We start from the raw sequence: 56367 nt of genomic DNA, 5'->3' as shown, positions 1-56367 counted from the left end.
CGGATCCTGCTGCCCGGCGTCTGGGCCGCAGCGACCGAGCCCTACGCGTACAACCCGTCCTACGCCTCCCCCGTCGCCTTCTCGGTACTGGGTGCGGCGACGGGTGACCCGCGGTGGGCCGAGCTGCAGGCGGGTGCCGCAGCGGTCACGACCACCCTCCTCGACGAGAGCCCGCTTCCGCCGGACTGGGCCCAGGTGCACGCCGACGGCACCGTCGACGCCATGCCCGGCGCGGCAGGGAGCGGGCAGAGCGTCCGCTACGGCTACGACGCGGCCCGGCTCCCGATCCGCTACGCCGAGTCCTGCGACACCGCCGACCAGGCGATGGCCGCCCGCCTCGCGTCGACCCTCGCGCGCTCGAAGGAGCTGCGGGCGGAGACCGACCTCGGCGGATCACCGCTGACCTCCGACGTGCACCCGCTCGCCCTCCAGGCCCGAGCGGCCGCGCGCGCCGCCGTCGGCAACCTCCCGGAGTCGGCGGACGACCTCCGTGCCGCCGACGAACTCGCGCAGGAGGTGCCGAGCTACTTCGGCGCCGCCTGGGCAGCCCTCGCGCCCATGATGCTCACGACCGGTGAGCTGGACGGGTGCCCGCCGCTCACCGAAGGGGCCACCTCATGATCCGCGCACGACGCCGGACACTCGGCACGCTCGCCGCCGCCGGAGCACTCCTCACGGCGCTCGCCCTCTCAGGCTGCGCCACCACGCACTCCGGGCAGACGCCGACCTCGCCGAACGCCGCCGACGGGCCAATCACCTCCTCGGAGGCGACCGACCGTGGCGCCGCCGGTGCGAAGCAGGACCCGGTCGCCCAGGCGCCGGCCGCCGATGTCGGCGCGCTGAGCGTGAGCCGGGTGCAGATCCCGTCGATCGGGGTCGACGCGGCGGTCGAACCGCTCGAGCGCGACACGTCCGGTGTCCTCCTGCCGCCCGTCGAGTGGGAGGACGCCGGGTGGTACCGCGCCGGCGTCCTGCCCGGCCAGGTGGGGCCCGCGGTCATCGCCGGTCACCTCGACACGACCCTCCGTGAGGCGGTGTTCGTCCACCTCAAGCAGCTCGTGGCGGGCGACCAGGTGACGGTCACGATGTCCGACGGCTCGACCGCCATCTACGCGGTGGACCGCGCCATCGACGTCGAGAAGAAGACCTTCCCCACCGAGGAGGTCTACGGGCCGACGCCCGACGCGCAGCTCCGGCTCATCACCTGCAACGGACCCTTCGACGACGCCGCGGACACCTACGCGAACAACTACGTCGTCTTCGCGTCGCTCGTCGGCACGACCCCGTAGCGCCGCTCCTCGCCCCTCGCTCCCCGGCGCCGGTCGCCACTCCCGGCCCCCGGTCGCCACCCCCGGTCCCCGAGCCTGTCGAGGGGCCGCTCCGCTCCGAACCACTCCCAACGACCCGAAAGGAACCGACGTGAACCGCTCACTCGTCGTCATCCCCACCTACAACGAACTCGACAACCTGCAGCCGATCGTGAACCGCACGCTCGCCGTCGCCGGGGTCGACATCCTCGTCGTCGACGACTCCTCGCCCGACGGCACCGGGTTCCTCGCCGAGCAGCTCGCCGCGCAGCACCCGCAGGTGCACGTGTTCCATCGGGCCGTGAAGGACGGGCTGGGCGGGGCGTACCTCGCGGGCTTCGCCTGGGCGCTCGCCCGCGGCTACGAGGTCATCGTCGAGATGGACGCGGACGGCTCCCACCACCCCGAGGACCTGCCCCGCCTGATCGCGCTCCTCGACGACCACGACCTCGCGCTCGGCTCGCGCTGGGTCCCGGGTGGCGTCGTCGAGAACTGGCCCGCCCACCGGCTCGCGCTGAGTCGCGGCGGCAACCTCTACACGCGACTCGCCCTCGGGATCGGTGTCGCCGACGCGACCGGCGGGTTCCGCGCGTTCCGCAGCGAGGCACTGCGACGCATCGACCTCGCCGACGTCGCGTCGCAGGGGTACTGCTTCCAGGTCGACCTCCTCTGGCGGGCGCTGCAGCGCGGGCTCCGGGTCGTGGAGACGCCCATCGTCTTCACCGAGCGGGTGTCGGGCGAGTCGAAGATGAGCGGCGGCATCGTCTCCGAGTCGCTCAAGAAGGTCACGATGTGGGGCGTGCGTCGCCGTCTGCAGGAGGTCCGTGCGCTGCTGCACGGCCACCCGCTCCCCTCCGTTCGCGTGCTGTCCACCCGCTGAGACCGGGTGGTGCGGGCGGCGACGACCACAGGCTGAGAAGGGCTGCACATCTTCCCAGGTCCTTCCGGTTCCGCCGCCCTCCCCGGAGTCGTAGCGTGAGGGCATGACCAATCCCACGCGCACCCCGCAGCACCCCATCGGTTCCGGCTTCGGCCACTCGAGCACCGCGGCGGAGGTGCTCGAGGGCATCGACCTCACCGGCAAGCTCGCCATCGTCACCGGCGGCTACTCCGGTATCGGCCGCGAGGCCGTCCGTGCCCTGGTCGGCGCGGGTGCCCACGTCATCGTCCCCGCGCGGCGCCCGGAGACCGCTCGCGAGGAGCTCGCCGGCATCGACGGTGTGGAGGTCGACGAACTCGACCTGGCCGATCTCGCGAGCGTCGAGGCGTTCGCCGACCGCTTCCTCGCCACCGGCCGTGGCATCGACCTCGTCATCACGAACGCCGGTGTCATGGCTGCTCCCGAGACGCGTGTCGGTCCCGGCTGGGAACTCCAGTTCGCGACGAACCACCTCGGCCACTTCGCCCTCGTCAACCGTCTCTGGCCCGCCATCGTCAAGGGCGGTTCCTCGCGGGTCGTCGCGCTGTCCTCCAGCGGGCACAAGCGCTCGGGGATCCGCTGGGACGACGTCCAGTTCGAGCACGGCTACGACAAGTGGGAGGCGTACGGGCAGGCGAAGACCGCCAACGCGCTCTTCGCCCTCCAGCTCGACACGCTCGGTGCCGAGGAGGGCGTCCGCGCGTTCTCCGTCCACCCCGGCGGCATCCTCACGCCGCTGCAGCGGCACCTGCCGCGCGAGGAGATGATGGCGCTCGGCTGGGTCGACGCCGACGGCAACCTCCTCGTCTCGGGGTTCAAGTCGCCCGAGCAGGGTGCCGCAACCGAGGTGTGGGCCGCGACCTCGCCGTCGCTCGACGGCCTCGGCGGGGTGTTCTGCGAGGACTGCGACATCGCCGGCCCGGCCGAGACCGCGGTCTCCCCGGCCTCCGGGGTCGCCGACCACGCGACCGATCCGGAGGAGGCGACCCGCCTCTGGGCGCTCTCCGCCGAACTCACCGGGGTCGACGCCTTCGCCGCTCGCGACTGATCGGCCGGCGCCACCCCTTGCAGCCACCCGCCCACGGACCTACCGTGAGAGCGGATCAGCGCGACGATGCGCGAGACGGAGACCGCCCAGGCGGATCTCGGAAGGAGCACCCCATGAGTGACCAGAACGCCGACATCAACAACCCGGGTCCACACGACGAGGCCGTCGACGACGCAGCAGCCGAGCGCGTGGCCTCCACGACGAACCCCGGCCCGCACGTCGCCGCCGACGACCCCGCGGCGAGCGGCGAGGCGGACATCACGAACCCCGGTTCGGAGACCGAACGCGACGCTGCGGCCGAACGTGAGGCGGAGCGCGTCGCGAACATCACCAACCCCGGCGCGAGTTCCTGACCCCTCCCACATCCTGCTTCATTCCCTAACTCAGGAATGCCTCGGCGTGTCGCGCTCTACGCTCGCGGACGGGCGGCGACACGCCACGGGAGTCCTGAGTTAGGGAACCGGGGACGGGGTGGGGGTGGGGGTCGGGCTAGTGGTCGGCACGAGACGGACGCAGGCGCGTCTCCTCGATGTCGAGCATCGTCTGCGCCTCGGCGAGGATGCGCGACGGGTACGCACCGCGGGCCCGGGCGTCGAGGAGCCGCTCGCGCTCGGCCTGCACGACGGCGAGGCGCAGCTGGCGGTAGAGCCGGTGCGGTGTCTCGGCGTGCGTCTCACTCGGGGAGACCGACTCACGCGAGCGTTCCCAGGCGGCTTCCGCCCGGAGGAACGTCGACTGCCGGACGCGTTCGAGGAGATCGGGGTCGATCTCCTCCTCGATGCCGACCGCCGACGCCGGATCCTCCAGCACGCTGATGCCCGCGTAGCTGATCTCGTCGAGGAGGGTCGCGAGCTGTCGGCGGTCCTCGGACTCGTCGATCCCCTGCACCTTGAGCAGGCGGATGAGCCACGGCAGCGTGCCGCCCTGGACGACGAGCGTCACGACGGCGACCGTGAAGGCGATGAGGACGAGCTGTTCGCGGTACGGGGTGCTCTGTGGCAGTGACTGTGCGGCGGCGAGCGTCACGACGCCGCGCATGCCCGACCAGCTGAGGATGACGCCACCCCGCCAGTCGATCTGCTCCAGCCGCAACTGCTCGAGGTCGGCGCGCTGCCGCTCGTAGGCCCGCTCCCGACGCCGCCGTCGATGCCATCGGCGGTTCTGTCTCGGGAACCGTTCCGAGTACCCCATCGACAGCCACCGTTGCAGGGTCTGCCGCTCGGCCCAGCGTTCTCGTGCACGGAGCCCGAGCACGAGCGGACCCACCCACAGGAACCGCAGCGCGATGAGCGCGGCCGTCGCGACGAGACCGATCCCGATGGACTCCTCGACGGACAGGATCTCGGCGTCGACGGCACCGATGAGGGTGCGGATCTCGAGTCCGATGAGGAGGAACACGGCGTTCTCGAGCAGGAACTGGATGGTCCGCCAGTTGATGCGGTCGCTGATCCGCGCCTGCGCCGAGAACGCGGCCGAGCTCGCGTGCCCCGTGTACAGGCCGGCGATGACGACGGCCAGCACGCCGGACCCGCCGAGCGCCTCGGTCGGCATGAACGCCACGAACGGGACGGCGATGGAGATCGCGGTGTCGAGGACGGAGTCGTTGAGCTTCGACCGCAGCCAGACGGTGACGTACCCGGCGATGAAACCGACGATGATCGCGAGGACGACCGCGTAGACGAAGTCACCGACCGTCGCCCACGGCGTGAGCATGCCGCCGGCCGCCGCAGCGCTCGCCGATCGGAGGAGCACGAGCGCGGTCGCGTCGTTCACGAGCCCCTCGCCCTCGAGCACGGTCAGGAGGCGGGGCGGGAGGCCGAGACGGCGTCCGATGGACGTCGCCGCGACCGCGTCGGGTGGGCTGATGATCGCGCCGAGGGCGATCGCGGCCGCGAGGTTGAGGTCGGGCAGCAGGCTGAAGAGGAGGAAGCCGGCACCGAACGCGGTGACGATGACGAGCACGACCGACAGACTCGTGATGGTGGCGAGGTTGCGGCGGAAGTCCATGATCGGGACGCTGATCGCCGCGGCGTAGAGGATCGGCGGCAGGACGACGTCGAGCACCAGTTCCGGTTCGACCTCGATCTCCGGCACACCCGGGAGGTACGAGAGCCCGACACCGACGATCACGAGGATGATCGGTGCGGCGACGCCGAGCTTGCGGGAGAAGGCCGCGACGGCGACGATCACCGCGATGCCGACGACCGCATACACCCCGAGTTCCATAGCGATCAGGCTATCGGTCGCTCGGGTGGCCCCACCCCGACGGCTGTCGTGGGTGTGGGGAGACTATTCGAGCAGGCCCCGGATGTCCTCCGCGGTGAGCGCCTGACTGAAGACCGCGTCGTCGTCGAGGACCGCGGCGAAGAGCTCCGACTTCTTCGCCTGGAGCGCCATCACCTTCTCCTCGATCGTGTCGGCGGCGACCAGTCGGTAGACCATGACGTTCTCCGTCTGGCCGATGCGGTGCGTGCGATCGATGGCCTGCGCCTCCGCGGCAGGGTTCCACCACGGGTCGAGCAGGAAGACGTAGTCCGCCTCGGTGAGGTTGAGGCCGAACCCGCCGGCCTTCAGGCTGATGAGGAAGACGGGCGCGTCACCGGTGCGGAAGCGGTCGATGACCTCACCCCGACGACGGGTGGACCCGTCGAGGTACTCGTACGCGATGCCCTGCTCCTCGAGCCGGCGGGCGGCGGTGCCGAGGAAGCTCGTGAACTGGCTGAAGATGAGCGCCCGGTGCCCCTCGGCGACGACGTCGTCGAGCTGCTCGAGGAGTGCGTCGAGCTTGCTCGATGGGATGCCCGAGTGCTCCTCAGGGTCGATGAGACTCGCGTCGAGGCTCAGCATTCGCAGCAGGGTGAGTGAGCGGAACACGATGAACCGGTTGCGGTCGAGGTCGTCGACGAGTCCGAGGAGCTTCTGCCGTTCGCGCTGGAGGACGAGGTCGTAGAGCTTGCGGTGGGCCGGCGCGAGTTCGATGCGGAGCACCTGCTCCTGCTTCGGCGGCAGTTCAGGTGCGACCATCTCCTTGGTGCGCCGCATGAGCAACGGACGGATCCGCCGGCGGAGGGTCTGCAGCCGACTGGAGTCGAGACCCTTGCCGATCGGCTTGACGTAGTGCTCGGTGAAGCGCGGTGCCGACGCGAACAGCCCCGGCGCGACGATCGACAGCAGCGACCACAGCTCCATGAGCGTGTTCTCGATGGGCGTGCCGGTGATCGCGAGTTTGAACGGTGACCGGAGGTCGACCGCGCACTCGTGCAGCTTGGCGCGGTGGTTCTTCACGAACTGCGCCTCGTCGAGGATGAGCCCCGACCACTCGACCGCCTGGTACGCCGGTGCGTCGAGCCGGAACAGCGCATAGCTCGTGACCACGATGTCGGCGCCCGCCGCGAGGTCCGCGATCGAAGCGCTGCCCTTCGCCTGCGTGGCCGTGATGCTGCGGACGACGAGGCCGGGCACGAAGCGCGTGGCCTCGGCGACCCAGTTGGAGACGACCGACGTCGGGGCGACCACGAGGAACGGCGGCGCCGTGGTCCCGGTCGTCTCGCGCGCGTGGGCGACGAGGGCGAGGGTCTGCAGCGTCTTGCCGAGCCCCATGTCGTCGGCCAGGATGCCGCCGAGTCCGTGCTGCCAGAGGAACGCGAGCCAGCGGAAGCCCTCGACCTGGTATGGCCGGAGGTCGGCGTGGAGTCCCGACGGCAAGGGGGTGTCGGGGACTGCTTCGATCGCGTTGAGTCCGGCTGCGGCCTCGCGCCAGGAGACGGCCTGCTCGGTCTCGTCGGCGAGGTCTTCGAAGTCGGCCCAGAGGCTCGCCTGGTAGCGACTGATGCTCGGCTTCGTCTCCCACTCCTTGAGCGCGGCCGCCTCGGTGAGCAGCTCGCGCAGGCGGTCGAAGGCGGGGTGCTCGAGCGAGAGGTAGGTGTGGTCGACCATGAGCAGCTTGGTGCGCCCCTTCGAGAGGGCCTTGAAGAGGGGCTCGAAGGGGACGCTGTACTCGCCGATGTGGATGACGATCCCGAGGTCGAACCAGTCGCGTTGCTCCGTCTCCACCGTGGTGACCGAGATGTGCGGCGTGCCCGTGAGCTCCCGGTACTCGGGGCGGTCGCCGGACACCTCGACGAGGACGTCGTCGAGCGATTCGAGGACGGGGAGGGTGCGCTCGGTGACGAGTGCCGCGTCGAACTCCGTCAGGACCTGCGGCCTGGGCGGCCAGACGCCCGGAGCGGTGAGCTCGTCGAACGAGCCGGCGGCGAGCGCGCGGCGTTCCGGTTCCGCTGCGGCGGCGATGGCGGCACCGACCCGGTCGAGGATGGCCCGCTCCCCGCGTTCGTCGCGGAGGATCTCCGCGGCAGTAGCTCCGGTGGCGGTGTCGACGGGACCGCCGTGCGGCGCCGTCGACACGAGCGGTCGTCCTGCGGCGAGCGCCGGGGTGCCGCCACCGATCGGGACGCGCTGCGCCGGCGCGTACTGCCAGAACCAGGCGAGGCGCAGGGTCTGCTTCGGTTCGAACGAGGCCGTGAGCACGAGGACGGGCGGCACGATCTCGGGCAGGGTCACGGTGCCGTCCGTCGAACTCAGCGAGATGCTGCGGCGGAGTCGTGGGACGTAGTGCTCGAGGAACTCCGCCACCTCGGCTTCGGGGACGACGACGGGCTCGCCTGGCCCGAGCAGTCCGCGGGCCTCGTCCGTGAGCGGTTCGGCGAGCGGTGCGAGCACGATCGCCTGCTGGGGTTCGAGCGTGTAGTGGTAGAGCCCGTGGTCGCCGAGGGCTCCGCTCGTGGCGGCGTCGACGTCGGTGCCGTCGATCGTCACGACGGATCGGAGGACCACGCCCTCGTCGTCGTGCGCGGCGTCCAGCCGGATGGCGGCTGCGGTGCCGAGGGTGACCGTACCCTTCCGTGTGCCGACGAGTTCGATCCCGAGTTGGGCCGCCTCCTCGAACAGATGCCAGAGGACGGGGCTGCCGAAATCGTCGAGGACGAGCCAGTCGGAGTCGCCGGCGCCGGCGTAGGCACCGGCCGGCGGACGGGTGGCACGCAGGAGCGCCTGGAACTGCGTGAACCACTGCTGGTGCGCCGGATCGAGCGACAGCCGGTGGCCCTGGTGCGTGAACGAGGTCCACGAGATCGTCGACTTCACGAACCCGCCGCCGACCTTCTTGACGACGGGTCGGACGGCGATCCGGCGGGGGTGCCGTGGCTCGGGCGGGCCGTCGGCCGTGCGGGAGGTCGGTCCGCGCCAGCGTTCGGCGGTGCGCGGGATGCTCTCGCGGACCTCGAACTGCAGGCCCATGGCCGTCGGTGCCGGGGCGCGACCGGCGTCGCCGGCGAGGGAGTCGAGTCGGTTCCGCCAGCTGGGAGGTGCCGGCGGGGTCTGCGGACTCGGTGCCCACCGTGCTGCTCGCCGTTCCGCCTCGGGACGCCAGGAGGCCGGGAGGTCGTCGAGCTCGTCGAGGGCGTACATCGGCTGGTGCTCAGCCGGTTCGTCGAGCACGGGGTCGTTGATGGGCGCGGTCCAACGCCGGTCGGAACGCCAGGACGCCTCCTTCCCCGATGGCGGCCGTTGTGGGGCCACCCACCGGTCGGAGCGCCCCTCGGCCCGGAGGTGGGCCGCGTTGCTGTGCAGCAGGGTGGCGACGATGTGCTTGCAGTCACCGCGGAGCGGGCAGGAGCACGCGCTGCCTTCGATCCGGGCGAACCCACCGGTGTCGTCGCCGAGGTCGATGATGCAGGCGTACGGGACATCGGTGGAGCCTTCGACGATCCCGTGGAGCCGACGCTTGTCGGGGTCCCAGTCGGCAGCGGTGACCCGGCCGTCCCTCGCGTAGACCCGGCCGCGGTCGAACGCCACCCGCCCGACGAGCCGGACGAGGTCGGCCACATCGACCAGTGGTGCGGGCTCGGGAGTCATCGCCCCATGGTCTCACGCACGACGGACACCCTTCCCTCGGGCCAGCGCGGTGCGCTGACCCGAGCGCGGGGCTCCCGCGTGAGCGCGCCCCTCCGGAGGGGCGCGCTCACGCCTGTGGGTCGCGGTCGGTCCAGCGCCCCGCGCTGACCACAGCACCGCCCGAGGCACGTCCGGCGGCTCGTAGAATGAAGCAATGACCTCTCTCCCCCACGACGAGCCTGCGAACCACGCTCCCGGCGACGACGCGGGCATCGATCCCACCGATCTCGAGGTCACGCTGCGCGTCCTCCAGACCATGGCGACGATGGACGAGGAGCACCCCGACTACCTGCTGGTGCGCCGCGCCACCGCCAAGATGTTCAAGGCGGTCAAGAAGGAGCGCCGACTCGACCGTCGGGCCCGGATCGCCGACGCCGACCGCGCCGTGATCGCCGCCACCGCGACGGGCGCCCCCGACCGCATCGACGACGAGACGCGAGGCATCCCGCTCGCCACCACCACGACGGCTCCGACCGCCGGCGAGCTGCTGGTGCCGCGCAACTGCTACATCTGCAAGCAGCCGTACACGACCGTCGACGCCTTCTACCACCAGCTCTGCCCGCAGTGCGCGGCGATGAGCCACGCGAAGCGCGACGCCCGCACCGACCTCACCGGCAAGCGCGCCCTCCTCACCGGCGGCCGCGCGAAGATCGGCATGTACATCGCGCTGCGACTCCTGCGCGACGGCGCCCACACCACCATCACGACGCGGTTCCCACGCGACGCCGTCCGCCGGTTCAGCGCGCTCCCCGACAGCGCCGACTGGCTGCACCGCCTGCGCGTCGTCGGCATCGACCTCCGCGACCCGGCCCAGGTCATCGCCCTCGCCGACTCCGTCGCCGAGCAGGGCCCGCTCGACATCCTCATCAACAACGCCGCGCAGACGGTCCGCCGCACGAAGGGCGCCTACCAGCCGCTCGTCGACGCGGAGCTCGCCCCGCTGCCCGACGGCCCACTGCCCGAGCTCGTCACCTTCGGCCACACGAACGACGCGCACCCGCTGTCGCTCGCGGCATCGGTGTCCGCGCACCCGATCCTCGCCGCTGCGGCCGCCAAGGCCGACGCCCTCACCGAAGCGGCCATGACGGCCGGGTCGTCCTCGCTCGAACGCCTCGCCGCCGGCACCGCGATCGACGCCGGCGGACTCGTGCCCGACGTCGACCACAGCAACAGCTGGGTGCAGAACGTCGACCAGGTCGAGCCCATCGAGATGCTCGAGGTCCAGCTCGCGAACGCGACCGCCCCGTTCATCCTCATCAGTCGGTTGCGTGCCTCGATGGCGGCGTCCGACTTCCCGCGCACCTACGTGGTGAACGTCTCCGCGATGGAGGGCGTCTTCGGTCGCGGGTACAAGGGCCCAGGCCACCCGCACACGAACATGGCGAAGGCCGCACTGAACATGCTCACCCGGACGAGCGCGCGGGAGATGTTCGAGACCGACGGCATCCTCATGACGAGCGTCGACACCGGCTGGATCACCGACGAGCGCCCGCACCCGACCAAGGTGCGACTGGCGGAGGAGGGCTTCCACGCCCCACTCGACCTCGTCGACGGTGCGGCGCGGGTGTACGATCCGATCGTCCGCGGCGAGGCCGGCGAGAACCTCTTCGGCGTCTTCCTCAAGGACTACCGCCCGAGCTCCTGGTGAGCTTCGACGCTCGGTCGTGGTCGAGGACCCGGCGATGATCGGTCCGGCGGCCGTCCGCTTCCTCCGCGAGGCACCGCTCGGTTCGCGGGTCGTCGTGCGCTTCGCACTGCCCGAGGGCGCCGAGGCGGGTGCGACCGATGCCCTCGGCGAGCTCGTCGAGCGGACGGAGACGGGCTGCACGGTCGAGACCATGCGCGGGCCGGTCGTGATCGTCGACACCGACGTCATCGCGGCGAAGCCCGTCCCGCCGGCACCGGCACCGCGGGAACGCCGCCGCTCGGCCTAGGCTGGGCCGATGAGCAGCGAAGTCACCCAGGACCCGTCGCCGACGCAGCATCGCGTCGAAGTGACCCTCCGACGTCCCTGGTACGGCGCGTTCCAGCGTCCGACGGTGGTGTTCGACGGGCGCGGCCAGCCGGCGCAGTGGGGCACGGGGAGCTGGCAGGTCGGCGGGATGGACGTCTCCTTCGAGGTCTTCCTCTTCAATCGGGTCTGGCGGTACGGCGCGGCCCGGACAATGTTGACCGCCGGCGTCGACACGTCGCTCGTCTACCACGCCCCGCTCCTGCCGTTCCTCGCCGGTCGGTTCACAGCGAGCTGAGCGGTGGCTCGGAAGCCCGTCGACGGCCGCCCCTAGGCTGGCCGGATCACCCCATCACGCGCGGGCATCGGGAGAACACGGCATGGCGAAACGCACCGGAACGACGGCACCACGGCTCGACCCCGTCCGTCTCATCGGATTGACCGACGGAGACGAGGACGCCCTGGACGCACACGACAGTGTCGAAGGCCTGCGGTTCGCCGACCTCGACCTGTCGCACCGTGACCTCTCGGGCATCACGATCTCCGAGTCCTTGCTCGCGGGTGTTCGAGCCGACCAGACCGACCTCCGGGCGGCGTCGTTCCTCGACACCCGGCTCGAGCGGTGGGACGCGCCCATCCTCCTCGCCCCGCGGAGTCGGCTGCGCGACGTCGAGCTGGAGGGGTCACGGGTCGGTTCCGCCGACTGCTACGACGCGAACTGGCAGTCGGTGCGGGTCACCGGGTGCAAGCTCGGGTTCGTCAACCTGCGGGGTGCTGTGCTGCAGGACGTCCTGTTCGAGGACTGCACGATCGACGAACTCGACCTCGCCGATGCGACGGCCACCCGGGTCCGGTTCGTCGACTGCACCCTCAACAGTCTCGACGTGACGCGGGCGAGGCTCACCGACGTCGACCTTCGGACGCTCGAGTTGCGTCGCATCGCGGGCATCGAGCACCTTCGGGGTGCGACGATGACCCCGTTCCAGGTCGGCGAGCTCGCGGCGATGTTCGCTGAGCAGTTCGGCATCCGAGTCGAGGACTGACCTCCGGGGTCGCGCCAGCGCGGTGCGCTGACGTCACCGCGGGTCTGGCGCGCGGGCGCGGGTCTCCGGAGACCCACGCTCACGCGTGTGCCCCGCGCCCACGCCGGTTCCCCCGCGCTCGCGCCAGCGCACCGCGCTGACGCCCGATCACCCGCGCTCGCGCCAGCGCACCGCGCTGGCACCCGAGCCATCGGCACCTGCTACCTGGGCAGACGGACCCCGATGCGCTCCAGGTGTGCGTTCGAGAAGGTCCCGGCCGGGTCCAACTCCTCGAAGAGGTCTCGCGCGTCGGCCAGCCGCGGCACGACCTCGGCGATGCGCTCGGCCGTCAGCAGGTTGAGCTTGCCCCAGTGCGGGCGGGCACCGAAGGGCGCGAGCGCCTCCTCGATCGCGGGCAGCACGGCCCGAACCTCCTCGGGCAGGTTGCGCCAGGTGAAGTGCACGGCGAGCATCTCCCGGTGGTATGCACCGCTCAGCCAGAGCTTGTCGGGCGCCGCCGTGCGCAGTTCGGTCACGAGCAGCAGCGGGGCGATGCGGTCGCCGAGCGCACGTAGGGCCGTGATCGCGGCGGGTCCGTCGGCGCGGTCGATGAAGTACTCGGTCTGGATCTCGTCGCCGTTGCTCGGCGTCGACTCGAGCCGGAAGTGCGGCAGGCGCTCCCACCAGTCGCCGGGGACACCGCCCTGCAGGGTGAGGTTGTCGGGGTCCGTCTCGACGAGGTTGCCAGCGGTCAGGGAGTCCCGCTGCACACCGAGCCATGACTCCGGGACCACGGGCAGCTCGTCGTCACCAGCGGCCAGGCGGGTCTTCCACCAGATCTGCTCGACGGTGTCACCGAGCCAGTTCGTGAAGATGCTGACGCTGTAGGCACCACCGGTGACGCCCTCGAAGTCGGCGAGGACGGCGTCCCACGGGACGTCACGGTAGACGTCCTGGCGCACGCGGTAGGCGGGCTGCACGTCGACCGTCACGCGCACCACGATGCCGAACGCGCCGAGCCCGACGACGAGGCCGTCGAAACCGGGGTCCCCGCGACGGGCGTGGACGACTTCGCCCGTGGCGTCGACGTACTCGAGACCGCTGACCGCCGAGGACAGGATGCCGTTGTCGTTGCCGGAACCGTGGGTGCCGGTCGCGATCGCGCCGCCGATGGAGATGTGCGGGAGCGAGCCCATGTTGTGGAAGGCGAGGCCCTGTTCGGCGAGCCAGGCGGCGGCGATCCCGTAGCGCGTCCCGGCTCCGATCGTCACCGCGCCGGCGGCCTCGTCGAACACCGGGTCGGCGGGGATGTCGAGCACCGTGATGAGTGTGCCGTCGGAGTCGGCGAGGTCGGTGAACGAGTGTCGGGTGCCGAGGGCGCGGACCCGCGTGCCCGTCCTGGCGGCCTCCGCGACGAGTGCGCGGACCTCGTCGATCGACGTGGCGTTCACGATCCGCGGCGCTGCGAAGGTGTGCGTGCCGGCCCAGTTGCGTTCAAGCGTCATGAGCGCAAGCTTGCCAGAGCCGGGACGACCCGCAGGCGTTCCCGAAACATTTCCGATCAGGCGGACGGGGTGGCGTGCTTGTTCTCGAGCAGGATACCGACGGCGACGAGCACGACGGCACCGAGGAACTGCGCGATGATCCAGGGGATACCGCTGAACGGGAGCGGGAGGACCGGGTTCCACACGATCGCGACGAGCAGCGTCGGGATCATCCAGAGCGGCTGCTTGGCCTGCCAGGCGAACACGGCCATGATGAGCGCGAGGATGCTCACCACGAACAGCACGATCGTGAAGGCGTCGAGCTCGAGCAGCGCGAGGCCGAGCATGAGCGCGACCGCACCCATGATGCCCGGGATGAGCGCCGGGCGAAGGGCGAAGGGTGCGGGTGCGGGGGTCGGACTCGGCATCCCACGAGTTTACGTGGAGCGGCGGGGCGTCGCCGAGCGGTGCGGCACGGCTGATGCGGCACAATCACTGCATGGGCGTTCTCATCTACGGTGCCGGAAGTCACTACGACTTCGACGACCGCGTGCTCGCCCACCTCAGGGCGGCGATCGGGAACAAGCTGCGTCGTCGGGAGTCCTTCTTCGTCGAGTGGACGAAGGGGGCTGTGGACGGCGGTGGGCGGGTGAGCCTCTGGATCACGAGCGACGTCCCGTTGCAGTTCCGGTTCGCGCAGCCAGAGCCGCCGGTCAACCAGGCGTGGGTGCGCGCCCTGCTCGACTCCTCCTACACGCCGGGCGGCATGATGCTGACGCCCGAACCCGGCACGACGACCGCATGATCAGGACCACCCACACCCGATGATGACCGGTCAGTCGGCGTCGTCATCGATGCGCGCGAAGCGCGGTCCCTCGTAGCCGTCGCGTGAGACGGGCTCGACGAACATCGCGAGCGGTCGCACCCACGACGTCGGCGGGGTCGTGGTCGTCCGGTAGAAGACGTACGGCTCCTCGGTCTCGCTGTGGCGTCCGACGCCGATGACCTCGTACCGTGCACCCTTGAAGTGCCGGTAGGTGCCGGGCTCGACGCCGAAGGACTCGCCGTCGTCGGTGCTGGCCGTGCTGTCGTCGCTCATGCCGCGATTCTCACCAGCGGGCGTCGCGGAATCAGTGCCAGCTTCGTCGGCGCGGAGCTCGGACACGTGCCGCACCAGATCCTGCATCTGACGGGGGAACGCCTCGCCGATGTCGACGCCGAACCGGTCGGCGAGCACGAGACAGGACCAGATGGCATCACACAGTTCGTGCTCGAGCTGTTCGAGTCCGATACCGTCGATGCGGCGCGTCCCTTCGAGCGTCATCACGATCTTGGCCAGGTCACCGACGTCGCCGACGAAGCCGAGGGCGACCTCCTGGTTCGTCCACGGACGTCCGATCCGCTTCGTGCTGAGATCGTCGTAGGCGGCGGCGACCTCCATGGCGTGGGCGTTCAGCGTTGCGAAGTCCTGAGTCATCCCCAGAGCCTAGTCAGCGCTGTCGACACCTGTCTCGATTGGAGTTCCGGCGGAGAGGTCCCGGACATACCGGCGGCACACATACACCCGAGCGAAGCGTTCCCTGAGCTCCTGCTCGCGCTCGATGCTTGCATGGACGAATGCGCGGACCGGGCCGCTGAACCCGGGCGGCGTCGTGAACCCCTCGGCATCGTCTCCGTCTTCCAGGTGTACATGCAGGTACTGGAACGTTTCGGAGAAGCCGTTGCGGCGGTACCAGGCGTTCGCTGCCTGGTCCTCGCGGGTCCACGCATCGAGCCTCGTGACACCCGTCTCGACCAGCCGCTCCACAGCTGTTTCGAGGAGAGCTGTGCCGATCCCCGCGCCCTGGTGACTGGGATGCGTCGCGATCGAGTCGATCGTCGCGGCCTCAGCGTCGACACTGACGTCGAGCAAGCCGATCACGCGCCCCTCCCCATCGACCGCGACGAGCCCGAACGACGGTGCAGACACATCCGGGCGGCGAGGCCACACGTCGTCGTAGTACTGGGTCGTCAGAAAAGCGAGCACCCGGCATCGCACCCACGAGGATTCGTCAGACGCCTCGTAGGGCCGGATTGTGACTGCGGGCGAAGCGGACATCGTGACAGGAGAGGGCTGTGCGCGCTGCTCAGGCCGAGCGGAAGTAGTCGGACGCGGCCTTCGTGTAGAGGAGGATCAGGCCGATGACCGCGAGCAGCATGCTGATGATCTGCGTCGCGACGTTGCCGGTGGTGACCATCGCGTAGACGGCGCTGGCGATCGACAGCACGAGGACGATCGTCGTGAGCACCCTCGCCACACTGCTCCCCCGCAGGAGGCCGACACCGACGATGATGGTGATGATCCCGAGGATCAGCGACACGAGGCCGACGACGTTCATCCCCTGGAGGTTGCCGTTCGGCGTGTTCGCGCCGATCATCAGGAGCGCACCGCCGAGGGCACTCAGGAACCCCTGGATCCAGACGATCACCGCGACGATGGTCACTCCCCCTGGTCGTTTCGCCATGCTGCACACCTCTCGTACGTCGTTCGACAATCCCTGATCGGGACCGTCCCCGACTGTAGCCGCGCGCCGACGGGGATCGCCAGGGGTGGTGCGATGGCGTCAGGAGCGGTATCCGGCGAAGTCGGTGAAGCGACCGACCGCGGGTCAATGTCGGGCCGCATGCGTCGGGTCCCACGCACAGCACACTCGGGCCCGCCCGTGGAGGCACTCACCCGGCGGTCGGCACCACGTCCCAGTGCTCGCGGATGAGCTTGTCGTCGACGCGGAAGATGTCCGCTGCCAGAACGGGGTCGTCGGCCTTCGCTCCGACGCACTGCGAGAACGTCCACACGAGGTCGCCGTCGCTCAGCGAGATGACCGACTCCTGCGGCGGGAACGTGGAGGACCCGGAGAAGAACGACTTGAGCGCTGCCGTGCCGTTCGGTGCGACCGGGTTGTGCTGAAGGTAGGCGGGGTCGAACGCTGTGTCGAGGATCGAGACGTCCTGGTCGCGGAACAGCGTGTCGTACGCGCTCACCGCGAACGTCCGGTTCTGCTCCTCCTGCTTCTCCGACGGCGCGACCGCGGGCTTCGCCGGGTTGTAGAGGTCGCTGAACATCGTGTTGGTGTTCCCGCTCGCCGGCGTCCCGGTCGCGATCGGCTGGTCGAACGCCCAGCGCTCCACGACGGCGCCGTCCCGCACCCGGAACAGGTCGACGGCTGCCTCGCCTGTCCGTTCGTCGGCTGGGTCGGAAGCGACCTGGTAGTGTACGGCGACGAGGTCGCCGTCGGCCGCGGTGTGCTTCACGACCGCCTGCGCCCCGGGGACCCGTGTCCGGTCGGCGGTGAACTCGGCGAGGACGCCGCTCGGCCCGCTCTTCTGCCCAGAGCCGTGCGCGACGGCATCGGCCGCGACCAGCTTGTCGGTCGTGGCCACCGCCTTCGAGGAGGCGGGGTCGGGGAAGGCGTCCGTGTACAACTTGAGCACGGCGGCGAGGTTCTTCTGCTCGGTCTTCGAGTCGCTGCGGTCGCCCGTCGAGCCGCCGTCGGCGCTTCCCTTCCGCGCTGATGAGACCGAGGACGACGGATCGGGCACGGCTGCCGAGGTGGCCTGGCACCCCGCAAGGAGTGAGACGCCGGCGAGGACGGCAGCGGTGCGGACGAGCGGGACGACGAGGGCACGTGATCTGATCATGGATTCACTGTGCGACGGTGTTCTGAAGCTCAGGTGAGGTGTCCCTGGGCTTCGCTGGGAATCCGTGTCTTTCAGTTCAACAGCGGTGGAGACCTCCCACAGTCTGGTCTCGCGGCTCGCATCCACTCGCCCCGTTCTCTACCCTGGTTGCAACGACCGTGACATCCGGGGGGGGTGCATCGTGGGCCTGATCCAAGACGTGGGTGGCGGGCTGCTGCTGGCGCTCGGACTCCTGCTCGCCGGGCTGGTGCTCTTCCTCGTTCTCGCGCTGGGCACCCAGTACGTGCGGATGCACCGTCGTCGGCCGCAGGGCAGGCTGGCGCGCGCCGACGCTGAGCTCCGGGCGCAGTTGTCCGAGGACGGCTTCTCCGAGCACGAGGTCGCTGACGCGATCCAGGCGTCCCGGACCCGTGATGATGCCTGATCGATTCGACGAAAGGCTCCGTGCATGCTGAACCGGTACGCGCTCGCTCGTACCCTCGGGGGTCTGCTGGGCCTCGGAGGCGGCTACCTGCTCTGGGAGATGCTCCGGAACGCGATGCTGCTCGAGATCCCCGCTGGTGCGTGGGAAGCGGCGACGGCTTCTGGTGCCTTCGTGTCGCTCCTCGGCATCGCAGGGGTGGCGCTGATCATGACGCCTGGGCTGGTGCTGTCCGCCGTCGCAGAGCAGGCGACGAGGTGGATGTCGCGCTCCTCATCTCGCCGGGCCGGTGTCGAACAGCAACCTTCATCGTGAACGAGGAGTTGCTCTGACGGTCGGTCGTCGGGCAGGGCTAGACGCTCGGCCCGGTCAGCCAGACGATGACGACGATCGTGATGACGACGACCAGGAACCCGATCGCTGCGCGGATGATTCGGCGGCGACTGAACGTGCCCTTCCGCAACGAGTCTCGAGACACGCGGTCCAGATTCGGGAAGATCGCCTGAAACGGCGGCTCAGGCGCTCCTGGTGGGCTCGGAGGTGCCGCTTCCCCTGTCGGCAGATGTGCGTTCCGGTCACGTTCCTCATCGAAGGTCCCCATACTCGACGATAGCGAGCGTCGATAGGGCCTGTATCGAACGAAGCCCCCTCCGTCCCGGTGTTGCTCGGGGATGGAGGGGGCTTCTTCGTGGCGGTACCGGTGGGATTTGAACCCACGGTGCTCTTTCAAGCACACAACTTTTCGAGAGTTGCACCTTCGGCCGCTCGGACACGGTACCGGGGTCGAGTGTAATAGAAGACGAGCGCCGACGCGAATTGAGCGATGCCGGTCATCCACAGGCGGCGCGGAGGGCCGGCGGTGTCGGCGGCCGCGCTTAGGCTGGCCGCATGGCCAAGGCACCCTCCCCCGCATTCCGCTGCACCGAATGCGGCTGGACCACCGCCAAATGGGCCGGCCGCTGCGGCGAATGCCAGCAGTGGGGCACGGTCGTCGAAGCCTCGGCTCCCACCGGTGTCCTCGGCAAGCTGACCCCGATCCGCGCCACGGACGAACGCGCCGCACGCCCTATCACCCAGGCCAGCGCCGACGAGGCACCCCGCTGGTCGAGCGGCATCGCGGAGTTCGACCGAGTGCTCGGCGGCGGCATCGTCCCCGGCGCCGCGATCCTCCTCTCCGGTGAGCCGGGCGTCGGCAAGTCGACCCTGCTGCTCGAGGTCGCGTCCCGCGCGGCGAAGACCGGCGCCCGCGTCCTCTACGTCAGCGCCGAGGAGTCGGTCAGCCAGGTCCGCCTCCGTGCCGAACGCACCGGCGCCCTCCACGACGACCTCTACCTCGCCTCCGAGACCGACCTCGCCACCATCCTCGGCCACATCGACCAGGTGCAACCCAAGCTCCTCATCGTCGACTCCGTCCAGACCGTCTCCTCCTCGCAGTCCGACGGCCTCGCCGGACAACCCGGCCAGGTCCGCGAGGTCTCAGCCGTCCTCACCCGCATCGCCAAGGAACGCGACCTCCCGGTCCTCCTCGTCGGCCACGTCACGAAAGACGGCTCGATCGCCGGCCCCCGGCTCCTCGAGCACCTCGTCGACGTCGTCTGCCAGTTCGAGGGCGACCGCCACACCGCGCTCCGCTTCCTCCGCGCACAGAAGAACCGCTTCGGAGCCACCGACGAGGTTGGCTGCTTCGAGATGGCCGGCGACGGCATCGCCGAGGTCCCCGACCCGAGCGCGCTCTTCCTCAGCCAGAACGAGCCCGTGGCCGGCACCTGCGTCACCATCGTCATGGAAGGCCGTCGCGCCCTGCCCGTCGAAGTCCAGGCCCTCATCAACAAGACGCAGGCGCCGAACCCCCGCCGCGTCACCAACGGCGTCGACCCGTCACGTGTCGCGATGATCCTCGCCGTGCTGCACGGCCGCTACTCCTACGACCTCACCGACCACGACGTCTACATCTCCACCGTCGGCGGCGTGAAGATCAGCGAACCGGCAGCCGACCTCGCGATCGCCCTCGCCCTGGTCTCCGTCATCCGCGACTTGGCCCTCCCCCGCGACCTCGCGGCCTACGGGGAGATCAGCCTCAGCGGCGAAGTGCGTCCGGTGAGCGTCGCGAAGCAGCGCGGCTCGGAAGGCAACCGACTCGGCTACAAGCTGTTGCTGAACTCCGACGTCAGCAACGACCTCAAGTCAGTGTTGGGCATCGCGAAGACCGCAGCCGAGGCTGCACGGCCCGCCCGACGCGAACGCGAGCTCGACGCCGCCTTCTGAGCGCAGCCGCCCACCTGCCTGCTCCAAGAACCAGAGCAGGTGAATGCTGTTCACAACTCCTGCGGACTGGTCCCGCAGTGCCCCAGAACGGGACTTGCCCGCGTCCGGACGACGACCTGCAGGAGTTGCGAACCGCAGACGACGCTGAGAGCGGGACTTGCGGTCGGGGTCGGGCTATTCGGCGGCCGGCGCCTCGAGCTCGAGGACCCGCAGCAGTTCCTCCGGCGACGCCTGCAGCGAGTGCGGACCGGCGACGTCGAAGAGCACCGTCTCGATGTCGTCGCCGTAGGTGCGGAGGAAGCTCGCCAGCCAGGTGCCGTCGTGCAGGCCGACGTAGGGAGGCAGGGCGACCGGCTTGTTCTTCGCGTCGGAGAAGAGGAGCAGCGCGAGCCTCGCGGTCTCGGGCTGACGGAACATCCAGACCTCGCCGGTCTCGGTCGGCTTGTCGGGGTTGCCCGGCTTCATGAGCGGGACGACGAAACGGCCGTTCCGCAACGCGAGTGCCACGGCCACCATGTCGCCGGCGGCGAGGGCCGCGGCCAAGGGCTCGGAACGGAACTCGGGTCGCTTCTGCTTCGCCATGCGTCCATTGTCGCAGGCACCGAGAGTGCACGAAGCGTCGCCTGATCCGCGGACAGCGGACGAAACGAGCACTCTCGGTGACGCGCGAACTCAGTTGAGCAGGAACTGCGCACTGTCGGCGGAGGCGAAGCCGCCGATCGACGTGTTCAGGTGGTACGAGGCGCCAGCGGCGGGCACGGGGTCGCGCGGCTGGTCGCAGGTGTCGGGCGCCGACCGCGTGCGGTCCCAGGTGATCGGCGGGTTCGACGACACCGTCTTCCCCGGCTCGAGCAGGACCTGCTGATCGCTCGGTGCGGTCTGGCAGTCGGTCGACGTCCAGTACGGTTCCTCACCGCTCGAAACGGTGAACACCTGCTGGCTCGTGCCGGCGTTCATCGTGCACGCCGCCGAGCCGGTGTTCGTCACACTGAGCGAGAGCTGCGGCAGTTCATCGGCCGCGAAGCTCGACCCGTTCACGACGGCCTCGACGCGGATCTGATCGGCGGTGCACGCGGCCGCCGAACCGGGGTCGGTGGTCGCGGCCTCATCGATCGGAGCGGTCGTCGACGCTTCCGGCGCGGCTGTCGGCGCGGGGGTCGCGGTGGGCGTCGGCGTGGGCGTCGCGGCGGTGTTCTCGGCGCCCGGACCCGACGCGAGACGGACGATGAGCACGATGACCAGGACGATGACGGCGAGCAGGACGCCGAACACGATCAACCTGCGTCGCCAGTAGACGGCGGGCCGCTCCGGTCCGCGGGGATTCGTGAGGCTCGACATGCTCACAGATTAAGTGCAGTGGCGCGGAAACGCCCGATGCCCCGCCGTCGGTGCGGACCGTGGTCCGACCGATGACGGGGCATCGGGATGATGCTGGATGATGCTGGGTGGTGCTGGGTGGTGAGAGAGCCTAGAGCTGCTGCGCCGAGCGACGACGGGCGATCACGAGCGCGAGGCCACCGACGAGGAGCAGAGCGGCGAGCGCCGCGTTCCCCCACGGCTCGGCACCGGTCTTGCTCAGACTGCCGTCCTGGCTGCCGCCGGCCGTACCCGAACCGGTCCCGCCGCCTGCACCGGGCTGGGTGCCCGGGTCGGTGCCGGGGTCGACCGCCGCAGCCTGCACGACGATGTCCTGCCAGCCGATGACGTTGCCGTCGGCGTCCTGGACGACGAGGCGGTGGGCACCGACCGGCGCGTCCTCAGGGACCGTGACCTGCACGTTGCCGTCCGCGTCGACCTGCACGAGGCCGTCGCTGACGAGGATCGGGTCGGAGTGCAACCAGACGCTGACCCAGGTGCCGGCGTACTCCTTGCCGACGTGGATCGTGGCGAGCTTGCCGATGATGAAGTCGGTGATCGCCTTGATGAGGTCCTTGAGCGCCTGGATGAGCGCGGACTCCGGTGCGGGCGTCGGCGGGGTGACCACCGGCGGCGTCGCGACCGTGAGCGGCACCGTCAGCGTCGTCCCCGACTCGAGTGCCGTGAGGCGCACCGTCGCCGCGCCGTCAGCGGTACCCGCCGGGACGGTGAAGGACACCGTCGCGGCCCCCGCGGTGACCGGGACCGTCCCGATCGGCGAGCCGTTGAGTTCGATCGTCAGCGAGGTGTTCACCGGGCTGCCGGTCGAGGTGAGGTCGAGCTTCGCGACGTCGAACGTGACCGTCTTCCCTGCGGCGACCGCTGCGGTCGGCGCGTTCGTGACCTGCACGCTCTGGCGGGCGAAGTCCGGGGCCACCGGGCTGTTCGCCGTCAGGTAGGCGATCCACGCGTCGCGGTCGACGAGACCGGAGTCGCGCGTGTCCGTGCCGTTCGCGAACTCTCGGAAGTTGTCGCCACCCTGCAGCAGGAAGCTGAAGGAGCCGATCCGGTAGCTCTTGCTCGGGTCGATCGGCGCACCGTTCACCGTGATGCTCGTGATCCGCTGTCCCTGGGCCTTCGTGGGGTCGAACGTGTACTGCACATTCGACGACAGTCCGAGCTGCAGGTACGGACGGGACGGCACGTTCCCGGCCGCGTCGAGCTGCCACTGCTGCTCGAGCACGGTCTTGAACTGTGCACCAGTGAGCGAGGTCGTCCACAGGTTGTTGAGGAACGGCAGCACGGCGTTCGCCTCGGCGTAGGTGATGTCGCCCGCGAGGATCTCCTCGCGCATGCCGCCCGGGTTGACGATGCCGATGTCGGCTCCGCCCCGGTCAGCGCTCGAGAGCGAGGCACGGAGCGAGTCGGCGACGAGCGCACCGAGCGTCGACTCGGCGCCGCGGTCGTCCTTCACCCCGTTGTTGAACGCGCGGGTGATGTCGGCCTTCGCCTCACCGATCTTCTGGTTGCCGATCTCGGCCGCGACCGCGAGGGCCTTGTCGGTGATCGTCTTGACCGTCGCGACCGCCGGGAACTGCTTGACCAGGTCGGCCTCGGCCACCGTGGTGCGTGCGACGTTCTTCGCCGTGTAGGCGGTGACGTCACCCGACGCGCGGTCGACGGTCAGCGTGATCTGACCGATGAACTCGCCGTAGCTGCCGGTCTGGAGCACCGGACGGGTCTTGCCGGTCACGCCGGGGATCGGAGCGTCCCACGCGTACTGCTTGTGCGTGTGGCCGGTGAAGATGGCGTCGACGTCCGCGCTCGTCGTGGTGACGATCTCGGTGAAGGCGCTCTGTTCCGCGAGCTCCTGCTCGAGGGTCGCGCCGTCCGGCGTGCCGGCTCCAGCACCCTCGTGGTACTCGGCGACGATGACGTCCGCCTCACCGTTGGACTCGTCGCCGTCGGTGAGCTGCGCCGCGACGCGGTTCACGGCCTCGACCGGGTCCCCGAAGTCGAGGTCGGCGATGCCGGCGGGCGACACGAGCGTCGGCGTCTCCTGCGTGATGGCGCCGACGACGGCGACCTTCACTCCGTCGATGTCGAGGATCGTGTACTCCTTGAGCGCCGGGTTCTTCGTTCCCTTCTTGTAGACGTTCGCCCCGAGGTACGGCCAGGCGGCGTTCTTCCCGTCGGCCATGACACGGTCGACGAGGTCGCCGTAGCCCTGGTCGAACTCGTGGTTGCCCACCGCGGAGGCCTTCAGGCCGAGCGCGTTGAGCACGTCGATCGTCGGCTGGTCCTGCTGCGACGACGAGGCGAAGAGCGAGGCGCCGATGTTGTCACCAGCGGAGATGAACGCCGTCTGGTCAGGCGCGAACATCGCCTTGAGCTGCTCGATCGTGCCCGCGAACTTCGTCGTGTTGGCGTCGATCCGACCGTGGAAGTCGTTGATGTTGAGCAGGTTGACGGTCGCGGACTCGCTCGCGTCGGCGCTGATGCCGACGATCACGGGATCGTGGTCGCTCGAGCGGAACATGTCCGGCACGGTGAAGTCGGTCACGTTCGCGTTGTAGCGGGAGTACTCGAGGGCGATCGACTCGACGGAGTTGATGTTCCACACGTCGGCGCCGGTGACGCTCTGGTCGGCTGCCGGCGACGCGAAGATGTGGTCGAGGGACCCGACCGCGCCTTCGTACGCGTAGGTGTACTCGCCGGTCTTGGCCTCCTGGCTGATGTAGCCGGCGTCGCGGAGCACGTCCAGCGGGTCCTCGGCGTCGTAGGAGTTGAAGTCACCGACGAGGAAGACCTTCTTCGTGCCGACGTCCTTCGAGACCGTGTCCGCGAAGGTCACGAGGGCCTTCGCCTGACGCGTGCGGTCGCCGGTGAAGGCGCCCTGACCGGTGTTGGCGTTGTCACCGGTGGCCGCTGCCGAGGTGCTCTTCGACTTGAAGTGGTTCGCGATCACGAGGAACGTCGCGGCGTCGTCCGCACCCTTGGGCTTGAACGCCTGCGCGTCGGGCTCACGGGCGTTGTCGAAGGCGGGCGAGTCGAGCAGGATGCGCGATTCACCGACGGTCTCGACGGTGGCGGACTTGTAGATGAAGGCCGTGCGGATGACGTCCTCGTCCGTGGGGACCTTCGCGGGCGACGGAACGAACGTCCAGGTGCCCTCGCCGGCATCGGCGTTGAGCGCCGCGGTCAGCGTCTTGAGGGCGTCGTCGCGGTCGAGCCCGATCGAGGCGGAGTTCTGGATCTCCTCGAGCGAGACGACGTCGGCGTCCAGGGCGTTGATCGCGGAGACGATCTTCGCCTGCTGACGGGCGAGGCTCTCGGCCGTCGCCGCACCTCGGACACCGCAGCCGGCGGCGTCGGAATTGTTCACCGTCGTCTTGCCGCCCTGACGGTCGGTGTAGAAGGTGCACCCGGTGCGGGAGTCGCCGGTGGTGGCGAAGTAGTTGAGGACGTTGAAGGTCGCGAGGGACACGTCGCCACCGACACCGCGAGGCGAGGAGGAGCGCGTGTTCTCGAACGTGGCCGGCTGCACGGTCGCCGTGTTGGCACCGGTCAGCTGCTGCGTGGGCTGGAACTTCCAGTTGCTGTTGCGGAAGTCGAAGACGACCGGAGCGGTGAAGTCGACGGCGGCACCGACCCGGACGGGCGCGGTGGTCGAGAGGTACGGCAGCGGGGTGCCGGTGTTCTCCGCCTTCGAGAAGTCGACGGTCGCGCCGTCGTCGAGGACGACCTTCTCCGCCGGGACCCGCGCCGCGGCTGCGAGAGCCTCAGCGGAACCGGGCTTGCCGAGGACCGTCGGCGTGACGAACGGCGTCGTCGATGCCGCGAGCGCGATCTCGCCGTAGCGGTTCGTGCTGTAGTTGTCGGTGACCGTGTAGTCGCCGGCGGGGGCGAGCAGCATGCCCTCGAGGCGTTCGCGCTCCTCGTCGGTCGCCGGGAAGGCGACACTCGCGGCGGTCGGTGCGGTGACGCCGGTGGCGTCGAGCGCCGTGACGGCGGCCGGGTCCGTGACCTTCAGCTGCGTCAGGCCGTAGTACTCGTCCACGACGCCGGTGACCTGCAGGTACTGGCCGACGGCGACGGAGCCGACGGTGGCCGGCGAGTAGACGAAGACACCGTCGGACGCGAGGTGCGTCGCGGGGTCGATCGCTCCACCGGTGCCCGCGGTCTGCAGGTAGTAGCCGTTGAAGCCGCCGGTCGGGAAGCTCGCGGTGACGAAGCCCGTGGTGGTGACGGTCTGGCCGACCATCGTGCTCGCGGCGCCGGTGCCCTGGATGGCGGCGATCGTCGCCGTGCCGGGCTCGACCGGCGTGGTCGGGTCGGTGGGTTCGGGGGTCGGCTCCGGGGTGGGCTCAGGGTCGACCGGGGTGTCGCCGGCGCTGTTCTGCGGCGTCACCGTGTCGCTGAGCGTGAAGTCGGCGGCGTTGCTGTCGGTGTCGGCGAAGGCGGTGCGCGCGATCGACTGCGGGACGCTGTTGCCCGACGGCGACGGGGACGCTGCCGTCTCGAAGGTGTTCGAGGTGCCGTAGCCGAGGAGGTCGACGATGGCCGGGTTGCCCGTGACCGAACCGGTCGGGAGCGTGACCGCCGCGGTCGAGGCGACGAGGGCGATCGTGCCGTTCTGTCCCTGGGGGCTGAGGGTGCTCGTGACGTCGGGGGTCGGCAGTGCGACGCCGTTGGCGCCGTTCGAGGAGCCGGAGACGAGGTAGTAGCCGCCTGCCGCGATGGAGCCGGTGAGTGGCACCACGGTGGACGAGGCGCCGACGCCGTCGAGCTTGCGGTACTGGATCGACCAGCCGCTGATGTCGACTGGCGCATCGCTCGGGTTGTAGAGCTCGACGAACTTGTTCAGGTAGGGCGCGTTCGCGCTCCCGCCCGAGAGGTAGGCCTCGTTGATGACGACGCCGAGGCCGTCGGTCGAGGCGACGGCGGGTGTCGCCACGAGGGGTGCGGCGACGAGCCCGGCAAGGGCGGCGAAGGCGGACAGCCTCCACGGGTGTTTGAACGACATGTGGCTCCGAATCGAGGGCCGTCCTCGTTCGGAGCGCGCGACAACGCACCCCCCATTCGAGGCACAGACGATGGGTAGTGCCTCACAAGCTAACCGACATGCGTGACGGAAGACCACCGCGAATGTGAACGGCACGTAAATCCGGGCCTGCTCATCTGAGCACGGGCTTCGCGCTGAAAGTGCGCGAAATCACTGATCAGCGAGGTATTGTGAACGGTCTCATCGGTTACTCCGACGAGCGCCAACCTTCAAGCTGTGGTTCAGAGCAGCTTGAGCATCCGGGTGTTACCGAGCGTATTCGGCTTGACCCGCGCGAGGTCGAGGAACTCCGCGACACCTTCGTCCGACGAGCGCACGAGCTGTGCGTAGACCTCGGGTGGGACGATCTCCTCGCCGATCTCCTGATAGCCGTGCCTCGTGAAGAAGCCGGTTTCGAAGGTCAGGCAGAACAAGCGACGCAGGCCGAGCTCGATCGCGTCGTGCTCGAGGCGCTCGACGAGCGCGTGGCCGACCCCGGTGCCGAGGTGGTCTGCGGAGACGGCGAGCGTGCGGACCTCACCGAGGTCCTCCCAGATGACGTGCAGCGCGCCGCAGCCGATGAGTTCGCCGTCGGGTGTCTCGGCGACGCGGAACTCCTGGACGGCTTCGTAGAACACGACGTCGTCCTTGCCGAGGAGGATGCGCTGCTGCACGAGTGGTTCGACGAGTGCCTGGATGCGTCGGACGTCGCTCGTGCGGGCCCGACGGACGACATACCCCTGCTGAGCCTGCTCGACCATCCCGCCTCCTCCTGTCAGAACCTCCGAGAAGTCTACTGACGCCAGCGCGGTGCGCTCGACCGAGCGCGGGTTGGTGGGCGCCAGCGCGGTGCGCTCGCGCGAGCGCTGCCGAAGCGGCGTGAGCGCTACCCAGCCGCGCGAGCGCGGGCCTCCAGAGGGGCGCGCTCGGTCCGGTGGATCGCGCTCACGTCAGCGCACCGCGCTGGCGCCGGACACCGAAGTGACCACACTGATCACGAGGGACGGGTCAGTGCCAGGACCTCGGGCCCGCGGTGCCGGCCGGGTAGGTGTCGATCGACACTTCGTCCTTGCGCCACGCTTTGAGGACCGGCGCGACGATCCGCCAGCACTGCTCGGCGACGTCACCGCGCACCGACAGGGTCGGGTCACCCTCGAGGATGCTCGACAGGACCTCGCCGTAGGCACTGAGCTGCCCCGCCTGGAGTTCCGCGTGGAGGGCGACCGGGTCCAGCTCGAAGGGGTCGTCCTCGCCGTTGATCATCAGGTCGAGGTCGAGCGAAGCCGGCTTCAGACCGATGCGGAGCCGCGCCGGGGTCTTCATGCCGTGCAGGCCGGACGGGAGGTGCGGCACCGGTTTGAAGGTGAAGACGATCTCCTGACGGGTGTCCGCCAGCGCCTTCCCGGACCGCAGCACGAACGGGACACCGGCCCAACGCCAGTTGTCGATCGCGAGCGTCATCTCGGCGAGCGTCTCCGTGTGGTGCGACGGGTCCACGCCCTGCTCGTCGATGTAGGCGGGCAGCTCGCGGTCCCCGATCGTCCCGGCGCCGTAGCGTGCACGCCGACTCTCCGTGCCGTTCGCCTTCCACGGGCGGGTCGCTCGCAGCACTTGGGCCATACCGCCGCGCAGATCCTCGGCGTCGACGCTCGCCGGTGGCTCCATGGCCGCGAACGCGAGGACGAGGAGCAGGTGACTCTGGATCATGTCGATCAGGGCGCCCGCGCGGTCGTAGTATCCGGCACGACCCTCGAGCGCCAACTGCTCGTCGAAGACGATGTCGACGCGTTCGACGTTGTCGGCCGAGAGCAGCGGTTCGAAGATGCGGTTCGCGAAGCGGAGGCCGAGCAGGTTGAGGACCGTCGACTTGCCGAGGAAATGGTCGACGCGGAACACCTGCTCCTCCGGCACCAGGTGCTGGAGCAGGCGGTTGAGCGAACGGGCGGAGGCGTAGTCGGTGCCGAACGGCTTCTCGAGGGCGAGCATGATGCCCTTGGGGAGCTCCAGCTTCCGCAGCGCTTTGCACGCGAGCAGGGTGATGGCGGGCGGCAGGGCGAAGTAGAGGGCGACGTTCGGTCCGGCTGCCGCGAGGACGCGTTCGAGCGACGCCGGATCCGAGACGTCGGCCTGCACGTAGGTGGTCTCGGCGACGATCGTCTCGGCGAGCTTCGACGGGGCGTCGGAGAACGCGGTCTCGACGCGCTTCCGCCAGGCCTCGTCGCTCGACTCGGAGCGGTCGACCCCGATGAGGCGCACCGCCTCGCCACGCGGGGAGGCGAGGAGCGACGCGAGTCCCGGCAACAGGAGTCGGGCTGTGAGATCGCCCCCGGCACCGAGGATCACGAGGGTTCGAGGGGCGGACGATTCCGAGGTGGCGGCGGTCATGCGGCGATCCTACGCGGTGCGCCGACGAGGTCGCGCGGCCTTGCGCCCTCTCGAGGTCCACCCCACGCGGTCCAGCGCGGTGCGCTGACGCGAGCGCGAGGGTGTGGGCGTCAGCGCGGTACGCTGACGCGAGTGACGCGGTATCGGCCTCACCGCGGTCCAGGGACGTGGGCGCGCGCCTCCGGAGACCCGCGCTCACGCGCTGGACCCGCGCTCACGTCAGCGCACCGCGCTGGCGACCGACCAACGCAGACTCGGGCGCGCAGGCAGTACTGTGAGCGCATGCGACTCGGAGTCCTCGACGTGGGATCGAACACCGTCCACCTGCTCATCGTCGACGCCCACCCGGGAGCACGGCCGATCCCCCAGTCGTCGCACAAGTCGGTGCTGCGACTCATGCGATACCTCACGCCGGATGGATCGATCAGCGATGAGGGCGTCACGGTCATCCTCGAGTCGATCGGTGCAGCGGCAGCGATCGCCCGCGAGAGCGGCCTCGACGAGCTCCTTTCGATGGCGACCTCGGCCATCCGTGAGGCGACCAACGGGGCGGAGGTCCTCGCCCTCGTCGAGGAGCGGACCGGCATCGCCCTGCAGGTCCTGTCCGGTGACGACGAGGCGAAGCTCACCTTCCTCGCCGTCCGCCGCTGGTACGGCTGGTCGGCCGGCGAGATGCTCCTCCTCGACATCGGTGGCGGCTCACTCGAGATCGCGGCCGGCGGCGACGAGTACCCCGATGTCGCGATCTCCCTCCCGCTCGGCGCCGGACGCTCCACCGTCGGCTTCCTCCACGACGACCCACCGACCGCCGCACAGCAGGAGGCACTCCGCCTGCACGCCCGCGAGGTGCTCACCGCGGCGCTCCCCGCGTTCGCCGAGGAGCCCGACGCACACCACGTCGTCGGGTCGTCCAAGACCATCCGCTCCCTCGCACGCCTCGCAGGATCGGTGGCCGACGGCATCGGTGGCACCGAACGGTCGCTGCTCCGGCGCAGCCAGCTCGACGACTGGATCCCGCGCCTCGCCCGCATTCCGGCTGACGCGCGACCCGCGCTCCCCGGGATCACCGCCGACCGGACCTTCCAGATCGTCGCCGGCGGCATCGTCCTGTCCGAGGCGATGGCCGCCTTCCGCGTCCGCGAGCTCGACGTCTCCCCCTGGGCGCTCCGCGAGGGCATCATCCTTCGCTACCTCGACCGCCTCGGCTGACCGCCGCCGTTCGCTCGCCCAGGTTTGGGCGATCCAATGCTCGCGCGCCCGAAGATGGGCGAACGAACACCCCGGCACGACGAAGGCCCCCACTCCGCGGAGTGGGGGCCTTCGGTGACTCGGGACTATTCGCCGGTGATCGCGAGATCCGGCGTGGCCGAACCCGTACCGAGCGACGCCTGCGCGTTGACGCCGGCACCGACCGACTCACCGCGAGCAGAGGTCGTGAAGGCGAACGCACCGTTCACGAAGTCGACGTGCACGTGGTCGCCGGCGTTGAGCTCGCCGTGGAGGATCTGCTCGCTGAGCTGATCCTCGACCTCGCGCTGCATCGCACGACGCAGCGGACGAGCACCCAGGGTCGGGTCGAAGCCGACCTCGATGAGGCGCTCCTTCGCCGGCAGCGTGAGCTCGATCGTCATGTCGCGGTCGAGCAGACGCTCCGAGAGACGCTTCGTGAACAGGTCCACGATCTGCAGGAGTTCCGGCTTCGACAGCTGCGGGAACACGATGATGTCGTCGACACGGTTCAGGAACTCGGGCTTGAAGTGCTTCTTCAGCTCCTCGTTCACCTTGCCGCGCATGATGTCGTACCCGGTCGAGGCGTTGCCCTCGATCTGGAAGCCGACCGGACCACCGGCGATGTCACGAGCACCGAGGTTGGTGGTCATGATGATGACGGTGTTCTTGAAGTCGACGACGCGACCCTGACCATCCGTCAACCGGCCCTCTTCCAGGATCTGGAGGAGCGAGTTGAAGATGTCGGGGTGGGCCTTCTCGATCTCGTCGAAGAGCACGACGCTGAACGGCTTGCGGCGCACCTTCTCAGTGAGCTGGCCACCCTCTTCGAAGCCGACGAACCCGGGAGGAGCACCGAACAGTCGCGAGACCGTGTGCTTCTCGCCGTACTCCGACATGTCGAGGGAGATCAACGCGCCTTCGTCGTCGAACAGGAACTCGGCGAGCGCCTTCGCGAGCTCGGTCTTACCGACACCCGTGGGGCCGGCGAAGATGAACGAGCCCGAGGGACGCTTCGGGTCCTTGAGGCCGGCACGCGTGCGACGGATGGTCTTGGAGAGCGCCGAGATGGCCTCCTCCTGACCGATGACCCGCTGGTGCAGCGCCTTCTCCATGAAGACGAGTCGCGAGGACTCCTCCTCCGTGAGCTTGAAGACGGGGATGCCGGTCGCCTGGGCGAGGACCTCGGCGATCAGACCCTCGTCGACCTCGGCGGTCGTCTTGACGTCGCCCGAGCGCCACTGCTTCTCGAGGCGCAGACGCTCGCCGAGGAGGTTCTTCTCCTCGTCGCGGAGGGACGCCGCCTTCTCGAAGTCCTGCTCCTCGATGGCCGTCTCCTTGGCCTCGCGGACGCCGGCGATCTTGTCGTCGAACTCGCGCAGCTCCGGCGGGCTCGAGAGGATCGACAGACGCAGGCGTGCGCCGGCCTCGTCGATCAGGTCGATGGCCTTGTCGGGCAGGAAGCGGTCGGAGATGTAGCGGTCGGCGAGGTTCGCCGCCGAGACGAGCGCGCCGTCGGTGATGGACACCTTGTGGTGTGCCTCGTACCGGTCGCGCAGCCCCTTGAGGATGTTGATCGTGTGGGGCAGCGACGGCTCCATGACCTGGATCGGCTGGAAGCGACGCTCGAGTGCGGCGTCCTTCTCGAAGTGCTTGCGGTACTCGTCGAGCGTGGTGGCACCGATGGTCTGGAGCTCACCGCGGGCGAGCAGCGGCTTGAGGATGGAGGCCGCGTCGATCGCGCCTTCGGCGGCACCGGCACCCACGAGGGTGTGGATCTCGTCGATGAAGACGATGATGTCGCCGCGGGTGCGGATCTCCTTGGTGACCTTCTTCAGGCGCTCCTCGAAGTCACCGCGGTAGCGGCTACCGGCGATGAGCGAGCCGAGGTCGAGCGAGTACAGCTGCTTGTCCTTCAGCGTCTCCGGGACATCACCCTTGACGATCGCCTGGGCGAGGCCCTCGACGACGGCGGTCTTGCCGACGCCGGGCTCACCGATGAGGACCGGGTTGTTCTTCGAGCGACGGGAGAGGATCTGCATGACCCGCTCCATCTCCTTGTCGCGACCGATGACCGGGTCGAGCTTGTTGTCGCGCGCGGCCTGCGTGAGGTTGCGGCCGAACTGGTCGAGGATCTGCGACCCGCCCTGTGCCTGCTGCTCACTCTGGTTGCCGCCGACCGGGGCTGCTTCCTTGCCCTGGTAGCCGGACAGCAGCTGGATGACCTGCTGGCGCACACGGTTGAGGTCGGCGCCGAGCTTCACGAGGACCTGGGCTGCGACGCCCTCGCCCTCGCGGATGAGGCCGAGCAGGATGTGCTCCGTGCCGATGTAGTTGTGGCCGAGCTGCAGCGCTTCGCGCAGGCTCAGCTCCAGCACCTTCTTGGCGCGCGGCGTGAACGGGATGTGTCCCGTCGGCTGCTGCTGGCCGGTGCCGATGATGTCGGTGACCTGCTCGCGCACGGCATCGAGGGAGATCCCGAGGGACTCGAGCGCCTTGGCGGCGACTCCTTCTCCCTCGTGGATGAGGCCGAGCAGGATGTGCTCGGTCCCGATGTAGTTGTGGTTGAGCATCTTGGCCTCTTCCTGGGCCAGGACGACGACACGACGCGCACGGTCGGTGAATCTCTCGAACATGATCACTCTCCTCCGGCACCGGGCAGGGTGGTGATGCCGTTAGTAGGAGCGTAACGACCGCCGCAGCTCTCTTCGCCCCTGTTCGCCGTGGGCGTGATGCGCGGCTGCCGGGAACGCCGCAGCGCACGTGCACCGGGCACGTGCGCTGCGGGTGTCGGCTGATCGCGGCCCGGTCAGACCGGGAACCGGACGGTCGCCGCGAGGGCGCCCCCGCCGGGGACGTCGTCGGCGCGGACGGCGAGGATCCGGGCGTCGGAGAGCAGCGCCCGGCGGAGGATCTCGTCGATCACGCCGTAGTTCGTCGCGTCGGCGTCGGCGGCGAGGGTGACGACACCGGTGGTCTCGTCGACCGTGCCCGGCAGGTTGCTGTCGATGTCGACGAACAGGGTGTCGACCGCGTTCGCCGTCGCGGCGCGTGCCACGTCGCCGAGGTCGGTCACGGCGCGACCGTTCGACGCGCGGGTGCCGAACTCCTCGCACAGCGTGTGCAGTTCGGCGGCGTACAGCTCGTCGAGGATCGGGCGGGCTGCTGCGGCGAGCTGCTCGTCCGAGCGCTCCTGCTGGTTGCCCTCGATCTCGGGCTTCACGAGGTGCTTGTAACTCGAGACGGCCCGGAAGATCCCCGTCATCGGTTCGGCGCCCGCGAGGATGAGCGGCTCCTTCGAGCCGGCGAGCACGGGCGTCAACGCCTTGTTGATCGCCTGCGCGTACTCCTGCATCCGGACCTTCTGTCCCTCGGAGCCCTGGATGCGTCCCTGGGGGCTGCGACCGTCGGAACCGCGGCCCCGGATCGAGTCGACACCGGCGGCCGCGGCCACGTCGGCGGGGACATCCTCGAGTTCGATGCTCGTGGCCGGCAGATCACGTGAGACGGCGACGAGCCGGACCCCGCTCTGCGCGAGCGCCAGGACGTAGGCCGACTGCGGGAAGGTGAGGGCCCGCATCAGCGGCTTGATGTAGAACCGGTCCGAGACCTCCGCGCAGGAATGGAGGATGTTCGGGACGCGGAAGTAGCGCGTGAGACCGGGGCTGATGTACAGCGCGAGGCTCGACGACAGGTAGCGGAGGAAGTCCGGATCCTCCTGGAGGTCGTCGACCGTCTTCGTGAACGCGGCGATCGCCGCCCGATCCGCTCCCGCGGCCGTCAACTGCTCGACCGCCACCTTCACCTGGTTCTTGAGGTCCAAGCGGATATGGCTCGTATCCGAAGGGTTGGTGCTGGTCTCGAGGATGATCGACACGCTGCCCGGCTCGCGAGCGGTGGCGAGCTCGACGATGTCGGAGCGGGTCGGAATATCGGTGTGGTGCACTGATGCCTCCTTCGATCGCGTCAGGCGAAGGGTCGACCGGGAGCAGGCGACGCCGTCGTGGGCCTGACTTGCCCCCAGTATAGGGAGCGTCCACCCCTTGATCCGGGGTCGATTCTGCGGACATTCGGAGCCGGGTCGGGCCGCGGGCATGGGGCCCGCGGCCCGACGTGGACGCTCATCCGTCGGTCGGAACCGGACCGTCTGTCAGCTGGTTCGCTGCGGCGGACCGTCTCGCTCGCCGCACGGCCACGGCGAGCAGCCCGGCGACGACGAGGAGGCCTGCTGCGAGGAGCGCACCGGTCGTGAGTCCGGCACCGGTGACGGCCAGCGGGCTTGAGGCATCCGGGCTCGCGGCGCCCTCCGGCAGGACGGGTGTCACGCCCGGCCCCGGGTCCGGCCCCGGCCCGGGGCCGGTCGAGATGAGACCGCCGTTCCAACGGAGGTCCTCGCCGTCCGTCCCGCTCGGTGACGGATCGACGATCGCGATGTCGGGCATGGCCCACGCCGCCGGTTCGATCGCCGAGTTCCGGAGGTCATCCTCGCCTGCCCGCATAGCGGTGGCGTCCGCCGCGAGCCCCTCGGGAAGGCGGACATCGATCCGGTAACCACCGGAGACCAGCGCATCGAACCGGTACCGTCCATCGGCATCGGACGTCGCCGTCCGCGACACCGGCGCTCCACGCTTGTCCGTGCCCGTCAGCTCGAGGAGGACGCCCTCGACGCCGGGCCCACGCCCGCCGTCGGGCCCGTCGTCGTCGAGCCCGTCGGCGTCGAGGTCCCACCAGAGGCGCTCGCCGATCGTCGTGCTCACGAGCTGCGCGGCGACCTGAGGCGACTGGGCGCCGAGCGCCTGCGTGGCAGAGTGCACGACGGCGTCGTTCACGTACCGCGAACCGACCGCGGCTGCGGTCGTCGTCAGCGCATAGTCGACGACGACGGGGGCGAATGGCGCGAGCTCGGCGACGGTCGCCTCGATCGCGGTCGCTTCGCCGATCGACCCAGGGCATCCGTCGGCGCCGAACTCCGTCTCAGCGCACCACCGCGCGCCCTCGGGCAGCAGCCCGAAGCCGTCGTCGACGTCCGGGTCGACGTTGGCTGCGACGTCGGCGCCCGGTGCCGCGGTGTAGCGGAGCACCGCACCGTCCGAGCCGGGCGTGGCAGCCAGGACACCCTGCTCGGTCGAGCCACGGTCGTCACCGGGATACGGCAGGACGTCGATCACCCGCACCTCGCGCTGTACGGCGCCGGCGGTCATGTTGGCGAACACGACGTCGTAGTCGACCGCGTCTCCCGCTTCGACGACGGGACGCGCGACGTGCTTGTCGATCTGCAGCCCGGTGGGGCTGGAGACGACCATCGACTGCCAGGAGTAGTGGGCGTCGAGCCGCCCGGCGTCCTCCGGGAAGTCCGACAGCGAGCCGGGGTCGTCGGGACTCGCGACGATCGCGCGGTTGAGGAACTGGCCCGCCACGAAGCGATCCGAGACCGCGGTGTAGGTGATCACCGGCTCCGCCCCCTGTCTGATCCGCCCGAGGTCCCAGGTGAGGAGCGTGCTCCCGTCGGCCTGTACCACCGCCGTCGTCGCGGCTGGTGTCGCCGAAGCGTGGTCGAAGACGAACCCCGCCGGAAGCGAGTCGGTGACGGTCACGCCTGCGGCCCGGTCGGCGACGCCGTCCGGCGTGATGATCTCCGGGCGCACCTCGAACGTGATCGGTGAGCCGGCCGCGATGGGGGCAGGTGCGCCGGGGGCGACCGGGGGCGAGGTCGCACGCTTGTTCAGGGCGACGGCGGCGTTCGCGGCCACCAGCTGATCGCCGCGCGGGTACTGGGCGTTGTCGTCGGTGGCGCGATACCGGCCGTGCCACCAGCCGTCCTCGACCCAGGAACTCGGCGACTCACGATCCTCCCCGTTGCCGGAGGACTTCACGCTGTAGGTCTCGGTGAGCCAGGTGCCCACCTCGAGGCCCTCCACCGCCTGCAGCTGCACCCACAGGGTGACGCCGGTGCGAGGAGGAAGTTCGCCGTCGGCCGGGCGGAGACGGACCTTGGTGATGTCGTCGGTGTCGACGAGCGACGGGTCGGAGACCCAGGTGTCGTCGGTGTCGTCGCAGGTCGTCGCATCCATCTGCGACTGCCGGGTCTCGGCGTCGGCCGCGGCGTCGACACTCGGCGTCGTGCCGTATTCGACGATCACGGGTCCACCGGTGGTCCGGGACTCCGCCGGTGCGCCGCCGCCGGGACGCTCGCCGACGCGCTGCGTGACCGGGTCGAACACCGCGCAGAGGACCGCTCCCGTGAGCGGGCCCGTCGTGGTGTTGTTCCAGGCCACGGTCTGCTCGAAGCGCTGGCCGCCGGCGACGGGACCATCGCCGGAACCGGCCGTGCTCTGCCCGGGCACCAGTCGGTTGTCCGTCCGGCGGTCCACGTAGCGCGTGGTGTGCTCGCCGCCACCGGTGCGGTGCGCGATCGTCGCGGTTGCGGCGTTGTCGGTCAGCGGTTCGGGGGCGTTCTCGAGGAGCGTCCCATCGGCGGCGACACCGGTGACGTCGAGTTCGGTGAGGTCCAGCCGAACCGGCAGGGAACCGTTCGACGGCACCGCGGACTCCGGCACGAACACGCCGAACCGACCGATCGCGAGGAAGCCCTGCGCGGTGATCGCGGCGCCCGAGGCGGACCGGGTCGGGATGTGGTCGCCACTCAGGTCGGCACCGCTGATCGTGACGAGGGCGGAACGGCCGTCGGGTTCGAGTTCGCAGGACCAGGTCCCGGAGTCCGTGACCCCGTCGGCGCCCCCGCCGCTCGCTTTCGGGAAGACCGCGGCGTCGAAGCCACCGACGAGGCAGCGGTGCGGCACCGGTTGGCTCTCAGGGTTGACGGTGGCCAGCTGCGCTCCTGCGGGGTATCCGCTCAGGTCGATCCGGAAGGTCACGTCCGCCACCACGTTGCCGGACCCACGGGCGCCGCGTCCTTCGTCGGTGCCGAAACCGGTGACCGAGAGGGAGGCGTCGTGCGCCACGTACCAGCCACGGGTGCCGTCGCGCTCGGTGACACCGGCGACGATCGGGCCGCGCTTCACACCGAGGTTCACCCGAGGACCGCTGCTGACGACCAGATCGGGTGCGGTCGTCGTCGCGCGGACCTCCGAGCCGTCGGACGGGTCCACGGCGAGGATCTCGATCCCGTCCTGCGGTGAGGTGACGACCGTTCCGTTCGGCGGGGACGAGGTGAGCACGGCGGTGAGGTCGATCGCGCTCACCGAGTTCGGCAGGACGTCGGTGCGCACGCAGTCGACGATGGAGCGGTCGTCGCTGACGGCCGAACCCGCGGCGCAGTACCCCGGTAGCTGGGCGACCGTGGGCCACTGCAGTCCCTTGGGCAGGCGCTGACGGACGACGACCCGGTCGTCCCCTGCGGGCCCGCGCAGCTGCACCTCGATCGTGTAGGTGACGGCGTCGTGGGAGCGCAACACCGCGTCATCGGGTGAGGTGTCGAGCCCCGGCCCAGGCTCGGTGTCGAACGGGACGCTGCCGGTCGTGGTGCGCTGCAGGGTGGTGTTGAGCCCGAGCGCCTGGGTCGACGCGTCGGCGACGGTCGAGACGGTGTCGAGCGCCGAGGCGGCTGTCGGCACCGCCCCCGGCAGCAGCGCGCCACCGGTCACGGCGGCGATGGACAGGGCGCCGAGCGCCCTGCGGAAAAGGGTGGTGTTCACGTGGTTCCGACCTTCTTGTGGAGAGGGGGGCGGTGACACGATACACAAATTGGTCGACTGATATGTGGGATATCGTTCATCTCGAACGATGAAGGACAGCTGTCGCTCGTTCAGGCTCCGACGCGGCGACGGAGGACCCTCATTGCAATGCGGACGTTAGCCGGGCGAGGTTGTCGAGCACGGTCGACCGCAACGGCTGCTTCAGCCACTCCGCGAGCGTCAGTTCCTTGCTGATCTCGCGGTACCCGTCCTCGACGCCGCGCATCTCCTGGACGAACTCGCGCCCACGGACCATGAGCGACACCTCCAGGTTGAGACCGAAGGAACGCATGTCCATGTTGCTGGACCCGATCACGGCCACGTCGTCGTCGATCGTGAAGTGCTTCGCGTGGAGGATGTACGGCGCCGGGTACTGGAAGATCCGGACGCCCGCTCGCAGCAGCGCCTCGTAATAGGAGCGCTGCGCGTGCCAGACCATCGCCTGGTCACCGATCTCCGAGACGAACAGGTCGACCGGCACACCACGCTGGACCGCGGTCGTGACCGCCGCGAGCAGCGACTCGTCGGGCACGAAGTACGGACTCGTGATGACGATGCGCCGCTGCGCCGCGTAGATGAGCGTGAGGAAGAGCTTGAGGTTGTTGTCGCCGTCGAACCCAGGCCCGCTCGGCACGACCTGCAGTTCGAGGTCTCCCACCGGTCGGGCCTCGAGCAGGCCGACCTCGTGGGAGAGCACGTCGCCCGTCTCGCTGTACCAGTCGCTCAGGAAGATCGTGTTGATCCCAGCGACCCCGGGGCCCTCCACCCGCGTCATGAGCTCCTGCCACTGGAGACCCCGCTTGATGTTGCCCGGCTTGTTGTAGCTCCGGTCGATCATGTTCTGCGAGCCCATGAACGCGACCGCGCCGTCGACGATCACCATCTTGCGGTGGTTCCGGAGGTCGGGACGCTGGAACTTGCCCTTGAACGGTTGGAGCGGCAGCATGAGCGCCCACTGGGCCCCCATCGAGGTGAGGCGCTGCAATGTGTGCTTGTAGTCGGGGGTCCGCCAGCTCGCGAAGTGGTCGAGCAGGACCCGGACCGTGACGCCGCGGTCCACGGCACGCTCGAGCGCGTCGAAGAACGGCTTCGTGGTGCGGTCACAGGTGAGGATGTAGAACTCGACGTGCACGAACTGCTCGGCGCGATCGACCTCGTCGGCCATGGCGTGGATCGAAGCCTCGTAGTCGCCGATGAGACTCGCGATGTTCCCACCCTGCAGTGGCATCGACCCGAGGTTGCGGTTGAGGGTCACGACCGACCGGAACCAGGCGGGCGCGTTCGACGTCAGGTTCGCCTTGACGAGGTCGCGAGTGGTCTGGCGGATGTAGACGTTGATGTCGTACTGCTTCCTCCGCCGTACCCGAGGGAGTTTCGGGTTGCCGATGAGGAGGAACGCGAGGACGCCGACGTACGGGATGAGGAAGATCGCGAGGAGCCAGGCCATCCCCGCGGTGGGGCGCCGGTTGCGCGGGACCACGATCACCGCGATGACACGGATGATGAAGTCCAGGACGAGGGCCGTGATGCCCAGCCAGTTCCAGGAGAACTCGATCGTCATGTCGCCCATCCGCTCAGGTGCCGAGGCTCCAGCCTACTGACCGCTTCGGACAGCGGGGCGGAGACACCGCGACGGGATGTGGACGGGTCAGACCTCGCGAGGACCGGTGGGATCCACCGGCGGGAGACCGAGCTTCGCGCGCTGCTCCGCTTCGACCTGCGCGTACGCCTTGCGCTCGTTGCGGTCGGACCGCAGGATGGCGCGCATGACGACCCAGAAGATGATGCCGACGACCACGGTGGGCAGCAGCGACCAGAGCGCGTTGAGCCAGTAGTCTTCGATCACCCGTCAATCGTACCGCCCTTCGACAGGCGCAGGGACCGGAACGAAGTGCCTGTGCGGTTCCTGAGCCTGTCGAAGCGCAGGGACGACGGGGTCAGGACCCTCCGGCGAGCGCGCCCCACAGACCGCTGACGACGAGGTACAGGCCGATCCCGCCGACCACGATCCAGATCGTGATGCGCGCCGTCGTCGGCCCCTGCTTCTTCGGGTCCTGGTGGTCGCCGGGGTCCATCATGCTCATCGTCGCGCCTGACTGTCGGTGGTCGTGCTGCCGGGTGGCCGCTACTTGACCAGGGGGAAGAGGATCGTCTCGCGGATACCGAGGCCGGTGAGCGCCATGAGGAGTCGGTCGATGCCCATCCCCATGCCGCCGGACGGCGGCATCCCGAACTCGAGCGCCCGCAGGAACTCCTCGTCGAGACGCATGGCCTCGACGTCGCCCTGCGCGGCGAGCTTCGCCTGCTCGATGAAGCGTTCGCGCTGCACGACCGGGTCGACGAGTTCGGAGTAGCCGGTGGCGAGCTCGAAGCCGCGGACGTAGAGGTCCCACTTCTCGACCGCGCCCGCGATGGAGCGGTGGGCGCGAACGAGCGGGCTCGTGTCGACCGGGAAGTCCATGACGAAGGTCGGTCGCTCGAGGCCACCCTTGACGAAGTGTTCCCACAGCTCCTCGACGTACTTGCCGTGGATGGGGTGCGGGACCTCGACGCCCTCACGCTCGGCGAGCGCCTTGAGTTCCTCGATCGGCGTCTGCGGCGTGATCTCGACACCAGCGGCGGCCGACAGGCTCTCGAACATCGAGATGCGGTCCCACTCGCCACCGAGGTCGAACTCCGTGCCGTCGGCCCAGGTGACGACGTGGCTCCCGCTCGTCGCGAGTGCGGCGTTCTGGATGAGGGTCTGCGTGAGGTCGGCCATGGTGCCGTAGTCCCCGTACGCCTCGTACGCCTCGAGCATGGCGAACTCGGGGCTGTGCGTGGAGTCGGCGCCCTCGTTGCGGAAGTTGCGGTTGATCTCGTAGACGTGGTCGATGCCGCCGACGACGGCGCGCTTCAGGTACAGCTCGGGCGCGATGCGCAGGTAGAGCTCGGTGTCGAACGCGTTCGAGTGGGTGACGAAGGGGCGGGCCGAGGCTCCTCCGTGCATGACCTGGAGCATCGGCGTCTCGACCTCGACGAAGTCGCGCTCCGTGAAGGTCTGGCGGAGGCTGGCCACCGTCTTGGACCGGTCGAGCACGTTCTTGCGCGCCTGGTCGCGGGCGATGAGGTCGAGGTACCGGCTCCGGACCCGCGTCTCCTCGTTCAGCTCGTTGTGGAGGTTCGGCAGGGGCAGGATCGCCTTCGCCGCGATGGTCCACTCGGCCACCATGATCGACAGCTCGCCACGACGACTGGAGATGACCTCGCCGGAGACGAAGACGTGGTCGCCGAGGTCGACGAGCTCCTTCCAGGCCGCGAGCTGTTCGTCGCCGACGCTGGCGAGGCTCACCATCGCCTGGATTCGGCTGCCGTCGCCCGACTGGAGGCTGGCGAAGCAGAGCTTGCCGGTGTTGCGCAGGTGCACGACGCGGCCCGCGACGCCGACCGTGACGCCGGTCGCCTCGTCGGGCTGGAGGTCGCCGAAGCGGGCGCGCACCGCCGGGATGGTGTCGGTGATGGGGAGGGTGACGGGATAGGCACCGCCGGCACCCGACGTCGCCTCGTCGATGAGGCGCTGGCGCTTCGCGAGCCGGACGGCCTTCTGCTCGGAGAGCTCTGCCTGCTCTGCTGCGTCGTCGATCGGCTCTGGCGTCGTGTCAGTCATGCGGTGGGGTTCTCCTCGTGCGGTCACTGGAGTTTACCGGGGACCGTGCGGGCCGCGCGCACGGCCGGGTTCCTATGAACCGGCTATCGACGGCCTGACAAGGGTCTGCGAACAACCATTCGGAGGACATCGCCGGGTACCCGGGCCGTGCTTGGCTCGAAGGACAGGAGTCCCGATCGGGGGCACCGACGCCGGAAACGAACTCGAAAGGCTCGTCATGACGACGCTCTCCGACCACCAGCACACCGACCACCACGAGGCCACCACCATCCCACCGGTCCCGGCCTCTCCCTCCGCTCCGCGCGGACAGGCGGGGATCGACGCCGGTCTCCTCCTCCTGCGCCTGGCCCTCGGCGTGGTCTTCATCGCCCACGGCCTCCAGAAGTTCCTCGTCGACTCCATTCCGGGCGTCGCGTCCGGGTTCGGCGGCATGGGCATCCCTGCTCCCGAGGTCGCGGCGGTCGTCGTCGCCGGTCTCGAGGTGGTCGGTGGCCTGCTGCTCATCGTCGGCCTCGGCACGCGCATCGTGGGCGCCCTGCTCGCGGTGACCATGGCTGTCGCGATGGTGCTCGTGCACCTGCCGGCAGGGTTCTACGCCGCCGACGGAGGCTTCGAGTACGTCATGCTGCTCGCACTCGCATCGCTCGCACTCACCCTCGCCGGCCCGGGTCGACTCGCCGTCGACGCGCTGATCCGTCGCCGCCGCAGCCGCTGACACGGACCCACTGACACGGACCCGCCCGCCTGCCCGGACTCGGGTGGGCGGGCGGCGGTCCGTCCACCCGGCTAGAGCAGCTCGTCGACGTCGGGCGTGGTCGCCCCGCGCAGGGCCTCGTCGACGGACGACCGCACGAGCGAGGACAGGAAGCCGCCGGCGTTCTCCACGCCGATGTCCTGGAGCAGTCCGGTCGCCTGCTGCACGACCGCGCGCGAGAAGCTCGCGGCCGTCTCCACCGCTTCGGCGTAGGCCGCACGATCTGTCTCGGCGATGATGACGGGCTCCGCGCCCATCTCGACCACGAGCGCCTGGCCGATCGGTTGGACCGGGGCCGGTGCGGTCACGGCGAACGACGTCTCGTGCAGACGCGCGAGGTCGAGGCTCGTCCCGGTGAACACCATGGCCGGGTGGATCGCCAGCGGGATGGCACCGGCGCGCGCGGCCGGAGCGAGCACCGCTGTCCCGAAGCGGGCCGAGGTGTGGGCGACGAGCTGACCCGGCTGCCACGCACCGACGGCGGCCAGTCCCTCGACGAGCGAAGCCAGTTCCCCATCGGGGACGGCGATGACGACGAGCTCGCTCCGCTCGACCACCTCGGTCGGATCGAGCACCGGCACATCCGGCAACAGGGCGTTCGCCCGTTCGAGGCTCTCCTCCGACACCGCGGTGATGCCGACGATCGCGTGCCCTGCTCCTCCGAGCGCCGCTCCGATGACCGGGCCGACGCGACCACTCCCGATGATCCCGACGCCGAGCCTGGCGCTCCGTCGTTCCGCGCTCACATGGTCCTCCGGTCGTGGTCGGTCGTCGGGAGCGGCACGGACGACGCCGGCCTCTGCTCCCGCGACGGCGCGGCGTCCGGCTGCGTCGTCGGCTCGGTGCCCGACGGCGCCACCGGCTCATCGAGGTAGGGGACTGTCGCCTGCGCCTCGGACGGCTGGTGCTCGGGGTCGAAGCTCGCCCACCGGTGACTGCGGTCGGTCGACTGCGCGACCACGATCGCCGCCGAAGCCGCGTCGAACATCCGCACCGCCTCGTCGCGGGCCAGCGCCGGGAGCTTGGCGATCACCGGGCCGGGGACCGTGTGCGCGGTCGCCGAGGCGAGGTCGAGCGCGCGCAGCAGCGGGCCCTGGTCGATCCGGATGCTCTGCAGTCGCGCGAGCGGGAGGATGTGGAGTTTGCGCCAGACCACGCCCTGTCGGAACAGCAGCATCCCGTCGCGCAGCGCGTAGCCGGTCCGACGCCAGGAGAACCAGTTGATCCATCGCGAGCGGCGGGGCGAGCCCACGAAACCGACGCCGTCGCGCGTGGCGAGGGCCGACTGCAGGGGCGCCCAGGCGCTGCCGTCGATCCGGCCTGCGAGCATCAGCTCCACGACCTGGGCGGCGTCCACGAGCGACCCGACCGGCAACACCGTGTTGCTCGTCGCACCGCGGGCAGCCTGCTCCAGTGACAGGCCGGCCTTGTTGATCCGCACCCGCCACCAGCCGAACGGCCGCCAGATGATGGGCTGCGACACTTCGATCGCATGGATGCGGCCGGGCGGGACGGTGTCGTTCGTCGTCGAGAACAGCCCGAAGCCGATGCGCACGCCCGAGGGCGTCGCCGCGATGCTGTAGCGCAGCGACTTCGTCACGCCCGACCAGACGAAGGCGCCGAGACTCAGCACCATCGGGACCAACCAGAACCACGCCCAGTCCAGACCGTTGACGAGGAGCACGACGCCGACCACGACCGAGATGAGGACGATCACGGTGAACGGGCTGAGCAGGGTCGACCCGATGAGCCGGCCGAGGGTCAACCGCACCACGGAGTCCGGCACCGCCTCCTCCGGGTCGAGTTCGGGCGAGATGAAGTCGTCGACGCGCTCGGTCACGAACCGGGACACCCCGCCGGTAGCGTCGGGCGACGATTGCGACGGCTGGGTCAGGTCTGCCGGTTCGCCGGCCGCGGCGGCCTGCCCGCGTTCCGCGAGCTTCGCACCGCTCGCGAGCGTGAGCACGTCCCGGCGGAGGCCGTCGGCGTCGGCGCCGTACAGGTACTCGAGTTTGACGTTCGCGTCCTGCCCAGCGACGCTCACGTTGATGCGCGAGGCCCCGATGAGCCTGGCGAGGAGCGGCTTCTCGATGGAGACGCCCTGGATGCGGTCGAGCTTGGCCTTGCGGTTGGTGCGGAACAGGATGCCGCTGCGCACCTCCACGGCCTCGTCGGTGACGCGGAAGGTGTGCATGCGCCAGGACAGCCAGAACACGGCGATCACCACGATGAGCCCGACGGCGATCGCGAGCAGCACCCACCCGACGAAGCCGTGGTTGAGGATGTAGTCGATCGGGTCGGTCGGCTGCTCCATCCCAGGAGCGGGGATGAAGAACTCGATGAGACGCTCGCGGAGGTTGGCGATCACGATGCCGAGGATCGCGACGAACGCGATCCCACCACGCAGCAACGGCGTCGCCGGGTGCAACCGGTGCCACTGACCGTCGACGAGGCTCTGCCCGGCCACCCGTGGGACGATCGCCTCGGCCGTCGGCTTCACCCGAGGCCCCGCGGCCGGAGCCTCGAACCGCTCCGGCGGTCCTGCCGCCTGGTGCTCGCTCACAGCCCGGTCCGCCGGCTCTCCGCCACGGCGACCAGATGGTCGCGCAGCCCTTCGGCCTCGGCCTCCGGCAATCCGTTGATCACCACACCGGTCGAGGCGGACGCGGTCACGAACTTGAGGTCGGCGAGGCCGAACGCCCGCGACAGGGGCCCGCGGTTGATGTCGACGAGCTGCATGCGCCCATAGGGCACGGCGACGAAGCGCTGCCACATGATCCCGCGGCGGAAGAGCAGGTCGTCCGCGCGCAACTGGTAGCCGATGGCGCGGATGCGGCGCGGGATGAACGCCGCTGCGATCAGGGAGATCACGGCGAAGGCGGCGAACGGCCACCAGATCCAGGTCCAGTCCCAGACGAGCGCGACGAAGACCACGGCCGCCGTGACGAGCACGAGGCCGGCGCCCTCGGAGATGAACTCGACGGCGATGAGCTTGCGACTCACGCGGCGCCACTCGGCATCAGGCAGTTCGAGCCGCTTACCGCTCTGCTCCGCAGGGCCGGCCTGGACCGTCTCCGGCGACGACAGCTCCTCCAGCGGCGTCTCGATCAGCGGCCGTTCGGCGGGCTGATCAGGTGTGGGACGGGGCTCCCCCGGGTGCGGCGTCGTCATCATCATCCTTCGGAACGGTGCAGAACCACTCGGCCACCAAGGCGGCGACGACGAGTGCGACGGATCCCACGATGGACGCGATCACCAGCCACAACGAGCCTAGCGCGGGCAGGATCGGACGGGTCAGGACGAAGAGCAGGATCCCGACGGTCGCCCCAGCCACCAGGGAGCCCGCATGGCTCGAGGCCTTCGCGAGCGCGGCGACCCGCATGGCGCGGAACGGGTCGATCCGACGGGTGGCGCGACCGGTCGTGCTGCGGCGGATGGGCCAGGACAGGGCGATGAGGATGATCGCGACCGCCACGAGCGAGACCGCGAGGGTGACGGGCGGGATGATCGACGCACGTCCGCCGGACACCATCGCGACTTCGACGAGGAAGCCGAAGACGACGCCCACCCCGGCGAGGACGATGAGCGGTGTCGCGGTGGTGCGGGTCACGGGTGCACGCCGTCGTCAGGGACCACGGAGCCGTCCTTGGCGGCCGCGAGGGTGTCGAGGCGGCCGACGCCGGGCAGGGTCGCGTCGGGGTCGAGGAGCAGCCAGGGCACGACGACGAACCCGCGCTCGGCGGCTCGCGGGTGCGGGACCGTCAGGCGTTCGTCGTCGATCGTCTCGTCGTCGTAGGCGATGAGGTCGAGATCGAGCGTCCGGTCGCCCCAGCGCTCCTCGCGGACGCGGCCGTGCGCGAGTTCGATCCGCTGGAGTTCGTCGAGGAGCGCGTGCGGCTGGAGGCGGGTGCGGACGGCAGCGACACCGTTGAGGTAGGCCGGAGCCGACTCGTCGACGCCGGACAACTTGACGGCCGCGCTCGCGACGAGCGGCGACGGCCGCACCTCGAGCACTCCGTCGACGGCGGCGAGGTCGTCCACCGCCTGTGCGATCGTCGCGCGGCGGTCCCCCAGGTTCGCCCCGATGGCCACGACGGCCCAGACGGCACGGGGCTTCGGTGGTCCGGGCCGACGGACTGGGTCGTGGATCGGTGTGCGCGAGACCATCAGACGGCCCGCCCGGCCTGGGTGCGGTCGGCCTGGGTGCGCTCGATCGTCACCGCCACGTCGGCGAAGGGCACGGTGATCGGCGCGCTCGGCTTGTGCACGGTGACCCGGACCGCTTCCGCGCGTTCGTTCGCGAGCACCACGTCGGCGATGCGCTCGGCCACGGTCTCGATGAGGTCGACCGGGTCGCGCTCCACGGCCGCGACGACCGCCTCGGCGAGCTCGCCGTAGTGCATGGTCGCGCCGAGCTCGTCGCCGCCGGCGGCCGGGCGGAGGTCCAGCGACACGGTGACGTCGATGACGAACTCCTGTCCGGCCTCGCGCTCGAAGTCGAAGACGCCGTGGTGCGCGAACGCCCGCAGGCCCGTGAGGGTGATCGAATCAGTCATCGGCTCCACCTTGCCATGCATCGAGGGTATCGAGAGCGAGTCTGGTGGCGGCGACGTCGTGGACGCGCACACCCCAGGCTCCGGCCTGCGCGGCCAGCACGGTCACCACGGCGCTCGGCAGGTCGCGCGCCTCCATCGGGGCGTCCTCGGGGAGGAGCGCTCCGATGAACCGCTTGCGGGACGCGCCCACCAGCACCGGGTACCCGAGCTCGCGCAGCAGGTCGAGTCGCGCGAGGATGCGCCAGTTGTGCTCGGCGTGCTTCGAGAACCCGAGGCCGGGATCGACGACGATCCGGCCGGGGTCGACGCCCTGACCGCGAAGGGTCGCCACCCGGTCGTCGAGTTCCCGAGCGACGTCGACCGCCGCGTCGGTGTACGTGGCGCGGCGCGCCATGTCGGCCGAGTGCCCGCGCCAATGGCTGATGACGCAGTCGAGACCGGACGCCGCCATCACGCCCGGCATGCGATCGTCGGCGAGGCCACCGGAGACGTCGTTGATGATCGAGGCACCGGCGTCGGCCGCGGCACGGGCGGTCTCCGCGCTCATCGTGTCGATGCTCACTCGCGCACCAGCAGCGGCCAGCGCCGCGATGACGGGCGCGACCCGGTGCTGCTCCTCACGGGTGTCGACCCGGGCGGCACCGGGCCGCGTCGATTCGCCGCCGACGTCGATGATGGTGGCGCCTGCCGCGATGAGCTCGAGCCCGTGGGCGACGGCGTCGTCGACGTCGAGGTACCGGCCGCCGTCGCTGAACGAGTCGGGTGTGACGTTGACGACGCCCATGATCTGGAACATGCGATCACCCCGCCTGGTCGGCGGACGCGCCGATCAGGACCATCAGCTCGGCCCGTGCAGCCGGATCGGCCAGGGCTCCACGGCTCGCGATGGTGACGGTGGTACTCGTCAGCTGGCGCGAACCGCGCATCGAGACGCAGCCGTGCGCGGCCTGGAGCACGACGAGGACGCCGCGAGGCGCGAGCCGTTCGACGAGGGTGTCGGCGATCTGCTCGCTCAGCCGCTCCTGGACCTGCGGGCGCGAGGCGAGTGTGTCGACGAGCTTCGGCAGGGCACCGAGTCCGATGACGAGTTCGTCGGGCAGGTAGGCGATGTGCGCCGTGCCGAGGAACGGGAGCAGATGGTGCTCGCAGACGGAACGGAAGGCGATGTCGCGGACGAGCACGACGTCGCTGGTCGCGCCCTCCTCGATCGGGATGGGGCGGGCCAGGTGCACACCGGCGTCCTGACCGACGCCACCGAAGAACTCCGCGTACGCATCGGCGACACGCGTCGGGGTGTCGGCGAGGCCGTCGCGGGAGGGGTCTTCGCCGATCGCCTCGAGGATCTCGAGGACCGCCGCGGCGATCCGCTCGCGGTCCACGGACGACCGCGAGGCCGAGCCCTGATCGGACTCGGCCTGCGCGGCTGCGACCGCGTCGTCCGCGGTGTGCTCGCCGTGGGTCATGCGGGCTAGGCGGTCGCCGGTCGCGGCTTCGTCGCGCGGGTGCGCTTGGGCTTCGCGGGAGCCTCGGGCTCGGGCTCCGAGCTCACGCCACCGTCGGCCGCACCGGAGTCGATGGGGGCGGTGAACGATGCGGAACCGACGGCCGAACCCGACCCGACGGGACGCTTCTTGCTGGACAGCCAGACGGGGCGCGGCGGGAGCTTCTTGACGTCCTTGAAGATCTCGGCCAGCTGGTTGTGGTCGAGGGTCTCCTTCTCCATCAGCTCGGCGGCGAGGCGGTCGAGCACGGCCCGGTTGGTCGTGATGACCTGCCAGGCTTCGTCGTGTGCGGCCTCGATGAGCTCGCGGACCTGGGCGTCGACGCGCTGCGCGATCTCCTCCGAGTAGTCGCGCTGGTGGCCCATGTCGCGGCCGAGGAACATCTCGCCCGAGGACTGCCCGAGCTTGACGGCACCGACGTCGGTGGTCATGCCGTACTCGGTGACCATCTTGCGAGCGATCCCCGTGGCCTTCTCGATGTCGTTCGACGCACCCGTGGTCGGGTCGTGGAACACGAGCTCCTCAGCGACGCGGCCACCCATCGCGTAGGCGAGCTGGTCGAGCAGCTCGTTGCGCGTGACGGAGTACTTGTCCTCGAGGGGCAGGACCATCGTGTAACCGAGGGCGCGGCCGCGCGGGAGGATCGTGACCTTCGTGACGGGGTCGGTGTTATTCATCGCCGCTGCAGCGAGCGCGTGCCCGCCCTCGTGGTAGGCGGTGATGAGTTTCTCCTGCTCGCGCATGACGCGCGTGCGGCGCTGCGGACCGGCGATGACGCGGTCGATGGCCTCGTCGAGCGCGCGGTTGTCGATCAGCTGGGCGTTGGAGCGCGCCGTGAGCAGCGCGGCCTCGTTGAGGACGTTGGCGAGGTCGGCACCGGTGAAGCCGGGCGACTTGCGGGCGACGACCTCGAGGTCGACGCTCGCGGCGAGCGGCTTGCCCTTGCCGTGCACCTCGAGGATCTTCTTGCGGCCGGCGAGGTCGGGGGCGTCGACGCCGATCTGGCGGTCGAAGCGGCCCGGGCGCAGGAGCGCGGGGTCGAGGATGTCGGGGCGGTTGGTCGCGGCGATCAGGATGACGTTCGTCTTGACGTCGAAGCCGTCCATCTCGACGAGCAGCTGGTTGAGGGTCTGCTCGCGCTCGTCGTGACCGCCGCCCATGCCGGCACCGCGGTGGCGACCGACGGCGTCGATCTCGTCGACGAAGATGATCGCGGGCGAGTTCTCCTTGGCCTGCTGGAAGAGGTCGCGGACGCGGCTCGCACCGACACCGACGAACATCTCGACGAAGTCGGAGCCGGAGATCGAGTAGAACGGCACGCCGGCTTCGCCGGCGACGGCACGGGCCAGGAGCGTCTTGCCCGTTCCGGGAGGGCCGTACAGCAGGACGCCCTTCGGGATGCGCGCACCGACGGCCTGGAACTTCGCGGGCTCCTTGAGGAAGTCCTTGATCTCCTCGAGCTCCTCGATCGCCTCGTCGGCACCGGCGACGTCGTCGAAGGTCACCTTCGGCGACTCCTTCGACACGAGCTTCGCCTTCGACTTGCCGAACTGCATGACCTTGTTGCCGCCGCCCTGCATACCGGAGAGCATCAGCCAGAAGAAGACACCGATGAGGAGCAACGGGAGGAGGAGTCCGAGCATCGACAGGAGCCAGCTCGGCTGGGGCACCTTGTCGTTGTAGCCACCGGACGGGTCTGCGGCGTCGACGGCCTCGACCACGTCGGCCGCGCGGGCGCCGACGTAGTAGAACTGCACCTGCTTGCCGAACTCGTCGTCGGCCTTCGTCAGCGTGAGGTCGACGCGCTGGTCGCCGTCCGTGATGACGGCCTCCTTGACCTGACCCTTCTCGAGGAAGGCGAGACCCTCTTGCGTGGAGACCTCACGGAAGCCGTTCATGCTCATCAGGCTGATGCCGATCCAGAAGACCAGGGCGGCGATGATGAGGTACGGGATGGGACCCTTGAAGAGACGCTTGACGTTCATAAGTTGAGAGGCCGGGGCTGGCCCGTTCCCTTTCTGCAGGAGGGGTCGACGGGCGGAGCCGCGTCGCAAATCAGGCTACCCCCTCGCCGCTGGATGCCTCCCCTGTGTTTGCCGTGGGCTTAACGGGGGTGCGGTGTGAGGTCGGTGGAGTGGTTCAGGCGTAGACGTGCGGGGCGAGGACGCCGACGTCGCGGAGGTTGCGGTACTTCTCGTCGAAGTCGAGACCGTACCCGACCACGAAGTCGTTCGGGATGTCGAAACCGACGTACTTGCACTCGACGTGCACCTTCGCGGCCTCGGGCTTGCGGAGGAGCGCGCAGACCTCGATGGACGCGGCTCCGCGCGAGGCGAAGTTCTCGAGCAGCCAGGAGAGGGTGAGGCCGGAATCGATGATGTCCTCGACGATCAGGACGTGACGGCCCGTGAGGTCGGCGTCGAGGTCCTTGCGGATCTGGACGACACCGCTGGACTTCGTGCCGGCGCCGTACGAGCTGACGGCCATCCAGTCCATCGAGAGCGGGATGCGGAGTTCGCGCGCGAGGTCGGCCATGACCATGACCGCACCCTTCAGCACGCCGACGAGCAGGACGTCCTTCCCGGCGTAGTCGGTCTCGATCTGCCGGGCGAGTTCGGCGAGCTTGTCGCGGATCTCCTGCTCGGTGACGAGGATGGTCGTGAGGTCGTCGGAAATGTCGCTCTGCTCCATGCGTCGAGTGTATGCGAGATGACCCGGACGCCCGTGCGCCTCCCGCCCGGGGAGCCCTGTGGTCAGCGGGCCGCGAAGACGATGCGTCCAGCGTGTCGGGACGCCGTCAGGCCGGGCAGGTCGATCGGACCCTGGCCCGCCCAATCGGTGACGAGCCGTGCGACCTCGATCGTCTGCGACCGCGTGAGCGAGACGCCGAACTCGCTCTGGACGATGTACCGGATGATCCGCTGGCGGAGCGCCGCCGGGTTGGCGGCGAGTGCCCCGGCACTGACGGAGATCCCGGCCTCGGCGTGCTCGACGAGCTCCTCGATGGTCTCCTCGATCATCTCCTCGAACGCGTCGGCGTCCTCCCGGGCGGCGTCGGCGGTGCGGGCGAGGGCCTCGGCGATCCCCGGCCCGAGCTCCGCCTCGAGCACCGGCAGGACCCGCTCCCGAACCCGGACCCGCGCGTAGGCGTCGTCGGTGTTGTGCGGGTCGTGCCACGGTTCGAGTCCTTCGGCAGCGCACGCCTCGCGGGTCTGGGAGCGCCGGATCCCGAGCAGCGGTCGGAGGAGCGCACCGGAGACGGGTGCCATCCCCTGGAGGCTGCCCGTGCCCGACCCTCGTGCGAGACCGAGGAGGACGGTCTCCGCCTGGTCGTCGAGGGTGTGCGCGAGCAGCACCAGGGACGCACCGACCTCGACTCGCGCGGCGTCGAGTGCGGTGTACCGCGCCGCCCGTGCCGCGGCCTCCGGTCCACCCTCGGAGCCCACCTCGACGACGCGGACCAGTACGGGGTCGAGCCCGAGGGCACGCGCCTGGTCGGCTGCACGCGCCGCGACGTCGGCCGAGCCCGGCTGCAGTCCGTGGTCGACGATCACGGCACCGGCCCGCAGTCCGACCTTTGCGGCTTCGAACGCGGCCGCGGCGGCGAGCGCGAGCGAGTCCGCGCCGCCGCTCAGTGCGACGAGCAGGTCGGCACCGGCGACGTCACGCGACGGCGTGGACGCCGTGCCCGCGATCGCGTCGCGCACCGCCTTCCGCAGGGCGGCGACGGACGGGTGGAGCGGGGGGCGGACGTCGTTCACGCGGACCACGCTATTGCACCGCGCCGGGCGCCTCCCCACACCGTTCGCTCCGGGACGCATCGGTTATGGTTGGTCCTCGTCGGCGACCGCGCCGGCTCAACGTCATCCAACCGCGCAAGGAGCAGGCTTATGGCCGAGTACGACGCCGTCATCGAGATCCCGCGGGGCAGCCGCAACAAGTACGAGATCGACCACGAGACCGGTCGGGTCTTCCTGGACCGCGTCCTGTTCACGAGCTTCGTCTATCCCGCCGACTACGGCTTCTTCGAGAACACCCTCGGCGAGGACGGCGACCCGGTCGACGTCCTGGTCCTGCTCGACTTCCCGACCTTCCCGGGCGTCGGCATCAAGGTCCGCCCCGTCGGTGTGCTGCACATGACGGACGACGGCGGCGGCGACGACAAGGTCATCGCCGTGCAGTACAAGGACCCGCGCTGGTCGCACATCCAGGACCTGACGGACATCCCGCAGGCGACGCGCGACGAGATCGAGCACTTCTTCGTCCACTACAAGGACACCGAGCCCGGCAAGTGGGCGCGGATCGACGGCTGGGGCGACGCCGCCGCGGCCGAGAAGATCATCCTCGCGGGCTTCGACAAGTTGAAGGCGGAGGGGCACTGACCCCCTGCGGACCTCCGCACACCGCATGACGAAGCGGCCGGCACCCGAGGGAGCCGGCCGCTTCGTCGTGCGGGTCGCCGCGCTCGATCAGCCGAGCGGCGCTCCGCGGTCGGCCATGAACGGCTGCGCGTCGATCGCACTGCCGTTGATGCGGACCTCGAAGTGCAGGTGGCAGCCGGTGGAGGCACCGGTCGTGCCGACGTAGGCGATGACCTGTCCGGCGGAGACCTGGTAGCCGACGCCGACCTGGATGCCACCGTTCACGATGTGCGCGTAGCCGGTCGAGACGCCGGAGCCGTGGTCGATGAGGACGAAGTTGCCGTACGTGCCGTACCAACCGGCATAGGTCACGGTGCCGGAGGTCGCCGCGTAGATCGGGATGCCGCAGCCGCCGGCGATGTCGGTCCCGCGGTGGAAGCTGCCCGAGCTGCCGCCGCCGGTGGAGATCGGATCGCGGTAGCCGTACGTGCCCGAGATGCTGCCGGAGGCCGGAATCGCCCAGCCCTGACTGCTGAGCTGACCGCCGTCGGCGCTCTCACCACGCGCGGCAGCGGCCGCAGCCTCGGCGGCCTTCCGCGCTGCCTCGCCGGCTTCGAAGTCCTTGACCGTCTTCGCGGTCGTGTCCTGCAACGCGGTCAGCTGGGCGTTGAGCGTGACGATCAGCTCCTGGTTCTTCTCGAGCTTCGCCGCCGCCGCGGAGGCCGCCGCCTGGGCTGCCTCCATGGCCGTCTGCGCCGCCTGTCGGAGCGACTCGCGCTCGTCGCGGGCGACACCGGCCTGTTCCCCGAGCGCAGCCGCGGTGTTGCGTGCGGCGACCGCTTGCTCATAGACGCCGTTGCTGTGCTCGGCGACCTGGTTCATGTTGCCGAGTTTCGACAGGAGGTCCGTCGCGCCCTTGCTCTCGCCGTCGAGGAAGAGGCTCAGGCTGAGATCGGCGCCGCCGGAGCGGTAGAGCTGTGACGCGACCCGACCGGCCTGCTTCGTCGCGGTGTCGGCCTCGGCCGTCTTGGCGTCGGCCTGCGACTGGATCGCGGTGGCCCGGGCATCGGCCTCGAAGAAGGCCTCCTCGGCGGCCTGGAACTCCGTACCGCGCTTCTCGGCCTCGTCCTGGGCGACCTGCAGCTCGTCCTGCAACTGGACGATGAAGTTCTTGATGTTCGTGACCTCGGCGGCCTTCGCGGCCTCATTGCCCTTCGCGGCCTGGACGTCGTCCCACGAGGGGTAGTCGGCTGCTGACGCCGGACCGGCGACGCCGAAGGAGCCGACGATCGCGAGTGACATGACGATGGCGGCGGTGAGGCGTCCTCGCCACCGCACGGAGGACGCCGATCCGGCGTTGGTCGTCCGGCTTCGGCGCCAAGCGCCGACAAGCTTCTTGCTCATGAAGTAGGGGCCCATCTCGGTTCGCTGCAGTCACATCGGTCACATCGGTACCACTGTCCACGCTAGCCCGACGGGGGTCGGGACCGGCTGCGGACACTCCCGTCGGCCGTGGCATCCAGGAGTGGTCCACGCCAGAGGCTAACCCCGGCCGGGGGCCGTGGAGCGGTCATTCGGCGCCTGTCGTCACATCCGGCACGGAGCGCCGAACCCTGGTCCGCGAACCCGATTTTGGATTCGGCGGTTTCATCCGTATGCTTGTCGCTCGGTAGTCATGAAGCTTCAGGGCTTCGCGGCCCTATCGTTTAGCGGCCTAGGACACCGCCCTTTCACGGCGGCAGCACGGGTTCGAATCCCGTTGGGGTCACCACCGACTACTGGAAAAACAGCCGCTCGGATTCAGGTATAGTGAGTCTGCGCGACTGCGAGAAGCACCAAGGAACACCAGCATCACCGCAGTTCGTATCACCAGCAATTCAACATGTATGGCCCTGTAGCGCAGTTGGTTAGCGTGCCGCCCTGTCACGGCGGAGGTCGCGGGTTCAAGTCCCGTCAGGGTCGCAAAAGGTCGGAAGCCCTCTCGCAAGGGAGGGCTTCTGCTTTTGAGACATCGTCGCCGTTCGTGCAGCTGATGTACTCGGCTCTGTAGCTCAGTTGGTAGAGCGCACGACTGAAAATCGTGAGGTCACGGGATCGACGCCCGTCGGAGCCACGGAACCCCCACCTAGCTTCTACATGGTGGGGGTTCTTTTTTTGCCCGGATGCCCGTGAACACCCAAACCACCACCTGAGTTGCCACTCCTGGCCCACGGCGGACAGACTCGCACTGTGGAATCGAAACCATCACGCTGGGTGACCGCCTCCGTGCTCGCGGTCCTGCTGGGGACGTCGCTCGCGGCGTGCTCGGGCACGAGGTACGGACTGCCACGTGATGAGGCCGTCGGCACCTGGCGCAGCGGGGACACACGGCTCGAGCTCGCCGACGACGGGACCTTCGAGGCCACCGCCTGGCCCTCGGAGGTTCAGTGCAGTCTTGACGACGACCCACGCGTGGACGACCCGATCGACTTCTCCGGGACCTGGATGGTGGACAACGAGGGGACCCACCGAGACCTCGTCCTGCATCCCGGCGACGGCGCATGCGAGACGTCCCGGATCACCTCCGACGTACGGAGCGACGACGGTCTCGCGCGCCTGTGCGTCCACGCCCGCGGATCCTTGTCCGGCCCGGCCGAGAACTTCTTCACCCTGTATCAGGGTGATCCTCCGGAGACCGCGGATCCGGATCGCTGCCTGAACTACTAGCCCACCCAGGCCCAGCGACCGCGCGGGCAGACGAGTCTCGCCCGCCCGATCCCTGAACCCCTTCCGCTCCCTGAGCTACCCCCTCCGGCCCCCGAGCTACCCCCACCGGTCCCTGAGCTACCCCCACCGGTCCCTGAGCTACCCCCACCGGTCCCTGAGCCTGTCGAAGGGCCCACGGAGCACCCCGCGAATCCGGCACCCCTCCACCGGTCCCTGAGCTACCCCCACCGGTCCCTGAGCTACCCCCACCGGTCCCTGAGCCTGTCGAAGGGCCCACGGGGAAACCCCGTCAATCCGGCACCCTTCCTCCGGTCCCTGAGCCTGTCGAAGGGCCTGCGGAGAACCTCACGAATCCGGCATGCCTTCTCCGGTCCCTGAGCCTGTCGAAGGGCCACAAGGAACATCCCGCTCCGGCACCCTTCCTCCGGTCCCTGAGCTTGTCGAAGGGCACGCGAGGATACTTCCACAACCGTGCCGACTCAGCATCTGGAATGTCAGTGGTTCATGGTGGACTTGTTCCATGACCGAGACCACCCTCACCGCGATCCGCGCTGGCGACGAGCACGCCGCGCGCCTCGCGGAGTTCTCGGACCATTACGCGGACATCCAGCGGCGTCGCGCCAACCTGTACGCCGAGGAGGCCCGCCTGCTCGCCCGTTCCGCCGCCTACGCCGACGCCTTCGCAGACGCCACGGTTCCGGCGATCTTCCCGCCGGCTGAGCGCCAGGAACTCTCCCGCCGCTCCACCTGTGCGGCCCTCGCGATGGCGACCCGAACACCTGAACGGACCGTCCAGCGGGCGACGAACGACGCGGAAAAGCTCGTCAACGAAGCCCCAGCTGTGCTCGAGTCCCTCGAGGCCGGCCGCATCTCAGCGCGACACGCGCAGACGATCATCGATCAACTCAGTGACGTGCCGACCGCGGGGCGGGCGGTGTTCCTCACGGAGGTCCTGCCGGTCGCGGAAGAGTCCACCAACGCGAACCTCCGCAGGCGCGCCCGCGTCCTGCGCGAGCGCCTCCACCCCGAATCGATCACCGCACGCGCGGTCCGCTCCGAGGCAGACCGCCGGGTCGAGTTCGAACCCGC

50 protein-coding genes, 4 tRNA genes and 1 pseudogene (1 of these 55 only partly in view) are annotated in these 56367 nt (G+C 69.7%); 21 read left to right on the top strand and 34 right to left on the bottom strand.

Annotated elements, in window-relative coordinates; all coding sequences use genetic code 11:
* The 5 genes from B9Y95_RS00275 to B9Y95_RS00255 form a co-directional block, all read left to right on the top strand.
* A protein-coding gene (locus B9Y95_RS00275) for a glycosyl hydrolase family 8 (protein WP_085510192.1) crosses the window boundary here: on the top strand, positions 1-621 show its 3' portion. 564 nt of this gene lie to the left of the window's left edge; only the last 621 of its 1185 coding nucleotides appear in the window; the start codon falls outside the window, past its left edge; the stop codon is at positions 619-621.
* A complete protein-coding gene (locus B9Y95_RS00270) occupies positions 618-1289 on the top strand; it encodes a sortase domain-containing protein (RefSeq protein WP_085510191.1) in 672 nt (223 codons plus the stop codon). Before B9Y95_RS00275 ends, B9Y95_RS00270 begins: the two co-directional genes overlap by 4 nt.
* A 130-nt stretch (positions 1290-1419) precedes the next feature.
* Positions 1420-2187, top strand: a complete 768-nt coding sequence (locus B9Y95_RS00265) for a polyprenol monophosphomannose synthase (RefSeq protein ID WP_085510190.1) — start codon at positions 1420-1422, stop codon at positions 2185-2187.
* Positions 2188-2290: 103 nt separating this feature from the next.
* Positions 2291-3274, top strand: coding sequence for an SDR family NAD(P)-dependent oxidoreductase (locus B9Y95_RS00260; RefSeq protein WP_085510189.1), 984 nt, complete (start codon positions 2291-2293; stop codon positions 3272-3274).
* Between the two features lie 113 nt (positions 3275-3387).
* Complete coding sequence (locus B9Y95_RS00255; RefSeq protein ID WP_085510188.1) at positions 3388-3627, top strand: hypothetical protein; 240 nt, start codon at positions 3388-3390, stop codon at positions 3625-3627.
* 136 nt (positions 3628-3763) lie between these two features.
* Here the strand turns inward: B9Y95_RS00255 and B9Y95_RS00250 are convergent, their stop codons facing one another.
* On the bottom strand, positions 3764-5500 hold the full coding sequence (locus tag B9Y95_RS00250; RefSeq protein WP_085510187.1) for a cation:proton antiporter: 1737 nt from the start codon (positions 5498-5500) through the stop codon (positions 3764-3766).
* Between the two features lie 63 nt (positions 5501-5563).
* Entirely contained in the window at positions 5564-9187 is a 3624-nt protein-coding gene (locus B9Y95_RS00245) for a DEAD/DEAH box helicase (protein ID WP_085510186.1), read from the bottom strand.
* 193 nt (positions 9188-9380) lie between these two features.
* On the opposite strand from B9Y95_RS00245, the gene B9Y95_RS00240 reads away from it, so the two are divergent.
* The 4 genes from B9Y95_RS00240 to B9Y95_RS00225 all read left to right on the top strand — a co-directional run bounded on the left by B9Y95_RS00240 (position 9381) and on the right by B9Y95_RS00225 (position 12220).
* Positions 9381-10874, top strand: a complete 1494-nt coding sequence (locus B9Y95_RS00240; RefSeq protein ID WP_085510185.1) for an SDR family NAD(P)-dependent oxidoreductase — start codon at positions 9381-9383, stop codon at positions 10872-10874.
* A 34-nt stretch (positions 10875-10908) separates the two neighbouring features.
* Positions 10909-11160 (top strand): putative acetyltransferase, encoded by a 252-nt coding sequence (locus B9Y95_RS00235; protein ID WP_085511002.1) that lies wholly within the window; start codon positions 10909-10911, stop codon positions 11158-11160.
* 9 nt (positions 11161-11169) lie between these two features.
* On the top strand, positions 11170-11475 hold the full coding sequence (locus tag B9Y95_RS00230; RefSeq protein WP_085510184.1) for a hypothetical protein: 306 nt from the start codon (positions 11170-11172) through the stop codon (positions 11473-11475).
* A gap of 82 nt (positions 11476-11557) precedes the next feature.
* Complete coding sequence (locus tag B9Y95_RS00225) at positions 11558-12220, top strand: pentapeptide repeat-containing protein (RefSeq protein ID WP_085510183.1); 663 nt, start codon at positions 11558-11560, stop codon at positions 12218-12220.
* 200 nt (positions 12221-12420) lie between these two features.
* Here the strand turns inward: B9Y95_RS00225 and B9Y95_RS00220 are convergent, their stop codons facing one another.
* Together B9Y95_RS00220 and B9Y95_RS00215 are read right to left on the bottom strand one after the other, a co-directional pair.
* Positions 12421-13704, bottom strand: coding sequence for an FAD-binding protein (locus B9Y95_RS00220; protein ID WP_085510182.1), 1284 nt, complete (start codon positions 13702-13704; stop codon positions 12421-12423).
* 56 nt (positions 13705-13760) lie between these two features.
* The gene (locus tag B9Y95_RS00215; RefSeq protein ID WP_085510181.1) at positions 13761-14111 is read right to left on the bottom strand and encodes a DUF6804 family protein; all 351 of its coding nucleotides are present in this window, start codon (positions 14109-14111) and stop codon (positions 13761-13763) included.
* Positions 14112-14182: 71 nt separating this feature from the next.
* On the opposite strand from B9Y95_RS00215, the gene B9Y95_RS00210 reads away from it, so the two are divergent.
* Positions 14183-14488, top strand: coding sequence for a DUF7882 family protein (locus B9Y95_RS00210; protein WP_085510180.1), 306 nt, complete (start codon positions 14183-14185; stop codon positions 14486-14488).
* A 30-nt stretch (positions 14489-14518) separates the two neighbouring features.
* Here B9Y95_RS00210 and B9Y95_RS20935 read toward each other — a convergent pair whose 3' ends face one another.
* The 4 genes from B9Y95_RS20935 to B9Y95_RS00185 form a co-directional block, all read right to left on the bottom strand.
* The gene (locus tag B9Y95_RS20935) at positions 14519-15160 is read right to left on the bottom strand and encodes a DUF1653 domain-containing protein (RefSeq protein WP_234993920.1); all 642 of its coding nucleotides are present in this window, start codon (positions 15158-15160) and stop codon (positions 14519-14521) included.
* A 9-nt stretch (positions 15161-15169) separates the two neighbouring features.
* The gene (locus B9Y95_RS00195; RefSeq protein WP_085510179.1) at positions 15170-15781 is read right to left on the bottom strand and encodes a GNAT family N-acetyltransferase; all 612 of its coding nucleotides are present in this window, start codon (positions 15779-15781) and stop codon (positions 15170-15172) included.
* A gap of 28 nt (positions 15782-15809) precedes the next feature.
* Positions 15810-16187, bottom strand: a complete 378-nt coding sequence (locus B9Y95_RS00190; RefSeq protein ID WP_143736284.1) for a hypothetical protein — start codon at positions 16185-16187, stop codon at positions 15810-15812.
* Between the two features lie 208 nt (positions 16188-16395).
* Positions 16396-17361: a nuclear transport factor 2 family protein gene (locus B9Y95_RS00185; RefSeq protein ID WP_085510177.1), complete on the bottom strand. Its 966-nt coding sequence runs from the start codon at positions 17359-17361 to the stop codon at positions 16396-16398.
* Positions 17362-17542: 181 nt separating this feature from the next.
* Here B9Y95_RS00185 and B9Y95_RS00180 point away from each other — a divergent pair, with 181 nt between their 5' ends.
* The gene (locus tag B9Y95_RS00180) at positions 17543-17785 is read left to right on the top strand and encodes a hypothetical protein (RefSeq protein WP_085510176.1); all 243 of its coding nucleotides are present in this window, start codon (positions 17543-17545) and stop codon (positions 17783-17785) included.
* 24 nt (positions 17786-17809) lie between these two features.
* A complete protein-coding gene (locus tag B9Y95_RS00175) occupies positions 17810-18097 on the top strand; it encodes a hypothetical protein (RefSeq protein ID WP_085510175.1) in 288 nt (95 codons plus the stop codon).
* Between the two features lie 37 nt (positions 18098-18134).
* On the opposite strand, the gene B9Y95_RS21060 is transcribed toward B9Y95_RS00175, so the two are convergent.
* Positions 18135-18260, bottom strand: coding sequence for a hypothetical protein (locus B9Y95_RS21060; protein WP_268808490.1), 126 nt, complete (start codon positions 18258-18260; stop codon positions 18135-18137).
* Positions 18261-18471: 211 nt separating this feature from the next.
* Positions 18472-18561, bottom strand: a tRNA-Ser gene (locus tag B9Y95_RS00170).
* 109 nt (positions 18562-18670) lie between these two features.
* On the opposite strand from B9Y95_RS00170, the gene radA reads away from it, so the two are divergent.
* Positions 18671-20047 carry a DNA repair protein RadA gene (gene radA, locus B9Y95_RS00165; RefSeq protein ID WP_085510174.1) on the top strand — a complete coding sequence of 459 codons (1377 nt, stop codon included), beginning with the start codon at positions 18671-18673 and terminating at the stop codon, positions 20045-20047.
* Positions 20048-20221: 174 nt separating this feature from the next.
* Here radA and B9Y95_RS00160 read toward each other — a convergent pair whose 3' ends face one another.
* The 5 genes from B9Y95_RS00160 to B9Y95_RS00140 all read right to left on the bottom strand — a co-directional run bounded on the left by B9Y95_RS00160 (position 20222) and on the right by B9Y95_RS00140 (position 28832).
* Positions 20222-20629, bottom strand: a complete 408-nt coding sequence (locus B9Y95_RS00160) for an SseB family protein (protein ID WP_085510173.1) — start codon at positions 20627-20629, stop codon at positions 20222-20224.
* 90 nt (positions 20630-20719) lie between these two features.
* Positions 20720-21385 carry a hypothetical protein gene (locus B9Y95_RS00155; protein ID WP_085510172.1) on the bottom strand — a complete coding sequence of 222 codons (666 nt, stop codon included), beginning with the start codon at positions 21383-21385 and terminating at the stop codon, positions 20720-20722.
* A 130-nt stretch (positions 21386-21515) separates the two neighbouring features.
* Complete coding sequence (locus B9Y95_RS00150; RefSeq protein ID WP_085510171.1) at positions 21516-26429, bottom strand: ExeM/NucH family extracellular endonuclease; 4914 nt, start codon at positions 26427-26429, stop codon at positions 21516-21518.
* 260 nt (positions 26430-26689) lie between these two features.
* Positions 26690-27208 (bottom strand): amino-acid N-acetyltransferase, encoded by a 519-nt coding sequence (locus B9Y95_RS00145; RefSeq protein ID WP_064294321.1) that lies wholly within the window; start codon positions 27206-27208, stop codon positions 26690-26692.
* A 247-nt stretch (positions 27209-27455) separates the two neighbouring features.
* Complete coding sequence (locus B9Y95_RS00140; protein ID WP_085510170.1) at positions 27456-28832, bottom strand: glucose-6-phosphate dehydrogenase; 1377 nt, start codon at positions 28830-28832, stop codon at positions 27456-27458.
* Positions 28833-29114: 282 nt separating this feature from the next.
* Here B9Y95_RS00140 and B9Y95_RS00135 point away from each other — a divergent pair, with 282 nt between their 5' ends.
* Positions 29115-30041 carry a Ppx/GppA phosphatase family protein gene (locus B9Y95_RS00135; RefSeq protein WP_085510169.1) on the top strand — a complete coding sequence of 309 codons (927 nt, stop codon included), beginning with the start codon at positions 29115-29117 and terminating at the stop codon, positions 30039-30041.
* Between the two features lie 125 nt (positions 30042-30166).
* On the opposite strand, the gene B9Y95_RS00130 is transcribed toward B9Y95_RS00135, so the two are convergent.
* From B9Y95_RS00130 to lysS, 7 genes are all read right to left on the bottom strand, one after another.
* A complete protein-coding gene (locus tag B9Y95_RS00130) occupies positions 30167-32695 on the bottom strand; it encodes an ATP-dependent Clp protease ATP-binding subunit (protein ID WP_064294324.1) in 2529 nt (842 codons plus the stop codon).
* Between the two features lie 173 nt (positions 32696-32868).
* The gene (locus B9Y95_RS00125; protein ID WP_085510168.1) at positions 32869-34005 is read right to left on the bottom strand and encodes a baeRF11 domain-containing protein; all 1137 of its coding nucleotides are present in this window, start codon (positions 34003-34005) and stop codon (positions 32869-32871) included.
* A 175-nt stretch (positions 34006-34180) separates the two neighbouring features.
* Positions 34181-37714, bottom strand: coding sequence for an SdrD B-like domain-containing protein (locus B9Y95_RS00120; protein ID WP_085510167.1), 3534 nt, complete (start codon positions 37712-37714; stop codon positions 34181-34183).
* Positions 37715-37853: 139 nt separating this feature from the next.
* Positions 37854-39323, bottom strand: a complete 1470-nt coding sequence (gene cls, locus B9Y95_RS00115; RefSeq protein WP_123539686.1) for a cardiolipin synthase — start codon at positions 39321-39323, stop codon at positions 37854-37856.
* Positions 39324-39401: 78 nt separating this feature from the next.
* Complete coding sequence (locus B9Y95_RS00110) at positions 39402-39599, bottom strand: hypothetical protein (protein ID WP_327083076.1); 198 nt, start codon at positions 39597-39599, stop codon at positions 39402-39404.
* 91 nt (positions 39600-39690) lie between these two features.
* Entirely contained in the window at positions 39691-39837 is a 147-nt protein-coding gene (locus B9Y95_RS20590; RefSeq protein ID WP_153303387.1) for a hypothetical protein, read from the bottom strand.
* A 41-nt stretch (positions 39838-39878) separates the two neighbouring features.
* Entirely contained in the window at positions 39879-41399 is a 1521-nt protein-coding gene (gene lysS, locus B9Y95_RS00105; protein WP_085510166.1) for a lysine--tRNA ligase, read from the bottom strand.
* A 217-nt stretch (positions 41400-41616) separates the two neighbouring features.
* Between lysS and B9Y95_RS00100 the strand changes: the two genes are divergently transcribed.
* Entirely contained in the window at positions 41617-42114 is a 498-nt protein-coding gene (locus B9Y95_RS00100) for a DoxX family protein (protein WP_085510165.1), read from the top strand.
* A gap of 71 nt (positions 42115-42185) precedes the next feature.
* Here B9Y95_RS00100 and B9Y95_RS00095 read toward each other — a convergent pair whose 3' ends face one another.
* The 11 genes from B9Y95_RS00095 to tilS form a co-directional block, all read right to left on the bottom strand.
* Positions 42186-42899, bottom strand: coding sequence for a Rossmann-like and DUF2520 domain-containing protein (locus B9Y95_RS00095; RefSeq protein WP_085510164.1), 714 nt, complete (start codon positions 42897-42899; stop codon positions 42186-42188).
* A complete protein-coding gene (locus B9Y95_RS00090; protein WP_085510163.1) occupies positions 42896-44716 on the bottom strand; it encodes a PH domain-containing protein in 1821 nt (606 codons plus the stop codon). Before B9Y95_RS00090 ends, B9Y95_RS00095 begins: the two co-directional genes overlap by 4 nt.
* A complete protein-coding gene (locus tag B9Y95_RS00085; RefSeq protein WP_085510162.1) occupies positions 44713-45324 on the bottom strand; it encodes a PH domain-containing protein in 612 nt (203 codons plus the stop codon). Before B9Y95_RS00085 ends, B9Y95_RS00090 begins: the two co-directional genes overlap by 4 nt.
* Positions 45284-45763 carry a DUF3180 domain-containing protein gene (locus B9Y95_RS00080; RefSeq protein ID WP_085510161.1) on the bottom strand — a complete coding sequence of 160 codons (480 nt, stop codon included), beginning with the start codon at positions 45761-45763 and terminating at the stop codon, positions 45284-45286. Before B9Y95_RS00080 ends, B9Y95_RS00085 begins: the two co-directional genes overlap by 41 nt.
* A complete protein-coding gene (gene folK, locus B9Y95_RS00075) occupies positions 45760-46320 on the bottom strand; it encodes a 2-amino-4-hydroxy-6-hydroxymethyldihydropteridine diphosphokinase (RefSeq protein WP_085510160.1) in 561 nt (186 codons plus the stop codon). The genes B9Y95_RS00080 and folK overlap by 4 nt, the downstream gene beginning before the upstream one ends.
* Entirely contained in the window at positions 46320-46709 is a 390-nt protein-coding gene (folB, locus tag B9Y95_RS00070; protein ID WP_079705157.1) for a dihydroneopterin aldolase, read from the bottom strand. Before folB ends, folK begins: the two co-directional genes overlap by 1 nt.
* Complete coding sequence (folP, locus tag B9Y95_RS00065) at positions 46702-47505, bottom strand: dihydropteroate synthase (RefSeq protein WP_085510159.1); 804 nt, start codon at positions 47503-47505, stop codon at positions 46702-46704. Before folP ends, folB begins: the two co-directional genes overlap by 8 nt.
* A 4-nt stretch (positions 47506-47509) precedes the next feature.
* Positions 47510-48172: a GTP cyclohydrolase I FolE gene (gene folE, locus B9Y95_RS00060; RefSeq protein ID WP_085510158.1), complete on the bottom strand. Its 663-nt coding sequence runs from the start codon at positions 48170-48172 to the stop codon at positions 47510-47512.
* A gap of 5 nt (positions 48173-48177) precedes the next feature.
* On the bottom strand, positions 48178-50196 hold the full coding sequence (gene ftsH, locus B9Y95_RS00055; RefSeq protein ID WP_085510157.1) for an ATP-dependent zinc metalloprotease FtsH: 2019 nt from the start codon (positions 50194-50196) through the stop codon (positions 48178-48180).
* Positions 50197-50350: 154 nt separating this feature from the next.
* Positions 50351-50902, bottom strand: coding sequence for a hypoxanthine phosphoribosyltransferase (hpt, locus tag B9Y95_RS00050; RefSeq protein ID WP_064294334.1), 552 nt, complete (start codon positions 50900-50902; stop codon positions 50351-50353).
* A gap of 62 nt (positions 50903-50964) precedes the next feature.
* Positions 50965-51972, bottom strand: a complete 1008-nt coding sequence (gene tilS / locus B9Y95_RS00045) for a tRNA lysidine(34) synthetase TilS (protein ID WP_234993919.1) — start codon at positions 51970-51972, stop codon at positions 50965-50967.
* Positions 51973-52101: 129 nt separating this feature from the next.
* Here tilS and B9Y95_RS00040 point away from each other — a divergent pair, with 129 nt between their 5' ends.
* A complete protein-coding gene (locus B9Y95_RS00040; protein ID WP_079705152.1) occupies positions 52102-52593 on the top strand; it encodes an inorganic diphosphatase in 492 nt (163 codons plus the stop codon).
* Positions 52594-52680: 87 nt separating this feature from the next.
* Here the strand turns inward: B9Y95_RS00040 and B9Y95_RS00035 are convergent, their stop codons facing one another.
* On the bottom strand, positions 52681-53976 hold the full coding sequence (locus B9Y95_RS00035) for a M23 family metallopeptidase (RefSeq protein WP_085510998.1): 1296 nt from the start codon (positions 53974-53976) through the stop codon (positions 52681-52683).
* 291 nt (positions 53977-54267) lie between these two features.
* Here B9Y95_RS00035 and B9Y95_RS00030 point away from each other — a divergent pair.
* The 5 genes and pseudogenes from B9Y95_RS00030 to B9Y95_RS00005 form a co-directional block, all read left to right on the top strand.
* Positions 54268-54343, top strand: a tRNA-Glu gene (locus tag B9Y95_RS00030).
* A 117-nt stretch (positions 54344-54460) separates the two neighbouring features.
* A tRNA-Asp gene (locus tag B9Y95_RS00025) sits at positions 54461-54534 on the top strand.
* A gap of 78 nt (positions 54535-54612) precedes the next feature.
* A tRNA-Phe gene (locus tag B9Y95_RS00020) sits at positions 54613-54685 on the top strand.
* Between the two features lie 116 nt (positions 54686-54801).
* A complete protein-coding gene (locus B9Y95_RS00015; RefSeq protein WP_143736281.1) occupies positions 54802-55278 on the top strand; it encodes a hypothetical protein in 477 nt (158 codons plus the stop codon).
* A 520-nt stretch (positions 55279-55798) separates the two neighbouring features.
* Positions 55799-56367: pseudogene (locus B9Y95_RS00005) on the top strand (DUF222 domain-containing protein); the annotation flags it as partial.

This window comes from Plantibacter flavus (assembly GCF_900177615.1).
Taxonomy (GTDB): domain Bacteria; phylum Actinomycetota; class Actinomycetes; order Actinomycetales; family Microbacteriaceae; genus Plantibacter; species Plantibacter flavus.
The sequence above is the reverse complement of the archived record's forward strand: the minus strand, read 5'-3'. Positions and strand labels throughout refer to the sequence as shown.

What these genes read in the sequence shown, in the direction of transcription:
- B9Y95_RS00270 (WP_085510191.1), top strand. Translation starts at nt 618, where the DNA reads ATGATCCGCGCACGACGCCGGACACTCGGCACGCTCGCCGCCGCCGGA.
- B9Y95_RS00260 (WP_085510189.1), top strand. Translation starts at nt 2,291, where the DNA reads ATGACCAATCCCACGCGCACCCCGCAGCACCCCATCGGTTCCGGCTTC.
- B9Y95_RS00255 (WP_085510188.1), top strand. Translation starts at nt 3,388, where the DNA reads ATGAGTGACCAGAACGCCGACATCAACAACCCGGGTCCACACGACGAG.
- B9Y95_RS00250 (WP_085510187.1), bottom strand. Translation starts at nt 5,500, where the DNA reads ATGGAACTCGGGGTGTATGCGGTCGTCGGCATCGCGGTGATCGTCGCC.
- B9Y95_RS00245 (WP_085510186.1), bottom strand. Translation starts at nt 9,187, where the DNA reads ATGACTCCCGAGCCCGCACCACTGGTCGATGTGGCCGACCTCGTCCGG.
- B9Y95_RS00240 (WP_085510185.1), top strand. Translation starts at nt 9,381, where the DNA reads ATGACCTCTCTCCCCCACGACGAGCCTGCGAACCACGCTCCCGGCGAC.
- B9Y95_RS00235 (WP_085511002.1), top strand. Translation starts at nt 10,909, where the DNA reads ATGATCGGTCCGGCGGCCGTCCGCTTCCTCCGCGAGGCACCGCTCGGT.
- B9Y95_RS00230 (WP_085510184.1), top strand. Translation starts at nt 11,170, where the DNA reads ATGAGCAGCGAAGTCACCCAGGACCCGTCGCCGACGCAGCATCGCGTC.
- B9Y95_RS00225 (WP_085510183.1), top strand. Translation starts at nt 11,558, where the DNA reads ATGGCGAAACGCACCGGAACGACGGCACCACGGCTCGACCCCGTCCGT.
- B9Y95_RS00220 (WP_085510182.1), bottom strand. Translation starts at nt 13,704, where the DNA reads ATGACGCTTGAACGCAACTGGGCCGGCACGCACACCTTCGCAGCGCCG.
- B9Y95_RS00215 (WP_085510181.1), bottom strand. Translation starts at nt 14,111, where the DNA reads ATGCCGAGTCCGACCCCCGCACCCGCACCCTTCGCCCTTCGCCCGGCG.
- B9Y95_RS00210 (WP_085510180.1), top strand. Translation starts at nt 14,183, where the DNA reads ATGGGCGTTCTCATCTACGGTGCCGGAAGTCACTACGACTTCGACGAC.
- B9Y95_RS20935 (WP_234993920.1), bottom strand. Translation starts at nt 15,160, where the DNA reads ATGACTCAGGACTTCGCAACGCTGAACGCCCACGCCATGGAGGTCGCC.
- B9Y95_RS00195 (WP_085510179.1), bottom strand. Translation starts at nt 15,781, where the DNA reads ATGTCCGCTTCGCCCGCAGTCACAATCCGGCCCTACGAGGCGTCTGAC.
- B9Y95_RS00190 (WP_143736284.1), bottom strand. Translation starts at nt 16,187, where the DNA reads ATGGCGAAACGACCAGGGGGAGTGACCATCGTCGCGGTGATCGTCTGG.
- B9Y95_RS00185 (WP_085510177.1), bottom strand. Translation starts at nt 17,361, where the DNA reads ATGATCAGATCACGTGCCCTCGTCGTCCCGCTCGTCCGCACCGCTGCC.
- B9Y95_RS00175 (WP_085510175.1), top strand. Translation starts at nt 17,810, where the DNA reads ATGCTGAACCGGTACGCGCTCGCTCGTACCCTCGGGGGTCTGCTGGGC.
- radA (WP_085510174.1), top strand. Translation starts at nt 18,671, where the DNA reads ATGGCCAAGGCACCCTCCCCCGCATTCCGCTGCACCGAATGCGGCTGG.
- B9Y95_RS00160 (WP_085510173.1), bottom strand. Translation starts at nt 20,629, where the DNA reads ATGGCGAAGCAGAAGCGACCCGAGTTCCGTTCCGAGCCCTTGGCCGCG.
- B9Y95_RS00155 (WP_085510172.1), bottom strand. Translation starts at nt 21,385, where the DNA reads ATGTCGAGCCTCACGAATCCCCGCGGACCGGAGCGGCCCGCCGTCTAC.
- B9Y95_RS00150 (WP_085510171.1), bottom strand. Translation starts at nt 26,429, where the DNA reads ATGTCGTTCAAACACCCGTGGAGGCTGTCCGCCTTCGCCGCCCTTGCC.
- B9Y95_RS00145 (WP_064294321.1), bottom strand. Translation starts at nt 27,208, where the DNA reads ATGGTCGAGCAGGCTCAGCAGGGGTATGTCGTCCGTCGGGCCCGCACG.
- B9Y95_RS00140 (WP_085510170.1), bottom strand. Translation starts at nt 28,832, where the DNA reads ATGACCGCCGCCACCTCGGAATCGTCCGCCCCTCGAACCCTCGTGATC.
- B9Y95_RS00135 (WP_085510169.1), top strand. Translation starts at nt 29,115, where the DNA reads ATGCGACTCGGAGTCCTCGACGTGGGATCGAACACCGTCCACCTGCTC.
- B9Y95_RS00130 (WP_064294324.1), bottom strand. Translation starts at nt 32,695, where the DNA reads ATGTTCGAGAGATTCACCGACCGTGCGCGTCGTGTCGTCGTCCTGGCC.
- cls (WP_123539686.1), bottom strand. Translation starts at nt 39,323, where the DNA reads ATGGGCGACATGACGATCGAGTTCTCCTGGAACTGGCTGGGCATCACG.
- B9Y95_RS20590 (WP_153303387.1), bottom strand. Translation starts at nt 39,837, where the DNA reads ATGAGCATGATGGACCCCGGCGACCACCAGGACCCGAAGAAGCAGGGG.
- lysS (WP_085510166.1), bottom strand. Translation starts at nt 41,399, where the DNA reads ATGACTGACACGACGCCAGAGCCGATCGACGACGCAGCAGAGCAGGCA.
- B9Y95_RS00100 (WP_085510165.1), top strand. Translation starts at nt 41,617, where the DNA reads ATGACGACGCTCTCCGACCACCAGCACACCGACCACCACGAGGCCACC.
- B9Y95_RS00085 (WP_085510162.1), bottom strand. Translation starts at nt 45,324, where the DNA reads ATGACGACGCCGCACCCGGGGGAGCCCCGTCCCACACCTGATCAGCCC.
- folK (WP_085510160.1), bottom strand. Translation starts at nt 46,320, where the DNA reads ATGGTCTCGCGCACACCGATCCACGACCCAGTCCGTCGGCCCGGACCA.
- folB (WP_079705157.1), bottom strand. Translation starts at nt 46,709, where the DNA reads ATGACTGATTCGATCACCCTCACGGGCCTGCGGGCGTTCGCGCACCAC.
- folP (WP_085510159.1), bottom strand. Translation starts at nt 47,505, where the DNA reads ATGTTCCAGATCATGGGCGTCGTCAACGTCACACCCGACTCGTTCAGC.
- folE (WP_085510158.1), bottom strand. Translation starts at nt 48,172, where the DNA reads ATGACCCACGGCGAGCACACCGCGGACGACGCGGTCGCAGCCGCGCAG.
- ftsH (WP_085510157.1), bottom strand. Translation starts at nt 50,196, where the DNA reads ATGAACGTCAAGCGTCTCTTCAAGGGTCCCATCCCGTACCTCATCATC.
- hpt (WP_064294334.1), bottom strand. Translation starts at nt 50,902, where the DNA reads ATGGAGCAGAGCGACATTTCCGACGACCTCACGACCATCCTCGTCACC.
- B9Y95_RS00040 (WP_079705152.1), top strand. Translation starts at nt 52,102, where the DNA reads ATGGCCGAGTACGACGCCGTCATCGAGATCCCGCGGGGCAGCCGCAAC.
- B9Y95_RS00035 (WP_085510998.1), bottom strand. Translation starts at nt 53,976, where the DNA reads ATGAGCAAGAAGCTTGTCGGCGCTTGGCGCCGAAGCCGGACGACCAAC.